Below are 57,671 nucleotides of genomic sequence, written 5' to 3'. Positions count from 1 at the left end.
CCAATATGCTGATGTGAATACTCCAACTCCAGTTCAATGGATTGTTGCAAATACAAATGCTGCTCCTTATAATGTAGCTAATGTAAAGATTGACTATACTACAGATAATGGAACAACATGGACTGTATTGTCTGCCTCAACACCTAATGATGGTTCTGAAAACTTTACATTCCCTTCTTCATTGAACGGTCAGACTATTAAAGTAAGAATTTCTTCAATAGGTAATATTTTCTATACAGTAGGACCTGTTAGTATTGCACCTCTATCTGCATGTAGCAGTGCCGCTCCAACGAATGTAGCGGTAAGTAATATTACGGTATCTTCTGCAAGCGTATCATGGATGTCTTATACTGGGGCAACTTATAAAGTACGTTATAGAAAGGTAGGTACAACTGCTTGGACTGAAGCTGATACAACAGTGCCGTCAATCAATTTAGGTAATCTAATAGATGGTACACAATATGAAGTTCAGGTAGCTCTAGTTTGTGGTACTACAGTAGGAACATATTCTGCTTCTGTAAACTTCAGTACACCACAACTTGCTTATTGTACAGCTGCTACGAGTGATTCTAACTATGAGTATATTTCGAATGTAACACTTTCGAATGTAAATAATACTTCAGCAAGCAGTACATATACAAACTATACAACAAACACTGCACTTCAGATAAACTTAACAAAAGGGAATGTTTATCCTATGTCTGTCACTCTTAGTAACCCGGATGTTGCTGATTATGATACAGTAGCTGCATTTATTGATTTTAATAAGGATGGTGTTTTCAGCGAAACAGAAAGAGTATTGAATTATCCTGTAGCGCTTAGTCCGTCGCCAACTGTAGTAACAGGGAATGTTACAATCCCAAGTAGTGCAGTAGAAGGACAGCCATTAAGAATGAGAGTTGTAGCGTTTTTTGTAGGGAATACAAATGCAGGCTTATCATTACCGGCAGATTATTTATGCGGAAATAATTTTGATTATGGTGAGGTTGAAGATTATAACGTAGTAATTACTGGTACCCTTGCTACTTCTGAAACAGCTATTAAAAATAACGGTATTCAGATTTATCCAAACCCGGCAAGTGATATTCTAAATATTACTAAAGTTTCAGATAAGGCAACTTATAAAATCTATAGTGCTGCTGGACAATTAGTAGACAGAGGAAATATCAACGATGGAAAGGTGAATGTTTCAACTTTAGTTAAAGGTGGTTATATAATTACAATAGATGATAAAGGAATTGAGCAATTCAAATCTAAATTCATCAAAAAATAAAGATAACCTTTTAAATATTAGTAAATCCCCGGGCTTTCCCGGGGATTTCTTTATTTAAAGCATAAGTGGAGATATTGTTATATTTTTACAAAAAAACCTAAATGTACCTGTAAATTAATAACAAAAAATGATTAGATTTGTATGATTAATATTATAATGAAAACATTATGAAGAAATTCTTTACCTCTTTAATTCTGTTTCTCTGTTTGATCTGTACAGGCTTTGTATCCAAAGTCTCAGCTCAGGCAGGACAGATCGGGACAGGAACGGGTACCTCGGTGTATCTCCCCATACGTTCCTATTATGGGTATAGTTATTCCCAGCAGATTTATACTGCTGCGGAGCTTACGACTGCTATAGGTACGTCGAACTATATCACGGCTGTAAAGTTTTATTCCACCACCGTTTCAACATCACAGGATGTATATAAGGATTGGGTGGTATATATGGGAAACACAACCCAGAATAACTTTGCAACCACTACAAACTGGGTTCCATTAAGTGGTTTGACCCAAGTTTTCGCCGGAAATTTACCTAACCTGACAAATGGGAACTGGGTAACTCTTCAATTGGCAACTCCGTTTTTGTGGAACGGAACAGACAATCTTGTGATTGCTGTAAATGAAAAAACTCCAGGTTATTCGTCTTCGCCAGGTACAGCTTGGGGATCTTATAACGCAGGAGCAAACAGAGGGATGATCTATTATGAAGATTCTGCAAACCCAGACCCTGCAGCACCTCCTGCTGCAAAAGACAGAGTTGCAGATATTCCTAGAATACAGTTGGAAAGCCATCCGCTGCCAGCTTGTTCAACAGCTCCTCCTACCAATATTACAATTTCCAACCTGACAACAACTTCGGCTAATGTAGGTTGGTATCTTTCTGCAGGTGCTACGTATGTTGTACGATACAGACCTGTAGCAGGAGGACCTTGGGTGACAATTAACGTAACAACACCTTTGGTAGGAAACCAGATCATTACCGGATTAACAGAACAAACCCAGTATGAAGTTCAGGTAGCTACTATCTGTGGGGGTACTCAGGGAGCATTCTCTTCCAGTATAAACTTTACAACTCCGGCACTTACTTATTGTAATTCAGCGGCTACAAGTACTTTTATTGATGGGTATATAAGCCAGGTTGCAGTTAATGCACAAGGAGCTCCTTCGATGGTGAGTAACTCTAATCAAAGTGGTTACACAGATTATAGTACAGATCCTACAAGATTAGTTACTTTGGTAAGAGGAGGTACTGCTACTGTTTCTGTAGCAAAAACATGGCCGGGTTACCAATATAGCTTCTTAACAGGAGTTTGGATTGACTTTAACCGTAATGGTATTTTTGAAGCGACTGAAAGAGTATTGACTTCTCCAAGTAATACGACAACGCCGGTTACGGCCACATTCAATATACCAAATGCTGCAGGTGGTGCATATACCGGAAACCTTACTACCAGAATGCGTGTAGTAATGAATGAGTACAGTCCTATTAATGCTTGTGGAACTTATTCTTATGGTGAAACTGAAGATTATGCTGTTAAACTTATTGATTTATCAGCATGTACTACAGCTCCACCGGCTGACATTCAGGTAAACAATGTAACTCCTTCTTCTGCTAACGTTACTTGGACATCAACTACAGGAGCTACTTATATTGTAAGATACAGAGTTTCTCCTTCCGGTGCATGGCAGCAGATTGCTGTAAATACACCTTTGGTAAGTAACCAAATACTTACAGGATTATTAGAGCAGACTACATATGACGTTCAGGTAGCTACTATTTGTGGAGGTACTACAGGTGCATTCTCTCCGAGTGTAACCTTTACAACTCCTGCTCTTACTTATTGTACGGCAGGTCCTACAGGTAATACTGCTACTAGCGGATATATTAATAATGTAACCGTTACTCCTACGAATACTCCTATCATGTTGAGTAATTCAGGATCGGATAACTATAAAGATTATACACCAGATCCTACAAGAGTAGTTATATTTGAAAGAGGTTCTGCAAATAATAAAATTTCTGTGAACAAATACTGGCCAGGTTCTCCTACATCTTATGGAGTTTCAGCTTGGGTTGATTTTAACAGAAATGGAACATTTGAAACGAGTGAGAGAATTCTGAATACTACTTATAATACAACTACTCCGGTAACGGCAACTTTTGCTGTCCCTACAGTGGCGAGTGGAAATGTATATACTGGAACTCTTCCTACCCGTATGCGTGTAGTAATGAGATATTTTGATAATGCTAACCCTTGTGGAACATTTACCCAGGGAGAAGTAGAAGATTATGCAGTAAAATTTGTAGATTCTCAACCATGTTCAACAGCTCCTCCAACGAATATTACAGTAAACAATATTGGTGCAACTACTGCAACAGTATCATGGGTTGCAACTGTAGGAGCTACTTATAATATAAGATGGAGAACTACTCCTGGAGGGGTGTGGCAGACGGCTACTGTGCCAGCTGGTCAAAACTTCTATGGAATCACTGGTCTTACTGAGCAGACAAATTATGAAGTTCAGGTCTCTACAACATGTGGAGGTTCTACAGGATCTTACTCATCATCAGTAACGTTTACAACACCACCGCTGTCTTACTGCCAGATGACAGGTACCGGAACGAATGACCATATTTCGAATGTAACAGTTACCTCTTCGAACCTTGGAGTTCCTCCAATGAACAATACTTCAGTACAGACTAATTACACCAGCTATACAACACCTGAGACTCTTATTACTTTAGATGTTAATTCTCAAAATAATAAAATCTCTGTAGCTAAAGGTTGGACTGGAGCAACAGGAAACGATGCTGTAACAGCATGGATTGACTTTGACAGAAACGGACAGTTTACAGACGCTGAAAGAATTTTAATTTCTCCAGCTAACACAACTACCCCTGTTACTGCTACGTTTGCCGTTCCTTCAACATCTTATACAGGTCCATTGACAACTACAATGAGAGTGGTACTAAAACGTACAAGTGCTCCTGTAATGTGTCAGAATGCAGTAGATGGAGAAGTGGAAGACTACAGAGTAAGAATCAGACCTTGTAGCAATGCAACTCCAAACGCACCTACATTTACTACTACTCATACAACAGCTACTGTTACAATTACAGGAGCAGGAGTAAGTTATTTGGTAAGATACAGAGTTCAGGGTACAACAGCTTGGACACAAGTATATGCTTCAACACAATTGGGGAACCTTCCATTAGTAATCACCGGATTGACACCAGCTACCACTTATGAAGTAGAAGTAGCTGCAATTTGTGGAGATATTGTAGGAACAGCAACTCCAATCAAGACATTTACCACAAGATGTGATCCTACTCCTCCGAATGTGACAGTAGGTAACATTACTCCAACAACAGCATTGATTACATGGGCACCACTTGCAGCAAGTTCTACCTATACAATGAGATGGAGAAAAGTAGGTACTACTACATGGAATATTATCAGTTTACCAGCAGCTCCTGCAAATACTTATGTGTTAGGTAGTGTGACTCCATTAGAGCCTTTCACTACTTATGAAGTACAGATTGCTAATATGTGTAACGGAGAAACTGCTCTGAATCCATATTCAAACCCTAAAGTATTTACAACAGAAAGAATCTGTGAAATTCCGCCTCCAGGATTAACAATTACTCAATTGCTTCCTACATCGGCAGCAATCCAATGGGATCCTTTCCCTGGAGCAACATATGTTCTTAGATATAGAAAAGTAGGTATTCCAAGCTGGACAGAAGTACCATCATTAGTTAATAACCTTGTATTAACAGGTCTTACAGAATTAACTAAATATGAAATGCAGGTGGTAAATATCTGTAACGGGACACCAGGAAATTATACTCCTCCATATTACTTCACAACTCCTACAGTAATTTACTGTCAGATGAATTCAGGAAGTTCTATAGGCGAGCATATCTCTAAAGTTACTGTGAAGCCTACCGGTAAGAAAACAATGGAGAATGAATCAGGAGCATCAACGTATACAGATTATACAGGAGTTCCTAAAACATTCATCGAAATGATCCAGGGATCAACAGATAATGAGATCATCATTGAGAAGAAGTGGACAGGAAACACGTACAACGAAGGAATCGCAGTTTGGATTGACTTCAACAGAAATGGTGAATTTGATATCAATGAAAGAGTATTAAGCTCTCCACCAAATACAGACAGCCCCATCTCAGGTAAATTCAATGTACCGGCAGATGCGTTTGTAAGTATGACGGATTACAAATATGTAGTGATGAGAGTAGCAATGGAAAGAGACGGTATTCCTGTAAACTGTACAAGCTTCAAAAACGGAGAAGTAGAGGATTACACAGTAAGAATCTCTAAGCCGATTGTTGCTAATCCAATTGATCAGACGGGTATCATGATTTATCCTAACCCGGTAAGCTCAATATTATTTGTTAAAAATATCAGCAAGAGAGCTAAATATAAGATCTACAATGCTGCAGGACAGGTAATAGGAGATGGTATCTTACTAAACAATCAAATCAACGTAAGCAGATTGATTAACGGTGTTTATGTAATTGATATCGATGATAACGGTAAAACTGTTCAGAAGAAATTTATCAAAGAATAAGTAAACTAAATATCAAATAGAATAAGCCTCCAGAAATGGAGGCTTATTTTTTATCCTTATTATTATTGATTAATTACAATGTACAACGCTTCCGGCCAATTTATATCAGGTAGAATAATATTAGACTGATATGAGTAAATTAATCAATAGTGTATATGTTATCTCTAATGAAGATAATGGAAATATCATCCAAAAGAAATTTATAAAGGAATAATACAAAAAGCCCTCAAAAAAATGAGGGCTTTTTTATTTTTAAGCGAGAAAATAATCTTTAGGAATATTTCTATTCAATGGCAAAGATTACTTTTTCGGTCTGTTCTTTTAATTCTTGCAGATTGGTATTGTTGTAGATGATACAATCTGCCATTTTAATTTTATCCCTTTCAGGCATCTGTTTTTCCATAACAGCCTCTACTTCACGATAGGTTTTATTATCTCTATCCATTACTCTTTTAGCCCTGATATTATCCTCAGCTGTTACCAAAAGAGATTTATAACATTGTCTGTTAAGTTTTAGTTCAAACAATAATGCAGTTTCTTTGAAAACCAAATATTTGCTTTGCCTACTTACCCAATCTTCAAAATCAATTCGTACAGCAGGGTGTATGATTTCATTTAATTGCTCGAGAATATCACTATTGTTGAAAACCTTACTGGCAACGAATTTTCTGTCATACAATCCATTTTCATCATAAGATTCTTCGCCAAGAAGTTCCTTGATCTTTATTTTCAGATCTTCATTCTCATTGACGATTGCCTTTGCTCTTTCATCGGAATAATAAACCGGAAATCCGAATTCCTCTATAAAGCGGGCTACTGTAGTTTTTCCAGAGCCAATTCCGCCTGTTAAACCTATGATCTTGGGTGCTGGTTCCGGTTCAGCCTGTTGTGTTTCTGAATGTAATTCTTCCATGATTTAAAATTAATATCCAAAAACATCATTAAAGGTAAACGTCTCATCAAGTCTTACCCCTTTGTCGGTCATTTTAAGACTTGCCAGCTCATTATGAGCATCATGTTCAAAGAATAATAAATATTCGTTATCTACACACTGCTTTAGGAATTTTCCCTTTTCTTCCAATGTTAAAAGAGGTCTGGTATCATACCCCATCACATATACCTGGTTGATATGTCCTGCTGTAGGAATAAGATCTGCAGCAAAAACGACTGTTTTTTCCTGGTATTGAATGACCGGAAGCATTTGTTTTTCTGTATGTCCATCCACAAAGATGACATCCATCTTCAGATCAGGAGCAAAACCGTAATTTCCGGTAGTAGGAAGCGGTAAAAAATTAAGCTGGCCACTTTCCTGTATCGGCATAATATTTTCCTTCAGGAAACTTGCTTTTTCTCTCGCATTAGGTTCTGTTGCCCATTGCCAGTGATTTTCATTAGTCCAGAAATTAGCATTTTTGAAAGCGGGCCTGTATCCGGTTCTGTCATCATTCCATTCTATAGCACCACCACAGTGATCGAAGTGAAGGTGGGTAAGGAATACATCCGTAATATCCTCCTTTATAAAACCGTATTTCTTTAGATTTTTATCAAGAGTATCATCTCCAAAAAGAGAATAATGCCCGAAAAATTTATCATCCTGTTTATTTCCAAGACCGCAGTCTACCAGGATTAGTTTTTTTCCGTCTTCAATAAGCAGGGAACGTGTTCCCAGTTCGATTAAGTTTTTTTCGTCTGCCGGGTTTGTTTTTTCCCACAGACTCTTCGGGACGACTCCGAACATAGCACCGCCGTCCAGTTTAAATTTTCCACATTGTATTGGATATAACTTCATATGTATATTTTGATTATTTTTTTATTGCTTTCATTTTCTCCGCAATTTTTTTTGCGTTATCATCAGAACCCTCAAGATGATTGATAATATTTTCATAATCAGTCTCTTTTCTGTTCTGAGAAAGTTTTTGCTTGATAAATATTTCGTTAGGAATTATTTTAATGCCAAAAGCACCCTTCATTTCCTTTTCCACGAATTCTTTTCCCATATCCTTCACCATCATCGGGCATTGCTGAATTTTTTCATATTTGGAAGTTAATTTATCCAAATGAGCATAAAGCTCATCATGATTCATCAGTTCAATCTTTCCATAGATCTGTACTGCTTCATAATTCCAGGTGGAAACATTAATATGATCGTACCAGCTGCTGGATATGTAAGTGTGGGCTCCTAAAAAATCACAAAGAGCCTCATCTCCGTTTTTTAAGGTTTTCGCCTGTGGGTTAGCTCTCGAAATATGAGTTTCAATATAAGCATTTTCCGGATCATCTTCATTTAACATCATCATAGCATGGGTCGCCCGGATCTTGTCAACAGAAGAAATCAATAAAGCAAAAGAATTTTCTTTGATAATCTCTCTCATCAAATTGTAATCTTCGCTTCTGTATAATTTGGGTATAAACATAAACTAATAAACTCTCATTAACCTAAACCTTAAACCTTGAATCTTTGAACTAAAAAAGTTCACCCGGATTTTTAGGTCTGGTAATATTTAAATGTTTGTAAGCTTTGTCAGTAACTTCTCTTCCTCTCGGAGTTCTGATAATAAATCCTTCCTGAATCAAAAATGGCTCATAAACTTCTTCCAGTGTTTCAGGATTTTCAGCAATAGAGGTGGCCAAAGCAGAAATACCAACTGGTTTTCCTTTAAAATTTTCAATCATAACACGCATGATCTTATTATCCATTTCATCCAATCCAAATTCATCCACATTGAGAGAGTTCAGCGCATATTTTGTAATATTGATCTCAATTTCACCGTTCCCTTTGATCTCCGCGAAATCACGTACCCTTCTCAATAATGCATTGGCAATCCTTGGGGTTCCACGACTTCTTCTAGCAATTTCTATCGCTGCATCTTCGTAAATAACAACTCCCAGAACCCTTGCACTTCGTTGGATAATCGTAGACAAAAGTTCAATAGAATAATACTCCAGTCTGCTTTGAATCCCGAATCGGGCAAGCATAGGTTTGGTAAGCATTCCGCTTCTTGTAGTTGCTCCCACCAGAGTAAAAGGATTCAGCCCAATCTGCACACTTCTGGCATTAGGACCTGTTTCCAGCATGATGTCAATCTTATAATCTTCCATTGCGGAATACAGATATTCCTCTACAACAGGAGAAAGACGGTGAATTTCATCAATGAAAAGGACATCATTTTCTTCCAGATTTGTTAATAAACCAGCTAAACTTCCGGGTTTATCCAATACAGGACCAGAAGTAATCTTACAGTTCACTCCAAGCTCATTGGCAATAATATTGGCTAAAGTGGTTTTACCAAGTCCCGGCGGACCATGCAATAAGACATGATCTAATGCTCCTCCGCGTCTTTTCGCAGCGGTAACAAAAACTTCAAGGTTCTCCAGCGTTTTTCTCTGCCCCGCAAAATCTTTAAAGCTCTGGGGACGGATCTGTTCTTCCTGCATCAGCTCCTCGCGTGAGTAGTTTTCCTTATCTGGATGTAAAAAATCTGGCATTAATTCATTTCATTTACCTCAAAGATAGCAAATTTAGACTAAGGTTGAAGGGCAGATTGAGAAAAGGTTAAGATTGATGCTGAGTTTACGCTAAGGTTAAAAATGAGAACAGCTAAGATTTAAATAATTGGGATATTTTAAGTATTTTTGAGAGGAGAAATTATTGATAAAAATTATTGAAATTTTGATTGTTTAGAAGACAGGTGTTGATAATAAATGAATCAGCCTCAATCTGAATATTAGTATTAACTTTAAACTCATGAAATTAATAGGACCATTTAAGCAGGTGGTAACGCTTGCTAACTTACCATTAAGAGGAAAACTTTCCGATGAACAACTTGAAATTATTGTAGACGGAGGAATTGTAGTAGAACAGAATATCATTCATAAAGTTGGAAATTTTGAAACATTAAAAGCAGAAAATCCTACCATAGAAATCGAAAACATCGAGGGAGAGCAGATTGTTTTTCCTGCTTTTGTAGATTCACATACCCATATCTGTTTCGGAGGAAACCGTGCCAATGATTTTGCGATGCGTAATGCAGGGAAAACCTATCTGGAAATCGCTGAAAGCGGTGGTGGAATCTGGAGTTCTGTGCAGCATACAAGAAATGCATCAGAAGAAGAATTGCTGAAAACTTTAATAGAAAGAATCAACTTTTTGGTTGATTTAGGAATTACCACTATTGAAGTGAAGAGCGGCTACGGACTGGATATAGAAAATGAGCTGAAGATGCTTAGAATTATTAAAAAAGCACAGAATGAAACTAAAGCTACTTTAGTTCCTACCTGTCTTTCGGCTCATTTAAAGCCTAGAGATTTTGAAGGAAACAATCCTGAATATCTTGAGTATATCATTACTGAAATTTTACCAAAAGTAAAAGAAGAAGAATTGGCGAATAGAGTAGACATCTTTATCGAAAAGTCTGCATTCCAGCCTGAAGAAAGTAAAGAATTCTTGCTTAAAGCAAAAGCATTAGGTTTTGAGATTACCGTTCATGCAGATCAGTTTACGCCAGGAAGCTCAAGAATTGCAGTAGAGGTGGGAGCTGCATCTGCAGACCATTTAGAAGCAACTATTGATGAGGATATCGATTTTTTGGCTAAGTCTGATACCGTAGCAACAGCACTTCCCGGAGCAAGCTTAGGACTAGGAGAAAAATTTACTCCTGCAAGAAAATTATTAGATGCAGGAGCTATTGTAGCGATTGCAAGTGACTGGAATCCTGGATCAGCGCCGATGGGAAATTTAATTACCCAGGCTTCTATCTTAGCCACTTTCCAGAAACTGACCACTGCTGAAGTGTTGGCAGGAATGACTTTCCGTGCAGCTTATGCCCTTAATCTTGAGGATAGAGGACAGTTGAAAACAGGGAAAAAAGCAGATTTTGTCACTTTCAAAACCAATAACTTCCAAAATGTACTGTATAATCAAGGAAGCTTGAATGCGGAACATGTTTATATTGATGGGATTTCAATATAAAATTTACTATTTTGAAAGCTATTAAAAATTTGATAATTTATTTGGTACTACTCATAGTATCTTTAAATGTGATTACTTTTTTGCAGTCTTTTTGGAATTATAGGAATTTGATCGAAGGGGAAAAACAGTTTTTAGAAATATTTTATTCCGGATTTCTTTTTATAGCTTTTCTAGCGATAGTACTATTATCTTTTTACTTTTTTTTCATGATCATATTTTGTATTTTTCAAATAATGAAAAGTGTATACACTTCCTTGATTAGAAAAAGTAAACAATAAAAAAACTGGGATAACAATTAAAAATAGTTTGATTTGATTGAACTTTAAAGAAACAATATACAAATTGAAATTATTAATGATGAGTAATATTTGGCAAGGCAGATTGGACGGAGAAGAACTTCTCCATCACAGAATATTTCAAAGAGTAAAAGAAGAACGTAACTACGATAATATCGCAACGGATGACTTCGTACTGCATGGTTTTGCTGTAGATGAAGGAGTAAGGCGAAATAAAGGCCGTCAGGGAGCTAAGGACGCACCTGATGTAATCAGAAAAAACATGTCCAATTTCCCGGTGATTCTTCCTGACTTTTCAATGCTGGATTTTGGGAATATTACCTGTGACGATGGTAATCTGGAAAATACACAGAACAATCTTGCTAAAAATGTTTCAAAAGTACTTTTAAAAGGCGGAAAATCCCTTGTATTGGGTGGAGGCCATGAGGTTACATATGCTCATTATTTAGGAGTCAAAACAGCTTTTCCGGAGCAAAAAATAGGGATTATTAATCTTGATGCCCATTTTGATAACAGACAGCCGGAAAAAGGAGTAGGGGCAAGCTCAGGAACCGGATTCTGGCAGATTGCTCAGGAAGGTCCTATCAATTCTCTGCATATTGGAATTCAGAGAAACTCCAATACACTGAAGCTATTTGATACTGCTCATCAGTACGGAATGAAATATATTCTGGCTGATGAACTGTTTTTTGAAAACCTTCCGTCAATCTATCAGCGTATTGACGAATTATTGGATACGGTAGATTATGCCTATCTTACAATTTGTATGGATGTCTTTAATGCATCTGTCGCTCCCGGAGTTTCGGCTGCAGCGTATAACGGAATCTTTGCGGATCCAACCTTTATGCATTTTTACAGGCATATCTTAAAAAATAAAAAATTGGTTGCAATGGATGTAGCGGAAGTTAATCCTTCTTTCGATATCCAGGACCGAACAGCAAGACTGGCAGCATGTCTTGTGAATGAATGGCTAATGATTTAAGATAAAGCTATATTCTTCCGATAGAGAAAATCATTATTTTATTGACCTTTAAGGAATGAAATTTGCTGATTTCACCGTGCTTTTAAAACAAAAGCGCTCATAAATTCATTAGCTGAATTTAAAACAGATTTATATTATGGAACAATTAATTGAAAGCAAGCTTATTAAAGCAGATAAAGCGTTTTCAGTGTGGAGAAAAGTGCCGTTTGAGGAAAGGCAGAAGTTAATTGCAAAAGCAGCAGAAATTTTAAAGAATAATTCAGAGAGATTTGGTAGAATAATTACAACAGAAATGAATAAGCCCATTTCAGAATCAATAGCTGAAGTGGAAAAGTGTGCTTTAATGATGAATTATTATGCCGCTGCTGATAATATTTTGAAACCAGAAAAAGTAGAATCTGAATTTGCTTATTCTGAAGTTCATTACGCTCCGAAAGGAGTGATTTTAGGAGTAATGCCATGGAATTTTCCTTTTTGGCAGGTATTGAGATTTGCTACTCCTGCAATTTTAGCTGGAAATACAATTGTTTTGAAGCATGCTTCAATTTGTTTCGGAAGCGGAAATGCAATTGAAGATGTTCTTTTGGAAGCAGGTTTTCCGGAAGGTATTTTCCAGAATCTTGAAGTAGGACACAAAGCAGTAAAGGAAATTCTTGAGCATGATGCTGTAAGAGGGGTAAGTCTTACAGGAAGTGGAAAAGCCGGCGGTGAAGTAGCGTCAATAGCTGGTTTAAATATCAAAAAATCTTTGCTTGAATTAGGTGGAAGTGATGCATTTATCATTTTTGATGATGCAGATCTGGAAGCAGCAGCAAAAGCTGGAGTAAAATCCAGACTTCAAAACTGTGGACAAACCTGTACTGCGGCTAAAAGATTTATCATTGACGAAAAAATCGAAAATGAGTTTCTCCCTATATTCATTGAAGAATATAAAAAATATGAAATTGGAGATCCCTTAGATAAAGAAACCAAATTGGCAGGAATGGCAAGACCTGACCTGGCTGATGAGTTGGAAGCTCAATTCAACAGAGCGTTGGAAAATGGTGCAGAAATCATTATTCCTCTGGAAAGAATTTCAGAAAATGAATTTAAGCCAGGCTTAATCAGAGTTCAGGAAGGAAATCCAATTTTAAAGGAAGAGCTTTTCGGACCTCTTGGTATGGTTATGATTGCAAAAAATGATGAAGAAGCCTTACAAATGGCTAATGATATTCCTTTTGGGCTTTCCAATTCTGTATGGACAAAAAATAAACACCGCCAATTATTCTTCATTGAAAACCTTGAATCAGGAACAGTCAATATCAACAGAATGACAAGCTCTGATCCGCGTTTTCCGTTTGGAGGATCAAAAGCTTCAGGATATGGAACAGAATTATCCCTGTTGGCTTTAAAAGAATTCGTGACAGCTAAGACTATTGTAGGTAATTAAGATGTGTAAATGTCATTCCGAGGAATCTCAGAGATTTTTCACTTCACTCCGTTTTGTTCAGAATGGCAAACGAACATTTATAAGTTAAGAGTAGACTTTACACTATAAACAAAAACTCCCGGAAATCATTTCCAGGAGTTTTTTATATGTTTTTTACAAAAGTAATTTTGCTTATACTGTCGTCAATCTCAGCGTATTCGTTTTTCCACCTTCGTATGATGGAGTAGCATTGATATTGATTACAAAGTCTCCGGTTTCAATATAACCGTAGTTATGAGTCAGCATATTTACCTGGATGATTGTTTCATCAGTAGATTTCTTCATATCATAATAGTATGCGTGAACACCCCAAAGAAGGTTCAGCATGGTAATCACTCTTTTGTTACCACTATATACAATGATATGAGAGTTTGGTCTGTGTGCTGCAAGCTGGAAAGCAGTGTAACCAGAGTGAGTAAGCGTCACAATAGCAGAAACGTTTGTTGTTTTAGCAATTCTTACCGCTGCAAGACAAACCCTGTTTGTAATGAATCTCTCATCAATACAGTTATAATCTTTTTCGATTGGCTCATTTTTGTGTTGGTAAAAATGAGTGGTCTCGATATTCTTTACGATTTTAGCCATATTTTCCACTACCTGTACCGGATATCTGCCTACAGAAGTTTCTCCGGAAAGCATTACTGCATCAGCTCCATCCAATACAGAGTTGGCAACGTCATTTACTTCTGCTCTTGTTGGTGTCAAACTGTTGATCATGGTCTCCATCATCTGGGTAGCGATAATCACCGGCTTAGAATAGAATCTTGCTTTTTCTACCAGGTTTTTCTGGATCGCAGGAACTTCTTCCATTGGAACTTCTACTCCAAGATCCCCACGAGCTACCATTAATCCATCACATTCAAGAAGGATTTCCTCAATATTTTTAACGCCTTCAGGCTTTTCAATCTTCGCAATAATCGGAGTCTTGAATTTACCATTTGGATGCGCTTTGATAAGCTCCTTCAAGTCGATAATATCCTGAGCATGACGAACAAATGATAAGGCAATCCAGTCAACCTCCATGTCAAGCATGAAATTGGCATCCTGAATATCTTTTTCTGTCAATGCAGGAAGAGATACATTTGTATTAGGTAGGTTCACTCCTTTTTTAGAACTTAACGGACCTCCTTGAATGGTTTTTGCTTTTACGGTATCTATTTCATTGGTTTCGATAACTTCCAGCATTAGTTTTCCATCATCAATAAGGATTCTTTCTCCTACTTTTACATCTTGTGGAAACTGTTGGTAAGTCATATACACCTTAGTGGAATCTCCCTCCATCTTTTCATTGGTAAAAGTAAGAATATCACCTGGATTCAGGTAAGATCCTTCCTTTACAACTCCCACTCTCAGCTTTGGCCCTTGAAGATCTCCCAGGATTCCTACTGAATAACCATACTCGCTGTTTAGCTCTCTAATTATTTCAATATTGTTTCGAACTAAGTCGTAATCTGCATGGGAAAAATTTATTCTGAAAATATCAACACCCGCTTTCATTAAATCTAACATTACCTCCTTCGATGACGAAGCAGGCCCTAGTGTTGCGATAATTTTTGTCTTCTTTAAATACTTATTCATAATACTGGATAATTTGATAAAGTTCTTCATCAGAACTCAGTGTATAATCTTGAATTGGAAACACAAGATTTTCAGGGAGCAAAATTACGGAAAAATCAGGAAACTGTTCCGAACTATGCAGAATATATTCCACATCTACCTGATTATTTAATAAAAATTTAATGTTTTCTTCTTCTGTAAAGAGTTCTGTCTGAACTTTTTTTTGCTTACTTTCAGAAGATTTATTTGAAATAAAGGTAAAACAGGTCCTGGAAAACTTGTGATAGGCCTCAAATCGTGGAAAAAAATAATCATAATATCCTCCATGAAAGACAAGATCTTTTTTTCGTGAAAAGCTGAGATTGTTGGCTTGATTTATTTTGTAAAAAAACTCATGAGCAGGTACATCTTTTGCTAATCTTACCAATCCTATGGTAATATCTTCAAATTCTATATCATCAAGATCATAAAGTTTTTGAATTTCCAAGTATATTTTCTTTTTTATTTAAAATATAAAATGCCCTTTGTGCTGCCTTTTCCTCTGCTTTTTTCTTGGAAGTTTCTGTTGCATTAGCAATTTTTCCTTCACCCAGCCACACGTGACATCGGAATACCACAGATTTATTAGCTTGTATTTCTTCGCAGGTTTCGTATTTTATATTGACCTTCTTCTTTTGGCTCCATTCGAGCAGTAGACCTTTATAGCTTACAATTTTGTTTTCAAGCTTATTGATTTCAGAAGGGGTCAGCAATTTTTCCAAAATAATCCTTTTACAGGTATCATAATGGAAGTCTAAATAAACGGCACCAATTAGGGCTTCGAATAAATTTCCGGAGATATTCTCGCCCAAAGCAGAAGAACTGTTTTGCTTTTGCAAAAGGTTGGTAAGCTTAAGGTCTTCGCCTAATTTATTGAGGTTTTTCCTATTAACAATCTTAGATTTCATTTGGGTCAGATATCCCTCATTAGCCTGAGGATAGGTCTGGAACAAATGACAAGAAATAATTGTACCCAAAACAGAATCTCCCAAAAATTCAAGCCTTTCGTAGTTGCTGTCTTGATTTTTAGAAGAATTTTTCAAAGAAAAAGCTTCGCGGTAAAGAGCTATATTCTGTACCTCTGTACCTAACACTTTTTTAAGCTCGGTACTGAGAAAATACTCTCTCTCCGTTAATTGTCTTTTTCTTTTTTTGAGAAGGAATTTAGAAAAGTATTTCTGTAACTCCATTCATTGAATTTAGATTTTCTTAAATAGAACGCAAGCGTTATGCCCGCCAAATCCAAAAGTATTGCTCATGGCTACTTTTACATCTTTTTTCACAGCTGTGCTAAACGTAAAGTTTAGTCTGCTGTCAATATTTTCATCATCAGTAAAATGGTTGATGGTAGGAGGAACAATACCATGAATAATAGTTCCCAATGCAGCGATAGCTTCAATAACACCTGCAGCACCAAGAAGGTGGCCTGTCATTGATTTTGTAGAATTAATCTGAATGTCGTAAGCATGCTCGCCTAATAATCTTGAGATTGCATTGGATTCTGCGATGTCTCCTAATGGAGTAGAAGTACCATGCATATTGATATGATCTACTTCATCAGCAGTTAAACCTGCATCTTCCAGGCAACTCTTCATTACCAGATAAGCACCAAGGCCTTCAGGGTGAGGAGCAGTCATGTGATGTGCATCAGCACTTAGACCTCCTCCTAATAATTCTGCGTAAATTGTAGCACCACGTTTTACAGCGTGCTCATATTCTTCAAGAATAATACATCCTGCTCCTTCACCTAATACAAATCCATCTCTGTCTTTGTCAAAAGGTCTTGAAGCTGTTTTAGGATCATCATTTCTTGTAGAAAGTGCCATCATTGCATTAAATCCACCGACACCACTTGCTGTAACGGCTGCTTCAGAGCCTCCGCACACAATCACGTCTGCTTTTCCCAACTGGATCAGCATTTTGGAATCAATTATAGCGTTTGCTGAAGATGCACATGCAGATACGGTAGTGTAATTAGGTCCGTGGAAACCATACTCAATAGAGATATGTCCTGGAGTGATATCCGCAATCATTTTCGGAATAAAGAACGGGTTGAATCTCGGAATTTCCGTATTGGCCCATCCTAACACTTCAGTTTCAAAAGTCTCTAATCCTCCGATTCCGGAACCCCAGATTACTCCAACTCTGTTTTTATCTACATTGTCTTCAATAATTCCAGAATGTGCTACTGCTTCTCTGGCAGCAACAAGCCCCAATTGAGTGTTTCGGTCCATTTTTTTAGACTCTTTCTTGTCGAAATGCTGTAACGGATCGAAATTTTTCACTTCGCAAGCGAACTTCGTTTTAAAGTTTGTGGCATCAAAAAGAGTAATCGGAGCGGCACCGCTCTCACCTTTTACAAGATTTTCCCAGTATTCTTTTGCATTATTTCCTATTGGTGTTATTGCTCCAAATCCGGTTACAACTACTCTTTTTAATTCCATAAACTTTGTTTAATTTCTTTTTTGTTGAAGAATATTATTTATTTACTACTTCTTCGATGTAAGCGATAGCGTGCCCTACAGTAGTAATTTTTTCAGCTTGGTCATCAGGGATCTGAATATTAAATTCTTTTTCAAATTCCATGATTAACTCAACTGTATCTAGTGAATCAGCTCCTAAATCGTTAGTGAAGCTAGCTTCAGGAGTTACTTCTGTTTCTTCAACGTCAAGCTTATCCGCGATGATAGCTTTTACTCTTGATGCAATGTCTGACATAGTAAATTATTTTTTTAATTGTTAGATGGTGCAAATATATAAAATTCTTTACGATAAAACATTTTTTTAGCCTTTTTTGTGGACGAGAAGCTTTCATTTTAAATTGTGTCGCTTTAGTCTTTTAGTTTTCAGTAGGTTATAATTTGTTATGTATTGAGTGCTAGATTTCAAATTCAAATAAGCTGGAAGTATTTCAAAGGATACCTTTTTATAATATGAAAGTGATAGCAGAAATCGTAACACTTTGTATTAGTTTTTGTATTTGGAATTAGTAAGAAATTTGGAAAAAGCAAGATTAAATGTGCTCAAAGAGAAAGAATGATAAGCTAGGTGGGTAGATCCTTTTTTGCAGAAGCAATAGGGTTTAATGATAATATTTCATTTATTAGATATAACTTTTTAAGTTATTTCACAATGAAGTTTAAAAGGTGATGAAGAAATAGAATGGCTTAGGAATTATTTTGTGCAGGTCGTGCTAAACTATCTGAGATAAATTGGAATATACATAACTATACTCAATAGTGACACTGGAGAGCAGGTGATTGAAAGTCTTTTAATTCAAAAAATGGCAACTAATAGTGGTAGTGACTATGAAGAAGTTCGTTAAGTTCAGTTCGATTATAGTAGAGCTATTCGTCAAATTCACAATGATATTCTGAATCAGGTGTAGTAATAAAAAAAGAGAATCTGATTTTCCAGATTCTCTTTTATTTTAGTGGAGTTGGAGGGATTCGAACCCTCGTCCAAACAAGCAATACATAAGATTTCTACATGCTTATTCTACCATTGGTTTTCGACTGAAGGCAGAGGGCAGACACCCAACTTCCAGCTTATCTTCTAAAGTTTTCGAATTTTAGCCGAAGCTTCTAAAATCTTATTCCCGCATTCCTATATCTCAGGATCAAACGCCGCAGAACAGAGCATTTGTGAGATATCTTGCTTCCTTACTATCTTCAGGAAAACGCTTGATCTACTATACTTCGATATTAAGCTGCAAGAGCGAACTCTTCGTTGCCAGTTAAAATTTTGTAGCAAGGGATTATAGAGATCGCGCTACGGTTCTCTGCATGCTTACTTACCCATTGGTCTTGCTGTCGAAACCAGTCAACCCCATGAATAAAGTGAATGCAAAGGTAATGCTTTTTGTTTATATTTCATTAATATGGGTGTTTTTTTAATGAGAAGAGATTGTAAAATAAATAATTTGAAGCGGTTAGCAATTGAATGTTTAGTCATTGTGGATAAAAATATTATCATAGTTAAATGCTTTTAATACTGGGTTTGTAAAGGGTTTTTAAATGAAAGAGTAATTCTTTGTGGTAATATATTTTGTGTTTTAAGAAAAATTGTCTAGTTTTGCAATCCAAAATGAGATGTAAAATATGTTAATAATTCCAGTAAAAGATGGTGAATCCATCGACAGAGCTTTAAAAAAATACAAGAGAAAATTTGATAAAACAGGTACAGTTCGTCAATTAAGATCTAGACAAGCGTTTATCAAGCCTTCTGTAACTTTGAGACAATCAAGGTTAAAAGCTGCTTACAAACAAAGAGCACTTAGTAAAGAAGAGCAGGCTTAAGATTTTTTCTTAACCATATATTAATTCACTTCTTAAATTCTTATATTTGAGGAGTGAATTTTTATTTTTATACCTATGATGCTGGAAAAGTTTTTAGAATACTTACAATTCGAAAAAAGGTACTCTCCTCATACTGTTACAAGCTACAAAAAAGACCTTGAAGACTTCTCCCATTTCTTTCTCCGAACAGAGTCTTCTGACAATCTGGCCAAAGCAGACAAAAAAATCATCAGAAATTTCATTGTTGAACTGAGCGAAAACGATATTTCCAAAAGAAGTATCAACAGAAAATTATCTTCTCTACGTAGTTTTTATCTTTTTCTTTTAAAAATAGGCGAAATTAAAATTTCTCCCACCGAAGGTATCTCTTCCCTGAAGTTTTACGCTGAAAAACAAATCCCTATGTCTAAGGAGGAAATGACAGATCTTAATGACAGGATCTTTGAGCAGATGCATGATGTGCTTGAAAAATGCATCATGGAAGTTCTTTATCAGACAGGTATGCGTAAAGCGGAACTTTGTGGCCTGATATTTGAGCATGTTGATTTATGTGAAAATGAATTAAGAGTCATAGGGAAGGGAAATAAAGAAAGGGTAATTCCTGTCTCCAATGAACTGTCTGAACTTCTTAAAAGCTATCTGGCGATAAGAAATCCGCAGACAGAATTTAAATCATATTTTTTTGTAAATAAGAAGGGGAAAAAACTCAACGAAAAATTTGTTTATGTGGTAGTTAATAAGTACCTTAGTCTTATAACAACGAAAGAAAAAAAAAGTCCTCACATCCTTCGTCATAGCTTTGCTACTCACGTATTGGATAATGGGGCGGAGATCTCCAAAGTAAAAAAAATATTAGGGCATTCAAGTCTTGCCAGTACTCAGGTCTATACGAATGCTAATATTGAACAATTGAAAAAAGTGTTTAATCAGGCTCACCCTCGAGCTTCAAAAAAAGAAGAATTATGAAGATTTCAGTACAATCAATTGGTTTAACTCCACACGAACCACTAGAGTCACACATTGACAAAAAAGTAAGTAAATTAGATACCTTCTATGACAAGATTCAGGAGTGTAAGGTATTTTTGAAAGTAGAAAATAACGCTGATAAAGTGAATAAAACAACTGAGCTTATTCTGGCGGTTCCGGGAGATGATATTGTAGTAAAAAAGACATCTGCAAGTTTTGAAGAAAGTCTAGACCTTTGTGTTGATACTGCTAAAAAGCTATTAATCAAGAAAAAAGAAATGGCGTAGAAAAAAAAGTTCAAAAAAGTTTATAAAAAATTTGAGAATTCAAAAAATCCGTTCTATATTTGCACTCGCAAAAAAGGAACAGCGATCTTTTGAATTCTTTTTTATATTTGCCTCCATAGCTCAGTTGGCCAGAGCACGTGATTTGTAATCTCGGGGTCGTGGGTTCGAATCCCTCTGGAGGCTCATTTTAATATAAAATATCTGGGGAGATTCCAGAGTGGCTAAATGGGACTGACTGTAACTCAGTTGCTTCGGCTTCGTAGGTTCGAATCCTGCTCTCCCCACTTTATATTTTTATAAAAAAAAACTTGCAAGATTAAATAAGTTTTCTTAGTTTTGCACAGCGTTTACCAATGGTTTTGGAAACAAAATTGCGGAAGTAGCTCAGTTGGTAGAGCGTCAGCCTTCCAAGCTGAATGTCGCGGGTTCGACCCCCGTCTTCCGCTCAAAAAAATACCTCGATAAGAGTGATTTTTTTTAACACTGAAATGTGTAGAGTAGATTCTCTCAATCACTTTCAGTCTTTTATTAAAATGCCTCCATAGCTCAGTTGGCCAGAGCACGTGATTTGTAATCTCGGGGTCGTGGGTTCGAATCCCTCTGGAGGCTCATTTTAATATAAAATATCTGGGGAGATTCCAGAGTGGCTAAATGGGACTGACTGTAACTCAGTTGCTTCGGCTTCGTAGGTTCGAATCCTGCTCTCCCCACTTTATATTTTTATAAAAAAAAACTTGCAAGATTAAATAAGTTTTCTTAGTTTTGCACAGCGTTTACCAATGGTTTTGGAAACAAAATTGCGGAAGTAGCTCAGTTGGTAGAGCGTCAGCCTTCCAAGCTGAATGTCGCGGGTTCGACCCCCGTCTTCCGCTCAAAAAAAAATCACGCTACTTAGTGTGATTTTTTTAGTTGATGCCGACTTAGCTCAGCGGTAGAGTGCTTCCTTGGTAAGGAAGAGGTCACGGGTTCAAGTCCCGTAGTTGGCTCTCGATTTTCCCGAATTTCTTCGGGATTTTTTTTTTACCCCTATTTTTTGAAAATAAGAATGAAGTGATTGTGTCACTGAAGAAGTTTTATAGTTAAACACTTGCTTAAACAAAAGTGTAAATTGATTCCATTCCATTTTTTTCTCCAGATCATTTTTAATGTGTTAGGAGCAGGATATTGGGGTGCCGTGGAAATTTTTACTCCATCTTTAGAATCACAATCATAAAATTTTCGTTAAATTCGTGTAAAATAAATTTTTGATGAATATTCTTTTATTAGAAGATGATCTCATTCTGTCTGCAGAACTTTGCCGATTTTTAGAATCAAATAATTTTAACTGTGATAAAATCTACGACGGGGAAACTTTTCTCCGCCAGATAAAAAATAATACTTATGAGCTGTATTTGCTCGATATCAATGTTCCTAAAATAAATGGGCTTGATGTCTGCCAGACAATCCGTTCTTTTGATAAGAATACACCAATCATTATCATTTCTGCCTATGGAGATATCTCTGATAAAAAGGATGCCTTCACCAGACTGGCTGATGATTATCTGGTAAAGCCTTTTCAGTTTGAAGAGCTTCTTTTAAGAATGAATTCACTGCTGAGAAGAAAAGCACCTTCCGATAATTCAGATCAGGATATTCTCAGAATTGATGATCTTATTATCAACAAGACCGAGCAGAAGGTCTATCGTGGAGGAAATGAAATCACCCTTACATTAAAAGAATTTCAGCTGCTGGTTTATCTTGCGGAAGCGCAGGGAAGAACGGTTTCAAAACAGCAGATTACAGAACATGTTTGGGAACATAATTTTAACACGAATACCAATACAGTTGAAGTTTATATCAATTTCCTAAGGAAAAAGATTGACAAAGATTTTAAAATAAAACTGATCCATACCCGTTCAGGTTTCGGATATTACCTTAGCCCATTATAAATGTCTTTAAAAAGGAAGATAGCTTTAACGATCAGTATCGCCTTTTCATTACTTTTTGGAATGGTGATGGCGGTCATTTATTTATCTTTTAACGATTTCAGAAGAGATGAATTTAAAGAACGCTTCAGGCAGAGACTTGAATTTACTTCCCATTTCATTTCCAAATCTAAAGACTTTGAAGAGGAAGCTCCGGTTTTCTTTAATGAAAATTCAGATAACATTCTTTTGAATGAAAAGATTTTAATTTTCAATGAAAAAAAAGAGCTGATCTACAGTACCATCAAAGACCGGAATGTCACCTGGGACAGTGCGATGCTTAAAGAACTGGATAAAAAGAAGATTATCTATACGGAAAGAACAGTTCCGGAGATCTATGCCGCACTCAGGACTATTAATGGTGAAAACTATTATATTCTTACCAGTGCCTTTGATACCAATGGAAAATCGAAGCTGGGGTTTCTGAAATACCTTTTGATTACCGCTTATGCCATGAGTACCCTTCTTATTGGCTTTTTCAGTTATTATTTTGTTGAAAAATTCCTTCGTCCGCTGGAAGACCTGAACAAAGAGATTTCTGAAGTGACGGCCCATAAACTTACAACACAGATACCTGTTGAGCAGTCTAATGATGAAGTCAGTGTGCTGGCAAAATCATTTAATACAATGATCGGAAGGCTGGATGACGTATTTCAGTCACAAAAGGATTTTACGGCAAGTGCTTCCCATGAGATCAGGACCCCTATAACAAGAATGGCATTTCAGCTGGAGAACCTCATAAAATTTGAAGAACATTCCCCGGAAACCCTGTCTTCTTTACAACAGATTCAGCGGGATGTATATCAATTGTCAGATTTGACGAATTCACTTTTGCTGCTTACAAAATTTGATAAAGAAAATATTCAGAGTATTTATGAAGAGGTAAGGATTGATGAAGCCATCTTTGAGGCTTTTGAAGCGGTAGAGAAAAGTTATCCACAGCTTAAGCTGGATTTTCTGATTAATGAAGAGAGTTCCGAAAATGCTTTTCTGATGATAAAGGGAATTCAATCGCTATTGGTCATTGTCTTTATTAATCTCTTTAAAAATGCAGCAGTATATTCTGACAATTCAGAAGTGAATGTCTTGATTACCGAAACGAATGATACCCTTTCTGTAGAAGTTCTTTCTCATGGGAATACTATTTCCGAAGATGAGCAGACCAAACTGTTTGAAGCTTTCACTAGAGGAAATAATGCTCAGAATATTGCGGGATCAGGTTTAGGACTTAGAATTGTCAAAAGGATTCTGGAATATCATGATGCTGATATCATATATTCTTCCCCTCAGGAATATATTAATAAATTCACTCTAATTTTTAAAAAATAATATTCAAAAGCAACTGGTCTCAAATGCAGTTGCTTTTTGTTAAACTCCAGATTAAATTTTTGAATAAAAATTCAACTATTGGAGAATAAAACACCTGTTCAACTGCTGTTTTCTTTCTTTGAAACGTCCTGTAGAAGGAGATTTTAATATTTTTTTAAGCACCATTTAAGTTTCTTTTAATAGCATCAGAGCAATTTTGTAATTTAAAAAGAAAAACAATGAACAGAATTGCAGTGCTGTGTCTCGCCGTTTCCTCATTCATGGCAGCACAACAGCAGATGTCTCTTTTGGATTGCGAAGAAGCCTTTCAGAAGAACAACCTCCAGCTGCTCGCCGAACAATACAACATCAATATGGCTGATGCAGATATTCTGCAGGCTAAAATCTGGGAATTGCCACAATTAAGCGGACAGTTCAATGCTTACAATCCTCAGGATAAGAAGATTTTTGATGTAGGACGCTCAAAAGGAGCAGGAATTACTCAATTGATCTATATGGGTGGTAAAAAGAAAAATGAAATTGCTTTTGCCAGATCCAATAAAGAACTTGCCCAACTTCAGTTTTCCCAACTGTTGGCAGATTTAAGATCTCAGCTTCGTTCCGCCTATTTCAACCTTTATTACGAAAAACTAAAACTGGAGAACACCAATAAGCAGTTAGGGTATATGAATGATCTTTTAAACGCTTATCGTGTACAGTCCGCAAAAGGAAATATTTCCCTTAAAGATGCTGTCAGGTTACAGAGTATTGTGATCCAGCTGAATCATGATAAACTGGAGATCAATAAAAATATTCTGGATTTTGAACAGAATCTGAAAGTTTTAACAGGTGTTTCGGAAGAAATAGAGCCAACGATGTCTGAAGCTGAAGCTAAAGAATCTCTGGCTGCGCAGCCTTTCGGAAATGAAGAAGAACTGAAAAGTAAAGCGCTGGAAAATAATGCAGATTACCAATACAATCTGAAACTCATTGATAACAGCAAGTTATATGCACAATGGCAGAAATCCTTAAATGTTCCGGATGTGACCGTAGGTGCTGCATGGGATCAGGCAGGCGGAACTTTCAATAATGAAGCGAACCTTACCTTAGGAATTCCTTTGCCCTTATGGAAAGCGAATCAGGGGAATGTGGTAAAAGCAAACTATGCTATTCAGCAGAATCAGAAAAATGCTGACTTTCAGAAACTGACCCTGGAAACCAAAGTGCAGTCTGCTTATAAAACCTGGAAAGCTCAGTATGACCAGCTTTCGGACATCAAAACTACAGATCTGCAGAATATGGATCTTGTATACAATGGAATGCTGAATAATTTCAGAAAAGGAAATGTCAACCTGATTGAATTCACAGACTTTATGGATAGCTACAGGGAAACAGCACTGCAGATCTATGATATGAAAAATGAGATCATGCAGTCAGCGGAACAGCTCAATCAATTAGTACAAACGAAAATCTTCTATTAATCATGAAAACATATATTATCCCCGTATTGATGGCCCTTTCATTATTGGCCTGTTCAAAAAAAGAGGAAGAGAAAACCAATCACGTCAAAAAAGGATTTGAGTTGAGCAACACGATGTTGAATTCTGTTTCCCTGGCCAAAGTTGAAAAAAAGAATATAGAAGATGAATATAGCTTTTACGGAAAGATCTCTGCCGATAAAAATAGTTATATAGACGTTTACCCGTTGGTAGGAGGAAACGTGATGAGTGTAAATGTAGAGCTGGGTGATTATGTGAAAAAAGGACAGGTACTGGCAACAATCAGGAGTACCGAGCTTGCAGAAATTCAAAAAGATGTAAGCGATGCAAAAACAGATCTGGTAGTGGCGAAAAATAATCTTCGTGTTGCAAAGGAGCTGTATGAAGGAAAGCTAAACACTGAAAGAGATGTCCTGGAAGCCAAAAGCCAGTTACAAAAAGCAGAAGACCAGTTGCAGAGAGCAGCGGCAGTAAGTACGGTTTATAATGTGAAAACCGGAAATATATACAGTGTTGTAGCACCCATCAACGGTTATATTGTTCAGAAAAGTATCAATAAAGATATGCAGCTTAGAAGTGACAGAAGTGATAATATCTTTGATGTTGCCAATACAACCAACGTTTGGGCCATTATGAATGTTAACGAATCGGATATTGATAAAATCAGTCTGGGAATGAAAGCCCAGGTGTCCACTCTGTCTTACCCGGATAAAGTTTTTGACGGGAAAATTGATAAAATATTCAAAATTATTGATCCGCAAACCAATGCCATGCAGGCAAGAGTGGTATTGGATAATGCTAATGGACTCCTCATTCCGGACAGTAAAGCAACTATAAAAGTTTCCAGCCTGGAAAGCAATACGATGCTGACTGTTCCATCCAAAGCAGTGATTTTTGATGATAACAAAAGTTTTGTAGTGATTTTTAAATCCAGAACAGATGTGAAGGTCAGAGAAATTAAAGTATTAAAGCAGGTAGGTGATGTCACTTATATTTCAGATGGTCTGAAAGAAGGAGAAGAAGTGATTACCAACAACCAGCTGCTGATATACCGCTCCCTGAACAGCTAGCCTTACTTAAACCATTAAGAATATTGATATTTTTCTTTAACGGCTTTTTTAGGTCATCAATTTATCTATCATGAATAAATTCATAAAAAATATAATCGCTTTTTCACTAAAAAATAAAGCATTTACCTTTATCTGGGTAGCGATTCTAGCCATCTCCGGTTTTATAAGCTTCAAAAATATGCCTATTGAAGCTTTTCCGGATGTAACCAATACCCAGATTGTAATCATTACCCAATGGAATGGGCGCAGTGCAGAAGAAGTAGAACGTTTTGTCACAACCCCCATCGAATTGGCGATGAGCCCGGTTCAGAAAAAAACAAGTGTGAGAAGTACCACCATGTTTGGTCTTTCCATTGTTAAAATTCTGTTTGACGATGGAGTGGAGGATACTTTTGCCAGAAATCAGGTCAACAACCAATTAAGAACCATTAGCCTTCCTGATGAGGTAGATCCTGAAGTACAGCCACCCTACGGGCCAACCGGTGAGATTTTCAGATATACACTGGAAAGTAAAACAAAAGATTCGAGAGCGTTGCTTACTCTGCAAAACTGGGTGATAGATCGTGCCTTAAGAGGAGTGCCGGGTGTTGCTGATATCAATGTTTTTGGAGGGCAGGATAAAGTTTTTGAATTAAGTATAGATCCAAGAGCATTGGATAAATACAATCTGACTCCGCTTCAGGTATATGATGCTGTCACTAAAAGTAATCTTAATGTAGGAGGTGATGTTATTGAAAAAAACGGGCAGGCCTATGTAGTAAGAGGAATTGGATTGGTGAAATCAGTGGCCGATATCGGAAATATTACTATTCAGAATGACAGTGGAAACCCTGTTCTGGTAAAAAATGTAGCAGAAGTTCATGAAAGTTCAATGCCTAGAGTAGGACAGGCTGCCCTGAATCATCATGACGATACGGTGGAAGGAATTGTTGTCATGAGAAAAGGAGAAAACCCAAGGGAGGTTTTGGTAGGAGTGAAGGCTAAAATTAAAGAGCTTAACGAAAAGATACTCCCAAAAGATGTCAAAATGGTTACTTTCTATGATCGTGACAATCTGATGGATTTTACAACGCATACCGTAATGCACAACCTTATTGAAGGAATTGTACTGGTAACGGTAATTGTTTTAATTTTTATGGCCGACTGGAGGACAACACTGATTGTTTCCATCATCATTCCGCTATCCTTACTCTTTGCATTTTTATGTTTAAAGCTGGCCGGAATGAGTGCCAATCTGCTTTCATTAGGAGCGGTAGACTTCGGGATCATCATAGACGGAGCCGTCGTCATGGTAGAAGGACTCTTTGTAATGCTTGATCATAAAGCGAAACGGTACGGAATGGAGAAGTTTAATAAATTGGCAAAAGGAGGCTGGATCAAACAGACCGGAACCGGATTAGGAAAAGCGATCTTCTTTTCAAAATTAATTATCATTACTTCTCTGATTCCTATTTTCTCATTTCAGAAAGTAGAAGGAAAGATGTTCTCTCCTTTGGCTTTTACCCTGGGATTTGCATTAATTGGAGCATTGATATTTACATTAACTCTGGTTCCTGTTCTTTCCCATATCCTTTTAAATAAAAATGTAAGAGAAAAAAATAACCCATTTGTTAATTTTTGGGACAGAATTGTTTTAAAAGGCTTTAATTTAACATTTAAGCATAAAAAGACGAGTATGATCGTTGCTATCTCTTTCCTGGCAGTTACTTTATTTTCCGGGAAATTTTTGGGAACAGAATTCCTGCCTCAGCTGAATGAAGGTTCACTTTGGATCACTGCCGAAATGCCGATGAGTTCCTCATTAAAAGAATCTCTGAAAACAGCAGACCTTTTAAAGAAAGATATTATGAGCTTCTCAGAAGTCACAGATGTTCTGGCACAGACGGGGAGAAGTAATGACGGGACGGACCCTAATGGATTTGGATTCGTACAGTTTGCGGTCAACCTTAAGCCAAGAGAAGAATGGAAGCGTAAGATCACCTATGATGAGTTGATTAATGAAATTGATAAAAAGCTCAGAAGCTATCAGGGAATTACTTTCAATTATTCCCAGCCGATTTCAGATAATGTAGCGGAAGCAGTAGCCGGTTTTAAAGCAGAAAACGGAATCAAAATCTATGGTGATAACCTGGAAACTCTGGATAAAATAGCCAATGAAGTTTTATTAAAAGTTAAAGATGTAGAAGGGGTAAAAGACCCCGGAATTATTAAAAATATCGGCCAGCCGGAAGTAAGTGTTGTATTGGACAGGGATAAAATGGCGGCTTACGGCGTAATGCCTGCAGATGCACAGGCTGTATTGGAAATGGCTTTTGGTGGAAAAACCGCTTCAGAAATGTTTGACGGTGAAAGAAAATTCCCGATCCGTCTGCGTTATTCACAGGAATACAGAACCAATGAGAATGATATTGCGGCTTTGATGGTTCCTACACAGGATGGAGCAAAAATCCCTTTAAAAGAAATAAGTACCATTGTTAAAGATAACGGAGCTGCATTTATTTACCGGGACAATATCAAGCGATATATTGGTGTTAAATTTTCAATCCGTGACAGAGATTTGGGAAGCACTATTGCGGATGCCCAAAAAAAAGTTGAAACTATTGAGCTTCCGGATGGTTATTCTGTAGGATGGACAGGTCAGTTTGAAAACCAGCAGCGGGCCTCTCACAGATTGACGCAGGTAGTTCCCGTGAGTATTCTGATGATTTTCTTTCTGTTGTTTATCTTATTTGGAAATATGAAAGACTCTCTTCTGGTATTGGCGAATGTACCATTTGCTTTAATAGGAGGAATTATCGCTTTACACGTTACCGGAATCAATTTTGGAATCTCTGCGGGAGTAGGTATGATTGCTCTTCTGGGTATTTGTATTCAGAACGGGGTAATTCTTATCACAGAATTTCATCAGAACGTGAAAGACGGTCTTGATATAGATTCCGCCATATTAAATGGGGTGAAATCCAGAACCAGGCCCGTAATTATGACAGCGCTTATGGCCTCTATCGGATTGATGCCGGCAGCATTGTCTACAGGAATCGGGTCAGAATCTCAAAAACCTCTGGCGATTGTCATTATTGGGGGGCTTATTACAGCTACCGTGCTTACACTGCTTATTTTCCCAATTATTTTCTGGATATTCAACCGGACAAAAAAGCTCAGCCATATATGATTTTTCTTTCATTTATATATTAGTAGAGCCTGGAATATTCTGTATTTCAGGCTTTTTCATAAAAGGTTTCAGAAAGTTTTTTTCAATCAGGAAAAATATGTAAATTTGCAGTCTCAATACGTTGAAATATAAGGTTTGTCCTTCATTGGAAGAGAATATTGAAAGTTTTTTTAATAAAAAGTTTTTGGTATTTAAAAATTCATTATATTTGCACACCGAAAATTTGAAAAACAATAAATAAATAATTTTAAATCATGGCAAAGGAAACGTTTAATCGTAACAAACCACACTTGAACATTGGTACTATTGGTCACGTTGACCATGGTAAAACTACTCTTACAGCTGCTATTTCTGCTGTATTAGCTAGCAAAGGTCTTGCTGAGAAAAAAGACTTCTCTGCAATTGACTCTGCTCCAGAAGAAAAAGAAAGAGGTATTACTATCAATACTGCTCACATCGAATACGAAACTGAAAAAAGACACTATGCTCACGTTGACTGTCCAGGTCACGCCGACTATGTTAAGAACATGGTAACTGGTGCTGCTCAAATGGATGGAGCTATCGTAGTATGTGCTGCAACTGACGGTCCAATGCCTCAGACTAGAGAACATATCCTACTTTGCCGTCAGGTAAACGTACCTAGAATCGTTGTTTTCATGAACAAAGTTGACATGGTAGATGATCCAGAGTTATTAGAGCTTGTTGAAATGGAGCTTAGAGACTTATTATCTACTTACGAATTTGACGGAGACAACTCTCCAGTAATTCAAGGTTCTGCATTAGGAGCTCTTACTGCAGCTACTGCGTCTCCTGCTAACACAGAAGATAAGTGGTTCAAGAGCGTTGAAGAATTGATGGATGCTGTTGATACTTGGATCGAGCAACCACCAAGAGATACTGAAAAGCCATTCTTGATGCCAATCGAAGACGTATTCTCTATTACAGGTAGAGGTACTGTAGCAACTGGTAGAATCGAGGCTGGTGTTATCAACACTGGTGATCCAGTTGATATCGTAGGTATGGGTGACGAAAAATTAACTTCTACTATTACAGGAGTTGAGATGTTCAGAAAGATCCTAGATAGAGGTGAAGCTGGAGATAACGTAGGTCTATTGTTGAGAGGTATTGAAAAAACTGACATCAAGAGAGGTATGGTTATCGCTAAGAAAGATTCAGTTAAGCCACACAAAAAATTCAAGGCTTCTGTTTATATCCTTTCTAAAGAAGAAGGTGGACGTCACACTCCATTCCACAACAAGTACCGTCCTCAGTTCTACGTAAGAACTACTGACGTTACAGGTGAGATCTTCTTACCAGAAGGTGTAGAAATGGTAATGCCTGGTGATAACTTAGAGATCACTGTAGAATTGTTACAGCCAATCGCTCTTAACGTAGGTCTTAGATTTGCGATCAGAGAAGGAGGTAGAACAGTTGGTTCAGGTCAGGTTACTGAAATCCTAGACTAATTATCTTAAAATAAATAAAGCTTCCGAAAGGAAACTCTCGGAAGCTTTTTATCTACGGGCATCGTCCAATGGTAGGATACCGGTCTCCAAAACCGTTGATCAGGGTTCGAATCCTTGTGCCCGTGCAAATATAAATTATGAGTTCATTTGTCGATTTTTTAAAAGGTTCTTATAACGAATTCAGGCATAAAGTTGAATGGCCAAAGTGGGCTGACCTTCAGTCATCTACTATTGTAGTGACTATTGCGACAGTGATTCTGGCTCTATTTACTTTTGGAGTTGATGAATTGTTTTCTAAATCAATCAGCAACATCATTGGAATGCTAATCAACTTGTTCAATTAATTAAAAGTATTTTCCCATAATGAGCGAATTGAAATGGTATGTGCTGAAAGCAATCAGCGGACAGGAAAATAAAGTGAAAAACTATATTGAGACAGAAATCAAACGTCTAGGGTTTGATCAGTACGTTACTCAAGTGGTTATTCCTATGGAAAAGGTAATTCAAATTAGAAACGGAAAAAAAGTTCCTAAAGAGAGACCTTACTACCCTGGATACTTGATGATTGAAGCTGACCTGATGGGAGAGATTCCTCACGTTATCAAGAATATTCCTGGAGTTATTTCTTTCCTAAGTTTAACTAAAGGAGGAGATCCTGTTCCAATGAGAAAATCAGAGGTTAACAGAATGCTTGGAAGAATGGATGAACTTTCAGAATTTGCAAGCGATGTTGAAATTCCTTATGTAGTAGGTGAAAACGTTAAAGTAATCGATGGACCTTTCAACGGATTCAACGGTACAGTTGAGAAGATTCTTGAAGACAAAAAGAAAATTGAAGTTTCTGTATTGATCTTCGGTAGAAAAACTCCAATGGAACTAAGCTACATGCAAGTAGAAAAAGTATAATAATTACTTATAAAATATAAAAAAAGACTGCTATTAAGCGGTCTTTTTTGTTTTTATATACTCGCTTTACATTGTTGTTTATAACAGGTGAGGTTTACCCTATCGCGAATTATATTTTTTTAATTTTCTTTACAATTGCTTTTCTGAAATTTTTATATTCTCAACTGCTGTTGTTTATTCCTATAAAGATCTTTGCTTTAATTCAGTTATCACTTTATTGGGAATAAAGTTGTTTTTGCAGATCAGATTTCTTCTCCTATTCTTGATTTACTTTCAGATGGCATGCTTCTTGCAACAACATGGTAATTAATCCCAAAATTTATATTTTTTATTTCATACACTGTTTACAGGCGTATGTCTATTGTATGTTTTTAACTAAAAAATGTAAAATTTGGATTAGCTATTCAAAACACAAGCCTTATATAAACACATAATCCAATGACAAAAATTATTTCGATGGTCATTCTGGTGGGTACGTCCGTACTCGCGAGTGCGCAGGTTGGTATCAATACTGCGAATCCTGAAAAAGAACTTACCGTAAACGGTACAATGAAGACATCAGGAGTTGTTTTCAAGCAGCCTATGGAGAAATTGAAAGCGGATGAGAATTACACTTTCATTATCAAATCTCCAGCTCCGGAAAACAAAATTACGGCGTACAACGATTCCTTTGTACCCAATTCTCCGGCACCAATTAATCTTATTCAATTTAAAATTACCTGTGATCCTTCAGATAAGGATTGGGTAAATCAATTTGACACAAAGATTAATTCCAGTAAATTTTTGGTGGTAATTTCTTCTTTTGGATTTACGCAGCCTACAAGAACTTTTACAGCAGACTGGGTGACACCAATGCCTCAGATCTTTGCTTATTCTTCAGGAGGAACATGGAAACTTAAGGCAGATTATCAAGGATTCGCTCCTGATAACTCTTTCCCTACAGGAATCTGGACACTGAATTTGCTGGTATTTGACAGATCATATGCCAAAGATTTCAACTCAACGCAAAGCCTTAATGCTTCAACTACAGGTGCTGCTGCAGCTCCATTAATTCAATAAGACACACTATGAAAAAAATTATTGCGATACTCTTTATGGGTTTTGCTGCTTTAAGTATGCATGCTCAAGTAGGAATTAATACTAATACACCTAAGGGAACTCTCGATGTAGAAGGAGAAACACTGGTAGAGTCCTATTTAATAGATACTGAAAATACGAAGGCAAGCGGAAACTATCTTCTTCTTACCCGTTCAAAAGATACATCACCGGTAGGTAAAGTAAAGTTGTTGGACATATCGCTCCGTAATGTAGCCCCTGTAAATATGTATAATATTGTATTGAAGAATGTGAGACAGGATGAAGTTGTGAATCTCAATACAGGATTAGATGTAAGTAAATATGTTGTGGCCATTACAGGTGCTGTTTTTACAGGAGCGGTGTCGGCAGCTAATACGACAACCAACCCCAAATCATTTGGATCTTATTCTACTGAAGTTACTCAGGTCGTAAGTGGGGGTAAAAATTACCATGCAGTCAATTTAGCTTTTAAAGGCGCTGGAACTGTTTCAGCCCAAAACGGAACCTGGACTCTTACTCTGAATGTTTTTGAAAAGTCACTGGTTAAAGACTGGGGAACTTTCAACGGTTCTGTTTCAGCATCAGCTTCGCCTGCTTATTCAGGAGTTTCAACCAATACGCCTCTAGGGCTTCAATAAAAAAATATGAAAAGAAAAATTTATATCACAATAATCATGTGCCTTGGGATTTTTTTTAATGCCCAGCAAGGAAAAGTAGGAATAAACACAGCAAAACCTACGGAAACACTTGATGTTAACGGAAAGACTTATACAAACTCTCTATATTTAAGAAATCCGGGAGAACCTACCATGACGGGAGGTAGCTTTTTAGCAACTTCACAAAATGGTTTGCAACTGTACGATCCGGCTTTGGAGAGTAGTGGATTATTCAATTATCTTAAACTTACTCTTACAGGAGTATCCGGAACAGGAATCGCAGATTATGATACCAAAATTGATGCAAACAATTTTCTGGTTATACTTCACAACTATTCATTTAAACTGAATGACGGTACTACCAATGTAATGCTTGATTATGGAGACAATGGTGTGAATGATAACAAACAGGGATCACCGGATGTTGTTGCTTTCAAAAGTAACGGTACCTGGCATATTAGAGCAAGATTTACTGACAGCAGGATTCTGGCAGTGAGTTCAGCCACTCCATCAAGAACTTATAACAACTTTACGGTTGATCTTTATCTGATGGCCTATAGAAGACTGATTGAAAAACAAAATATCAGCGATATCAATGCTGATCTTGGAGGAAATGACGGCTCTACCCAGACGATTAATAAACCAGCAGGTTTTTAATAAATCTTTTCCTTTAAAAATATATAAAACGGCTATTTAATGTAAATAGCCGTTTTTGTTTCTCATGATAGCATTCAAAATATATTGCAGGGCTTTATGATTTTTTTTCTTAAACTTTTTAAAAATCAGCAATTTCCGTTTGCTAATTCAAAAATATTTTATACTTTTGCAGTCCAAAAAGTAGGTTTATTGTTATGTGAGTGCATAACCTGCTGAATAATAAATGCTTCCAAACTCATTAATTATTCAAATTTAAAAAACAAACAATGGCTAAGAAAGTCTTTAAAATGGTAAAGCTTCAGGTGAAAGGTGGCGCAGCTAACCCTTCTCCACCAGTAGGTCCAGCATTGGGTTCTGCAGGTGTGAACATCATGGAGTTTTGTAAGCAATTTAACGGAAGAACCCAAGATAAGCCAGGGCAAGTTTTACCTGTAGTAATTACAGTATACGAAGACAAATCTTTTGAATTCGTTATTAAAACTCCACCTGCAGCAATCCAGTTAATGGATGCAGCTAAAATCAAGGGAGGTTCTGGTGAACCAAACAGAAACAAAGTAGGTTCTGTAACTTGGGAACAAGTAAAGAAAATCGCTGAAGATAAAATGGCGGATCTTAACTGTTTTACAACAGATTCTGCACTTTCTATGGTTGCAGGTACTGCTAGATCTATGGGATTAAGAGTAACAGGAACTAAACCAACTAACGCTTAAAACTTAAAGAAATGGCAAAATTAACTAAAAAGCAAAAGGAAGCTTTAAGCAAAGTAGAAAAAGGAAGAATCTATAACCTTGAAGAAGGTTCAGCTCTTGTAAAGGAGGTGAACACTACAAAGTTTGATGCTTCTGTAGATATCGCTGTAAGATTAGGTGTAGACCCAAGAAAAGCAAACCAAATGGTAAGAGGTGTTGTATCTCTTCCTCACGGTACTGGTAAAGATGTTAAAGTATTAGCTCTTGTAACTCCAGATAAAGAAGCAGAAGCTAAAGCTGCTGGTGCTGACTATGTAGGTCTTGACGAATATTTACAAAAAATCAAAGAAGGTTGGACAGATGTTGACGTTATCGTTACTATGCCAGCTGTAATGGGTAAATTAGGTCCATTAGGTAGAGTATTAGGTCCAAGAGGTTTAATGCCAAACCCTAAATCAGGAACTGTAACAATGGAAATTGGTAAAGCAGTAACTGAAGTGAAAGCAGGTAAAATTGATTTCAAAGTAGACAAGTATGGTATCATCCACGCTGGTATTGGTAAAGTATCTTTCGATGCTGCTAAGATCAAAGAAAATGCGCAGGAATTGATCTCTACATTGATCAAAATGAAGCCAACTGCTGCTAAAGGAACTTATGTAAAAAGCATTTATTTGTCTTCTACAATGAGCCCTGGTATTGCAATCGATACTAAATCTGTTAACTAATATAAATCCTTAAGACAATGACAAAAGACCAAAAAGTTGTAGCAATACAAGAGATCAAAGACTTGCTTCAGGATGCAAAAGTAGTATACGTAGCAGATCTAGACGGTTTGAACGCTGCGAAGTCTTCAGAATTCAGAAGACAGGCTTTCAAACAAAATATCAAAGTGAAAGTTGTAAAAAATACACTTTTACAAAAAGCAATGGAGCAAATTGAAGGAGTAGATTACTCTGAAATGTTCCAGACTTTTAAAGGAAACTCTGCATTAATGATTTCTGAGACTGCAAACGGTCCAGCTAAATTAATCCAAGGGTTCAGAAAGAAAGAAGAAAAGCCAGCTTTAAAGTCTGCTTTTGTTCAGGAAACTTTCTACGTTGGAGACGAAAACTTATCTGCACTTGCTAACATCAAGTCTAGAGAAGAAATGATCGGAGAAATCATCGGATTACTTCAATCTCCAATTCAAAGAGTTGTTTCTGCTCTTCAAAACAAACCTGAAACTGTAGAAGCTAAAGCTGAAGAAGCTGCTGCTCCTGCTGTAGAAGAAACTCCTGCTGAAGCTCCGGAAGCTGCTGCAGAAAGCACTGAAGAAACAAGTGCTGAATAATTACACTCAAAAAATTAAATAAATAATCAACAAAAACATTACAACAATGTCAGATTTAAAAAATTTAGCTGAAACGCTAGTAAACTTAACAGTAAAAGACGTAAACGAATTAGCAACTATCCTTAAGGATGAGTACGGAATTGAGCCAGCTGCTGCTGCTGTAGTTGTTGCTGCAGGTGGTGGAGAAGCTGCTGAAGAAAAAACTGAATTCGACGTAATTCTTAAGTCTGCAGGTGCTTCTAAATTAGCTATCGTTAAATTAGTAAAAGATTTAACTGGTGCTGGTCTTAAAGAAGCTAAAGATATCGTAGATGGTGCTCCTGCTCCAATCAAAACTGGTATCTCTAAAGACGAAGCTGAGGCTCTTAAGAAGCAATTAGAAGAAGCTGGTGCTGAAGTAGAATTGAAATAATTTCAATTTTATTATAAATATAGAAGCCTGGGCAAATGCCCGGGCTTTTTTGTATGTAAGTCTTTATAAATGTGTGTGTTATTTTATAATAGTATTTGAATATTATTGGTTCTTTCTTTGTTATATTTTAATATGATTATTTATTTGATAAAAATTAACATAATATTTTATTTGTATTTTAACATTTGTTTATTTTATTTAGTTTTTTACTAATAAAGTATTGTTTTGGTTAAAAAAATATTATATTTGTACCGAAAAAACACAACATAATTGGATAGAAATTATTTTCTTTCCTACGGCCACAAGATTACACTTCTGTTGCTTCTGGCGGCTATAGGAAAATTAAATGCTAAGTTTATACCTGATACAATGAGCAAAGCTCAATTACGGTATTGTACAGCTATAAATAATCATCCGCAGGGATGCTTAGCCGATGTTTCAGTTTATCTGTCTGAAGCAGGAAATGATGTGGCGGCTGCAAACAAATTGTCTGCTGCTCAAAATGAAACTTTTGCATTCTATTGCAATAGCCTGCAATACAATTTTTCTTTTTTTAATAATAGCAATCTTCAGTTTTTCCTTCTTAGAGATATAAAATTTGTCGCTGTTTGGGCTAATTGGTATTATGATTCGTTCTCTATCTGCAAAGAACATATATTCCTGACATTTAAAGAATTCCGAAAGTTCAATGCCAGTTCTTTTAAACTTGTTGATGGCTTTAAGTTTATTATTAAAATTCCTGATAAATTAATCCATTCTTTTATCTCCTAATATTTCTAACAATTTTATGCGCCTTCTTACAGTACTATCTGTTATTTCATTTATTATTCGAATGAGAATGCTCGAGAATTGCCCTTTCAAAAAAACACATATACATAAAAAAACAGCAAATATCATTAGACATGAAAAACAGATTATTTACCATCGCTCTTTTATCAGTTGGTTTACCAGTATTAGCACAGGTTGGGATTAATACAGGACAGGCTCAGGCAACCTTTGATATAGTAGGATCACCTTCCAATCCCGGTAAACTTGATGGCGTTATTGCGCCAAGGCTTACAGGTGTACAATTAAAAGCTAAAAACTATACAATAGCCCAAACAGGAGCCATAGTATATGTTACCTCAGTTGAAGCTGCACCTTCCGGACAGACCGTTGATGTTGTTTCACCAGGGTATTATTATTTTGATGGAATCAAATGGGGAAGCATAAGTGGGAACTGGCGTACAGTAGGAAATGCCGGCACAACAGCGACAACGGCAGCTTTAGGAGCAGATATAGGCAGTGGGAATTATTTAGGTACAAATGACGGTCAGAATTTGGTCTTGGCTACTCAGAAAAACGTAAAAGGAATATTAGATACTAATGGAACTCTGCAAGGGGGAAATTCCAATTCTGCAACAGGTCCTTACGCTTCATTTACTTGGGGATCTAATAATATTCTTACCAACAGTACCTCTTCAAATATTGCATTGGGAAAAGACAACTCTGTCTCTGCGCAGGGTAATTTTCTTGCGGTAGCTATTGGATTGGGAAATACAGCGAATAATGGTGCTAAAGTAATAGGAAATAGTAATAGCGCTACAGGGGCTAATAATTTAGTATTTGGAAACCTGAATACCGTAACAGGACTCACAGGACTCACTATTGGGAACAATCATATAAACAGCGGAGGAATTGCTATCGGAAGCGGAAATACAACATCAACAAACAATGTAGCTGTTGGTTCGGCAAATACGGCAAGCGGTACAGAAGCTTTTGCAATAGGATTTTCGGGTCAGGCCACAGCAGGACAGATGGTTTATGCCAACAAACAACATGTTTTCTTTAATAAAAGCAACGGAACAGATACAATATTGGGAATTAATATGATTCCTACTGCGGCTACATCTACAGGAGCTGCTGTTCAGATGAAGGGAATTGCTTCTGGTGCGGGTGCATCATGTACAGCTGCTGAAGAAGGCGCAATCCGATATAATACAACCATTAAAGCGCATGAAGGCTGTAATGGATCTACCTGGAAAGCGCTTTATAATTAAAAAATAAACACAAACCTTAAAAAATAAAAAATGACCAGAAAATTATTCGAAAAGTTAGCTGCGATGCTTATGACATTGATGATGTCAGCAGTAGTATTTGCGCAGCAGGGCTATGAACCGATCCGTGGGATGGGGGTGGAGGCGAAACCTGTCAACAATTCAGGGATCTGTCTAGCATGTTATAACGGAAGCATGAATCCGGTGGTAGATGCAAGTCTTGATAACAGCGTAAGCATGGGAAACTTTGCCTCCCTGTTAAGTGGAAACGGAATCTCTGTAAAGAATAAAAATACAACCTATCCTGCGGGATATATTACTGGATTCAATGTAGATCTAGGGACGAGTTTTATTACCATAGATCTTTTGAGTTCTTTGCGGATCAGTACTTATAAAAATGGTGTTCTTCAGGAAACTACTACCAGCAGCACTCTTTTATCTGTTCCTGCATTCGGAGGAAGTAAGAACAGGATATTCCTGCACTTTAAAACTTCAAAAGAATTTGATGAAGTAAGATTGTACCAAACCAATGTTCTTTCTGTATTCAGTGCTATGAATGTGTATTATGCATTTGCATTTGATCCGGCAAAAGTACCTACAGATAATAATGGTATTTGTGATGATATTATTGCAGGAAGCGGTGTTGACGGAAATGTATCCGGAAGCAGCAGTTTCTTGGCTCCGCTTTCCTATGTTCAGAATAAAGAAAGAATTGGAGATGGAAATAAAAACTCTTATGGATCAATAGTTCTTCCGATCGGATTGCTGGGATCTTATTCAGTTGGAGTTCTAGATAAAAATCAGGTGTATCCTGCAGGTAACAGAACAGGTTTTGTTATAGAACCGGATGATCAGGGGAAACTGTTAAGTGCTGAGTTTTTAAAGAATATTACAATAGAAACTTATCTTTACGGCCAGCTTCAGGATTCAAAACAACTGTCTGACGGAGGAGGTCTGATTAATATTAAAGTATTAGGATTTGGTTCAGGAAAGCAAAAAGTTACATTAACGACTACTAAGCCTTTCAATGAAGTACGATTAAAAATTACCCAGACCGTAGGATTTAATTTAGGAGCTTTAAAAGTATACTATGCTTTTGAAGAGCCTGTTGCTTGTGAATGTGACGATAAAATTCAGACAAGTGGTTCTGCTGTTCCTGGAAATTTGGTAAACGGAACTACATGGACATCAGGTCCTGGATTCCTTGGTCTTATTTTAGCGAAGATGACCAATCCGGGAGCTATTGTGGATAATAATCCGTCTAATTATGCAACGGCTACTGTTCCGGCGGCATCCTTTCTTAGTATTTTTTCAGCATTTGCAACGGTGAGCAGTAATACTGTGCTTCCTGTCAATACAATGGCTGGGTTTACCGTAGAAAAAGCAGGAAATCTTCTTGGAGTAAGTGTTCTGGAAAATATCACCGTGACATTATACAACGGAAATACCTTGACAGATACCTTTACAAGCTCAGGAAGTCTTATAAGTGGAAACTTCTTCACAACGAATTCAAATAAATTCTATGTTGGAGGAAAAGCTACAAAGCCTTTTAACCGCATTAAAATTACATTCAACAGCGGAACAGCGGTTCGTATTCCTCAGAACTATTATATCTATAACGCTTTTGCGAGCAGAGATGATGATAACGATGGTGTTCCAAACTGTTTTGATCAATGTCAGGGAGGAGATGATAATATAGATAACAACGGAAACGGAATTCCTGACTGTGCAGAAGGATGTACAGCCGTAAATGATAAATCTCCTGTATTGGATACAGACGGAGATGGTATTGTGGATGCTTGTGATCTGGATTCAGATAACGACGGTATTCTTGATGCTGTGGAAGATTTTGATAAAAATGGAAAATTCCAGGATGATGATAATGAAGGAGATATTCTGTTAACGCCGGTATTGGGAGATTCAGTTCCGAATTATCTGGACCTGGATTCTGATAACGATGGTATCTTGGATTTATTTGAATCAGGAATTCCAACATCAGTAATCAATCAAATTGATGCAGATCACAACGGAGTTATTGATACTAATGTTCCGGTAGGTAAAAACGGTATCGCAGATATTCTGGAAACGTCACCTGACTCAGGAGTATTAAAATATGCAGTTAAAAACACAGATGGAGATGATAAGCCTGACTTCCTGGATATTACTTCCAATGGCTCAGATCCTGATCTTTATCAGATCGGAAAAGGTAATCTGGATACATTAGGAGGTGGATTTATCTCTACAATTAATGATAAAGATAAAGACGGTATTCAGGCTGTTGTAGATACTGATCTGGTGAAAAGAGGTTCTCCTGATTCTCCGCTTTCACCTTATGCTTCATTGTTGAAAACCGCTTCCAAAACTGCTGCAAAAATCACAGACGCGGAAATTACTGATGCTGCGAATGATGTGAAAGTATATCCAAACCCTGTAAAAGCTGGAGAAAATCTTAGAATTACCTCTGCAGAAGAAGGAGTGTATACACTGTTCTCAGCACAGGGACAGGTAATTAAGACAGATAAGTTTAATGCCAATACCGGTATTGATACATCTTCACTTCCTACAGGAGTTTATATCATTAAGATAGAAACCAAATCAAAAATAAAATCTTATAAGGTTATTGTGAAATAGTCATAAGATTAGCTTGTGTTGTGGAGGGGTTGCTCATATTTGAGCAGCCTCTCTTGTTTTTTAAGAGTCTCAAAATGAGATGATTTATTTGTTATTGTGGATAAGTTTTTGTATCTTTGCCCCTCTTTTGGCGCGAAAAATTGTTTGTAAATTTATAAAATACTGAAAATTAGCTCTTTCATTGTGAAAACGTGAGAGGGATTTCGTATATATAGATATTGCGGTAATGCTGCCTCAAAAGTAATAAAAATATTTTGCATTACACTGTGAAAAGATATACCAGTGTTGCAGTTAGAAAGAGCTAAGTGCATTGTTAAAAGAGTCCTAAGGTCTTCTGTGAGCGCCAAAAACACTTTTACCTTTTACTTTTACCTTGTTTCTTGTTCTTTTCTGATATTTTTTAATGAATCAAAATATTTTTTAACCCTTTCTTAAAAGTTTTATGAGTAAAACAAAATCAACAACTCAAGGAAATCCGAGAATTAATTTCTCATCAGCGAAAGGAAAAATTATCACTCCAGACTTTTTGGATATCCAAATTGAGTCTTTCAGAGAATTTTTCCAGCTTGATACACTTCCTGAAGCCAGAAAGACAGAAGCTCTTTACAAGACTTTCCAAGAGAATTTCCCAATTACGGATTCAAGAAACCAATTCGTATTAGAATTCTTAGACTATCTGGTAGATTCTCCACGTTATTCAATTGATGAGTGTGTGGAAAGAGGACTTACTTATTCAGTTCCTCTAAAAGCTAGACTTAAACTGTATTGTACTGACCCGGAACACGAAGATTTCCAAACAGTGGTTCAGGACGTATATTTAGGTCCGGTTCCTTATATGACGCCAAGTGGTTCTTTCATCATCAACGGTGCTGAGAGAGTTATTGTTACGCAGCTTCACCGTTCACCTGGTGTATTCTTCGGACAGACTTACCACGCGAACGGGACCAAACTTTACTATTCAAGAATTATCCCTTTCAAAGGATCTTGGATGGAATTTACAACGGATATCAACAGCGTAATGTACGCGTATATCGACCGTAAGAAAAAATTACCATTAACAACTTTATTAAGAGCTATCGGATATGAATCTGATAAAGATATCCTTCAGATCTTCGACCTTGCGGAAGAAGTGAAAGTTTCTAAAGCTGCTCTTAAAAAAGTAGAAGGGAGAACATTGGCTGCGAGAGTATTGAACACTTGGTTCGAAGATTTCGTAGACGAAGATACAGGTGAAGTAGTTTCTATCGAAAGAAACGAAATCATCTTGGATAGAGAAACAATCCTTGAAAAAGAACATTTAGATCTTATCCTGGATGCTGGTGTGAAGTCAATCCTGATTCACAAAGAAAACAGCAACGAATTCTCTATCATCCAGAATACATTACAAAAAGACCCTACTAACTCTGAAAAAGAAGCGGTAGAGTATATTTATCGTCAGTTAAGAAATGCAGATCCACCAGATGAGGAAACGGCAAGAGGAATCATTGAAAAATTATTCTTCTCTGAGCAGAGATACTCTTTAGGTGAAGTAGGACGTTACAGACTAAACAAAAAGTTAAGCCTAAACATTCCAACTACAACTGAAGTTCTTACAAAAGAAGATATCATTGCCATTGTAAGACACTTAATTGAGTTAGTAAACTCAAAAACTGATGTTGATGATATTGACCACTTATCAAACAGAAGAATTAAAACTGTTGGTGAGCAATTAGCAGGACAGTTCGGGGTAGGTCTTTCAAGAATTGCAAGAACAATCAAGGAAAGAATGAACGTTAGAGATAACGAAATCTTTACTCCGCTTGACCTTGTAAATGCTAAGACATTAACGTCTGTAATCAACTCATTCTTCGGTACCAACCAGCTATCTCAGTTCATGGACCAAACCAACCCTCTATCAGAGATCACTCACAAGAGAAGATTATCTGCACTAGGGCCTGGTGGTTTATCAAGAGAAAGAGCAGGTTTCGAGGTTCGTGACGTTCACCATACTCACTACGGAAGAATTTGTCCGATTGAAACTCCGGAAGGACCAAACATCGGTTTGATTTCATCTCTAGGAATCTATGCGAAAATCAACAACCTTGGTTTCATCGAAACTCCATATAGAAAAGTAGAAAGTGGTAAGATTGATCTTAACGCTGACCCTATTTATTTAAATGCAGAAGATGAAGAAGATAAAGTAATTGCTCAGGCAAACGTTGAATTGAGTGATAACGGAGACTTCTTAACAGACAGAATTATTGCAAGATTGGATGGTGATTATCCGGTAGTGGAGCCTGCTCAGGTTAACCTTATCGATGTTGCACCAAACCAGATCTCAGGTATTTCCGCTTCATTGATTCCTTTCTTGGAGCATGATGATGCGAACCGTGCATTGATGGGATCTAACATGATGCGTCAGGCCGTTCCTCTATTGAAGCCACAGGCTCCAATCGTTGGTACAGGGCTTGAGCAGCAAGTTGCAAGAGATTCAAGAATCTTAATTAATGCTGAAGGTACAGGTACTGTAGAGTACGTAGATGCTGACAGAATCGTTATTAAATATGAAAGAAGCGAAGACGAAGATTTAGTACAATTCGAGTCTGCTACTAAAACATACAAACTTACTAAGTTCAGAAAAACCAACCAGAGTACAACAATTACCCTAAGACCAAACGTAAGAGTAGGTGATGTAGTGGAAAAAGGACAGGTACTTTGCGACGGTTATGCTACTGAAAAAGGAGAATTAGCTCTTGGTAGAAACTTAGTAGTAGCGTTCATGCCTTGGAAAGGGTACAACTTCGAGGATGCAATTGTAATCAACGAAAAAGTTGTACGTGAAGACTGGTTTACTTCAATCCACGTAGATGAGTATTCTCTTGAAGTTCGTGATACCAAATTAGGTATGGAAGAATTGACAGCAGATATTCCAAACGTATCTGAAGAAGCTACCAAAGATCTTGACGAGAACGGTATGATCAGAATCGGTGCTGAAGTGAAGCCTGGAGATATCATGATTGGTAAAATTACTCCAAAAGGTGAATCTGACCCGACTCCTGAAGAAAAACTTCTTAGAGCAATCTTCGGTGATAAAGCTGGTGATGTAAAAGATGCATCATTAAAAGCTGACTCTTCATTAAGAGGAGTTGTTATCAACAAGAAGTTGTTCTCTAGAAACATTAAAGACAAAAAGAAAAGAACTGAAGAAAAACTTAGACTTGAAGAAATTGAAAACACTTACAAGGCTAAATTTGATGAGTTGAGAAATACTTTAATTGAAAAATTAAATACACTGGTAAGCGGTAAAACTTCTCAAGGGGTACAAAATGACCTTGACGAAGAAATCATCGGTAAAGGTGTGAAATTTACTCACAAGTTATTAACTTCAGTTGAAGATTATGTAAACGTTAGTGGTGCAGACTGGACAGTAGACGCTGACAAGAATGAATTGATCAAACAATTAATTCACAATTACAAAATCAAATATAACGACATTCAAGGAGTTAAAAACCGTGAGAAATTTGCAATTTCAATCGGAGATGAGCTTCCAGCAGGAATCATGAAGTTGGCTAAAGTTTACATCGCTAAGAAACGTAAACTGAATGTAGGAGATAAGATGGCGGGACGTCACGGTAACAAAGGTATCGTTTCAAGAATCGTTCGTGAAGAAGACATGCCGTTCTTAGAGGATGGAACACCAGTAGATATCGTATTGAATCCACTAGGGGTACCTTCTCGTATGAACATCGGTCAGATCTATGAAACAGTTCTTGGATGGGCTGGTCAGAAGCTGGGAATGAAGTTCGCTACACCAATCTTTGACGGAGCAACTCTTGATCAGATTACTGAATATACAGAGAAAGCAGGTCTTCCTACATTCGGTCACACTCACCTTTATGATGGTGGTACCGGAGAAAGATTTACTCAGGCTGCGACAGTAGGTATCATTTACATGTTGAAACTAGGACACATGGTTGATGATAAGATGCACGCACGTTCTATTGGACCTTACTCATTGATTACTCAGCAGCCGTTAGGAGGTAAAGCTCAGTTCGGTGGTCAGAGATTCGGAGAGATGGAGGTTTGGGCACTTGAAGCATTCGGTGCATCCAATATCTTGAGAGAAATCTTGACTGTGAAGTCGGATGACGTGATTGGTAGAGCAAAAACTTATGAAGCAATTGCAAAAGGTGAATCTATGCCTGAACCAGGTATTCCGGAATCATTCAATGTATTACTTCACGAGTTACAAGGACTTGGACTTGATGTAAGACTTGAGGAATAATTTTAAATTTTGCCTATTGAATTTTGAACCCGTTCAGAATTCTATAATCCAAAATTTATAATCCAAAATCTAAAATCTAAAAAATGTCAAATAAAAATAAAACAAGTAGATTTAATAAAATAACCATCGGTTTAGCTTCACCGGAGTCTATTTTACAAGACTCAAGAGGGGAGGTTTTAAAACCGGAAACTATTAACTACAGAACTCACAAACCTGAAAGAGACGGATTATTCTGTGAGAAAATCTTTGGTCCTGTAAAAGATTACGAATGTGCTTGTGGTAAATACAAGAGAATTCGTTACAAAGGGATCGTTTGTGACCGTTGTGGTGTTGAAGTTACTGAGAAAAAAGTAAGAAGAGAAAGAATCGGTCATATCGGTTTGGTTGTTCCTATTGCTCATATCTGGTACTTCCGTTCATTGCCAAACAAAATCGGATACCTTTTAGGAATCCCTTCTAAGAAATTAGATATGATCATCTACTACGAAAGATATGTAGTGATTCAGCAGGGTATTGCTAAAAAATTAGATGGTTCTGATTTTGAAAATATGGAATTCCTTACAGAAGAAGAATACCTTGATATCATGGAAACTCTTCCTGTAGAAAACCAGTATCTTGATGATTCTGATCCAAACAAATTCATCGCCAGAATGGGTGCTGAAGCTGTGGAAGATCTATTAAAAAGAATCGATCTTGATGCATTGTCTTTCGACTTGAGACATAAAGCTCACAACGAAGGTTCAAAACAAAGAAGAACAGAAGCTCTTAAAAGATTGAACGTTGTAGAAGCATTGAGAGGTGCTAATACAAGAATGATCAACAGACCAGAGTGGATGATCATGCGTGTACTTCCTGTTATCCCACCAGAATTAAGACCATTAGTTCCATTGGATGGAGGACGTTTCGCAACTTCTGACTTGAATGACCTTTATAGAAGAGTAATTATCAGAAATAACCGTTTGAAGAGATTATTGGAGATCAAAGCTCCTGAAGTAATCTTGAGAAACGAGAAGCGTATGCTTCAGGAATCAGTAGATTCATTATTCGATAACACAAGAAAATCTTCTGCAGTAAAATCTGAATCAAACAGACCATTGAAATCACTTTCTGATTCATTGAAAGGTAAGCAAGGTCGTTTCCGTCAGAACTTACTAGGGAAAAGGGTAGACTACTCTGCGCGTTCGGTAATTGTTGTAGGTCCAAACTTGCAGCTTCACGAATGTGGTATTCCTAAAGATATGGCAGCTGAACTTTACAAACCGTTTATCATTAGAAAACTAATTGAAAGAGGAATTGTAAAAACAGTAAAATCTGCAAAGAGAATTATTGATAGAAAAGAACCCGTAGTTTATGATATCCTTGAAAACGTGATGAAAGGTCACCCTGTTCTATTGAACAGAGCACCTACGCTTCACAGACTGGGTATTCAGGCTTTCCAACCTAAGATGATCGAAGGTAAGGCAATCCAGCTACACCCGTTGGTAACAACAGCATTCAACGCCGATTTCGATGGTGACCAGATGGCGGTACACTTACCGTTAGGACCAGAGGCAATCCTTGAAGCTCAGCTATTGATGCTAGGTTCTCAAAACATTTTGAACCCTGCAAACGGTTCTCCAATTACAGTACCTTCTCAGGACATGGTTCTTGGTCTTTATTTCATGACTAAAGAATTGAGCTCTACAGAAGATATGAAAGTAAAAGGTGAAGGTCTTGCATTCTATTCTCCTGAAGAAGCGGAAATCGCTTATGCTGAAGGTAGAGTTTCTTTAAATGCTAAGGTAAGATGTAGACTACCTGTTAAAGAAGATGGAGTAATAGTAACAAGATTGATCGAAACTTCTGTTGGTAGAATTTTATTCAACCAGATTGTACCTAAGCAGTCAGGATATATCAATGAACTTCTTACTAAGAAATCATTGAGAAACGTTATCGGTAAGATCCTTGCTGATACAGATTTCCCTACAACTGTGAAGTTCCTTGATGCAATGAAAGACTTAGGGTATTCAAATGCATTTAAAGGAGGTCTTTCATTCTCACTTGGGGATATTGTAGTTCCTGTTGAGAAAAAGCAGATGATTGCTTCTTCAATTGAAACTGTAGACGAAATTAGAGCTAACTATAACATGGGTCTAATTACCGATACAGAACGTTATAACCAGGTAATCGACGTTTGGACAAATACCAACGCCGGATTAACTGAAATGATCATGAGCAGAATGAAAACTGACCAAGGTGGTTTCAACTCTGTATATATGATGCTTGACTCTGGAGCGAGGGGTTCTAAAGAACAGATCCGTCAGTTATCAGGGATGAGAGGTTTGATGGCTAAACCGCAAAAAGCCGGTTCTACGGGAGCGGAGATCATCGAAAACCCGATCCTTGCCAACTTTAAGGAAGGTCTTTCGATTCTAGAGTACTTTATCTCTACCCACGGTGCTCGTAAGGGTCTTGCGGATACTGCTCTTAAGACAGCCGATGCTGGTTACTTAACGAGAAGATTGGTAGACGTTGCACAGGACGTTATCGTTACAGAAGACGACTGTGGAACTCTAAGAGGTACAGAAGTTACCGCACTTAAGAAAAATGACGAGATCGTTGAAAGAATCTCTGAAAGAATCTTAGGTAGAGTATCGCTACATAATATTTACGATCCTGAAACTGACGAGCTTATTGCAAGCGCAGATCAGGTGATCATTGAAGCATTGGCGAAAAGAATCGAAGAAGCTGGATTAGAATCAGTTGAGGTTCGTTCACCATTAACTTGTGAAGCTAAGAAAGGTATCTGTGCTAAATGTTACGGTAGAAACTTAGCAACAGGTAAAGTGATCCACATGGGTGAAGCGGTAGGTGTAATTGCAGCACAGTCAATTGGGGAACCAGGTACTCAGCTTACGTTGAGAACCTTCCACCAAGGGGGTACTGCAGGAAACGTATCAGAAAACCCATCTATCGTTGCAAGAAGAGATGGTATCGTTGAAATGGATGAAGTAAGAACTATTACTTCTGAAGATGAAAACGGTAATACAGCTGAGGTTGTAGTTTCCCGTTCAACAGAATTCAGATTAGTTGCTGATAATGAGCTTAGAACTCCATTAATGGTAGCTAACGTACCTTACGGATCTATATTAGCTGTAAAACCAGGTGATAAAGTGAAGAAAGGGGATACAATCTGTAGATGGGATCCATATAACGCAGTAATTATTGCTGAAACTTCAGGTAAGGTAGAATACGAGGATATCATCCAGGGTATTTCATTCCAACTTGAAATTGACGAACAAACAGGATTCGAAGAGAAAGTAATCTCTGAATCTAGAAATAAGAAAGCCGTACCTACCTTGAAGGTGGTAGACTCTAAAGGTATTGAGCAGAAAGCTTACAACTTACCGGTAGGAGCCCACTTAATGGTAAACGATGGTGAAAAAATTAAGGCTGGTAAAGTCTTAATCAAAATCCCAAGAAAATCTGCAAAAGCAGGGGATATCACCGGAGGTCTTCCGAGAGTTACAGAATTATTCGAAGCTAGAAACCCTTCAAACCCAGCGGTTGTTACTGAAATCGACGGGGTAGTTTCTTACGGAAAAATTAAGAGAGGTAACCGTGAACTTATTGTTGAAGCTAAAACTGGAGAAAGAAAAATTTACCTGGTAAAACTTTCCAACCAGATTCTTGTTCAGGAGAATGACTTCGTAAGAGCAGGTTCTCCGCTTTCTGACGGTTCTATCACACCGGAAGATATCTTAAGAATTAAAGGCCCAACAGCAGTTCAGGAATACTTAGTAAATGAGATCCAGGAAGTTTACCGTCTACAGGGGGTAAAAATCGACGACAAGCACTTCGAAATTATCGTAAGACAGATGATGACGAAAGTATCTATCGTAGATGGAGGTGATACTCAATTCCTTGAAGGAGCTCTTGAGCACAAGTATGATTTCTTGGAAGAAAACAACAGAGTATTCGGTCTTAAAGTAGTAGTAGAAGCTGGTGATTCTAAAGAATTCATGCCAGGTCAGATGATTACTGCAAGAGAATTAAGAGATGAAAACTCTAAGTTGAAGCGTGAAGATTTAAGTCTTGTAGAAGTAAGAGAAGCTCTTCCTGCTACAGCAACTCCTGTATTACAAGGTATTACAAGAGCGGCCCTTCAGACTAAGTCATTCATGTCTGCAGCATCGTTCCAGGAAACAACTAAAGTTCTTAACGAAGCAGCTGTTGCTGGTAAAGTAGACGAACTTAACGGTCTTAAAGAAAATGTAATTGTAGGTCACAGAATCCCTGCAGGTACAGGTCTTAAAGAGTATCAGAACGTTATTGTAGGTTCTAAGAAAGAATTCGAAGACCTTAACTAAAATTAATGATTTGAAATTTGGGATTTGAAATTATTTTTATATTTTCACAATCTCAAATTTCGAATTTTAAAAACATAATTTATAACAATGGACAACAATCAAAATCCACAAGACGGAAACATCAACATCGAATTAAACGAAATGGTAGCTGCTGGTATCTATGCTAACCTAGCTTTAGTAAACCACTCTCCATCTGAATTTGTAGTAGACTTTATTCAGTTGATGCCAGGTGTTCAGCAAGCTAAAGTAAGATCAAGAGTTATTCTTGCTCCACTTCACGCTAAAAGAGTATTAAACGCTCTTCAACAGAACATCGCTAACTACGAGCAGCAGTTCGGAGAAATCAAAGAAGTTGAGCCTTTCGTATTAGGAGGAAACAACGTTCAAGCGTAAGATTTCTTTTTACAATAAAATAAGATGCCCTGGTTTTTACCGGGGCATTTTTTTGACCTAAATTCTCATGTACAAAGGAATATCGAACCCATATGATTGTTAATTTTATTTAATAACATAAAAATATATAATAACCATTCATCAATTTTATATCTTTGTTTAAGAAAAAGTAGAAAATATAGGATATGATTGATAACGCGTTCGCTGTAAGTAAATTTGGCTTTTTAGGGGCTGATTTTTTAGCTGAGCTGGAAAAGCATGCTGTTGCAATTGATATAAAAGCAAAAACTGAAATCATAAGAGAAGGGCAGAAAAATAAATTTGTCCCTTTCCTGATAAAAGGCTCTATCAAGGTTTTTACCCTTAATGACGGAAGAGAACTTATCTACTATTATATTAAGCCCAAAGATAGCTGTCTTATGACCTTCTCATCCATTCTTACAGACTATGTCAGCAGAGTGTATGCTATTGCCGAGGAAGACTCGGAAGCCATTCTTATTCCCGTTTCCGTAATGCATGACTGGCTGATAAAATTCCCGGAAATCAACAAACTGTTTTATCATGAATATGACCGTAGATTTTCAGAAGTGATGAATATGGTGAATGATGCGGTGTTCCATAGACTGGATAAAAGAGTCCTGAATTACATCAAACAGCAGATTTCATCCACAGGAAACAACCCAATTAAGATAACCCATCGCGAAATTGCAAGCAGTTTGGGAACCTCCAGGGAAGTTGTAAGCAGAGTTTTGAAAAAAATTGAAAGTGAAGGTGAAATTGTTCAGACCAAAGAAGGAATGAAAGTTCCTGTGAATGAAAATGTTAGAATGATCTAATTTTAATTGTTTGAAAAGTTTATTTCTATCATTGATAAAAACAATTTGAATGGTGACTTTTATCACCTGTTTTTGAATTGAGAACTCGATAAGTTTGTTATATCATAATTTAATTCAAATTGTATATGACGAAAACTCTCTTATTTTTGTCAGTATTTTCTTCAGGTCTTGTCTTTGCACAGGAAGATCTGCTGAAGGATATTGACACGGTGAAAACCAATTCAGAAACCTCACAACCCGCCTTCAAAGCCCTTCAGATTGTTACGGGGCAATCTACAAAACTCGCCGCCAAAAAAGAATGGTACATTATCGTTGCCCACAGATTTGGAGATATAAGCGCCGGATTCAAAGACTTTTTCGGTCTGGATCATGCCTCAACCAAATTAGGCGTTATCTATGGTATTTCAGATGCTGTTTCCGTAAGCCTTTCCAGAGAAACGAATATGAAAACGTTTGAAGGAGCAGTAAAATACAGGCTGGTAAGACAAAATGAAAACTTTCCGGTGGATATTGTGGGCTACAATGTAATGGGTGCCAATACTGAACTTGATAAAGATAATTATCCACATCTTAAATTCAGTGACAGGCTTTCTTATCTTACGCAGGCATTGATCTCAAGAAGGTTCAATGATAAGTTTTCCTTGCAGCTTACACCTTCCTTTGTTCATAAAAACCTTTACGAACCCACTATTGAAAACAAAAATCAGTTTTTAGCAGGTTTGGGAGGACGCTATAAAATTTCAAAAAGAGTTTCTGTGAATGCAGAATACTTTATGAATTTCGACGATCACAGTTTTTATAAAAACCCATTATCATTAGGGGTAGATGTAGAAACCGGAGGACATGTGTTCCAGCTTTTATTAACGAACTCCCAGATAAATTCAGATATCGGATATCTTACCAATGCCACTGGAGCATGGGGAAAGGGACATATTTTCTTTGGGTTTAATCTTTATAGAGTTTTTTAATATGAAAAAGCTAACATCCTTATTGATACTGTCGTCAGCAATCATACTGACGGCTTGTGACAGCAGAACTTATGAAGAGATTTCTGATAATACACCTATCACTGCACCGGTAAAATATATGGCAGATGTAAAACCCATTGTGGATAATAATTGCATTGGCTGTCATTCTGCCAGCGGCTATAAACCTCTCGTTACTTATGATCAGGTAAAAAATAATATAGACGGAATTCTGGATCGTATTCAAAGACCTAATGGTGATCCCGGTAAAATGCCTCAGGGAGGATCGTTGTCTGCAGCTCAGATCAATATTTTCATAAAGTGGAAAGCTGACGGGTTAAATGAAAACTAAAAAAATTGATATGAAAAAATTAGCATTATTAAGCGTATTACTGCTTTCTGCCGGTTACGCTTCAGCACAGAAATACAGTTCTAAGACAGGAAAAGTAACTTTTGAAGCTTCAGTACCTCTGTTTGATGATATTTTTGCACAGGATGACAATAATATTGTGATTCTGAACGCAGACAACGGCGAAATGGCATCCGTTTCTACCGTTAAAAACTTTCATTTTAAAACCAAATTAATGGAAGAACATTTTAATGAAAGCTATGCTGAATCTGCAAAATATCCGAAAACAACCTTTAAAGGGAAAATTGTCAACTTTGATAAAACAAAACTTACGGCCAGTCCACAGAAATATACCGTTCAGGGAACGCTTAACTTTCATGGGGTAGACAAAGCGGTTGCTTCTTCTGCCACACTATATGCAAAAGACGGTAAAATCTATATGCAGGGCGGTTTTATAGCCAAACCTGCAGATTACAAAGTGACCATCCCTAAAATGGTTACCAAGAAAGTGGCAGAAAATGTCAATATCGAATACAACTACGTAATGGTAAAACAATGAGAAATGTCATCTTAATTTTAGGACTATTTCTGAGCTCATTGATATCTGCTCAGGAAAAAGCAAAATCAATATTTGATATTGCCAGAAGCGGAACTGTTGCCGAAGTACAGGAGCTGATGAAACAAAATCCGGATATTATTAATCAGGTGAACGAAAATGGATTCTCTCCCCTTATTTTAGCTTGTTACAGAGGAAATACAGATGTGGCAGATTTTCTGATTGACAATGTAAAAGATGTTAACTACAAAAGCCGTGAAGGAACAGCATTAGCAGGTCTAGCTATAAAATATAATAAAGATCTGGTAGAACATTTGTTAAAGAAAAAGGCAGATCCGAATATCGCAGATACCACAGGATATACTCCTTTATTCTGGGCAGTAAAATCAGGAAATAAAGAACTGATAGAACAGCTGCTGAAATACAAAGCAGATAAAACAAAGAAAGATTCAATGGGAATGACTCCTTTTGAATATGCATTGCAAACCAATAACAAGGAAATTATTAATCTTTTAAAAAATTGATATGAAAAAAACTCTACTAGCGCTTAGCGTATTTATGGCCAATTTTGCATTGGCGCAGTTTTCATCCGGAACGGTAAGTTTACCAAATACAGCCATGACGGTGAAATTAGATACAACTCCAACAGGAGTAACAATTACAGTGACAGGTGACAGTAATTCTATGCTAGGAATTGGCTTTGGTGGCAATGGCGTAGATATGGGAGGAATGTCGGCAGGATCAGACGGATTTATATATAACTCTTCTACGAATAGAGATTATTCATTCACAGGCCCTATGATTCCTCCTACCGTTGATCCTTCACAGGACTGGACAGAAACTTCCAACACCGTTTCAGGGTCTACAAGAACTGTCGTTGCAACCAGAAGTCTTTCCGGAGGAGCAGGCGACCTTGCCATTGCCAATGCTGCAGGAACAATCAACATTTTCTATGCAAGAAAAACAGGTACAGGGATAGGTTACCATGATGCAGGAAGAGGATATGCAGCTTTAACGATGACAGCAGCTACTTTGTCTACCAATGAAATTGCAGCCAATAGCAAGAAGGTAAATCTATATCCTAATCCAGCAAAATCAACAGTTAATTTCAAAAACTTTGATAAAATAAAATCCATTGATATCTACGAAGCAACAGGCCGAAAAGTACGATCAGTAAAACCGGATGGAGAAAGTATCAGTGTTGAAAACCTAAGATCAGGAAGCTATTATCTTGAAATTCAGCTGAAAGATGGATCTACATCTTATGAAAAGCTGATTAAAGAGTAATTTTCAGAAAAAACACACCCAAATAATTAGTAATGAATACCTCTGATTTTTCAGAGGTATCATTTTTTGTTAAGTATTCATTCTAGGGAGTTTGCTGAGAAAATTTTTATATTTGTATACCTATGAAAGTTACCTTTGAAAAATATAATCCTTTCTGGAAAAAGCAGTTTGAAACCATTAAAAATGAACTTGAGAACTATATCGGTTTTTTGAATCCGGAAATTGAACATATTGGCAGCATATCTGTGGAAGGTTTATCTGCAAAACCAATTATTGATATTATGATTGGGGTAAAGGATGAAAAAGAACTTGATAAAGTTCCATCTTTACTGGAAGGCAAAGATTATGTCTATTATGAAAAGTATAATGAAGATATGCCGTACCGCCGTTTTTTTATTAAACTTATAGATCATACCCATACATTAGGATTTCCTGATGTTATTTATTCAAATGATGAAATTCCTGAGAGAATTCACAATCATCATCTCCGCATTGCTCACATTCACGTTATTCCGACTTCTTCAGAACACTGGCTTCGCCATTTGGTTTTCAGGGATTATCTTCGTATTCATCCGGAGGTAAAAGAAGAATATCAAAAACTGAAAGAGGAATTGAGTAAAAAAGAATGGTTTGACGGTAATGATTATAATCAGGAAAAAGACCCATTTATAAAAAGAGAAGAGCATAATGCCATTCAATGGTACTTGAACCAACAGAAATAAAGTGTAATAACTATATAAATTTAAAATATCAATGGAGTTCAAAACCTTAGCAAATACAAGCATAGATGAAATTTTATCAGTGTTCAACCATTCGTTTTCAGATTATGTTATCCCTTTTCATTTAACGAAAGAGGTGCTTGTCTCAAAAATCGCAGCTGAAAAAATGGATATGAATATCTCTGTCGGAGCATTTGAAGATGGGAAACTGGTAGGTTTTATCCTTCAGTCTGAAAAAGTGGAAAATGGGGAGAAAATTATTTACAATGGTGGAACAGGAGTAGTTCCTGAAAGCAGAGGTAAAGGATTGGTAAGGAAAATGTACGATTTTATTATTCCTGTTTTAAAAGAGAGAAATGCCAATACATTGCTGCTTGAAGTTATTGAAGGAAATCAGCCTGCCATCAGGGCATATGAAAATCTAGGTTTTACAATTGTACGAAGATTACTTTGTTTTAACGGAAGTATTCAACAGGGAAAAGGAAATGCTGAGGTTTCTATTAGGGATTTGAATGACTTTCAATGGAAACTGCTATGTTCTTTCTGGGATATTGAACCTTCATGGCAGGGATCGGTGTTCGTATTGGAGCCTATGCCTGAAAACTATGTGACTTTAGGTGCTTATATGAAAGATAAACTTGTTGGGTATATTGTTTATAGTCCTGCAGTGAAAAAAATATACCAGTTTGCAGTAGATAAGAATTACAGAAATCGTGGAATTGGAACAAAGCTTTTTAATGCTATTAAAGAAAAAAACGGAGGACAAACCATTGCCTTGAATAATGTAGATGATTCTTCAGAAAACACCAGTCAATTTCTTAGTGAAAGAGTAGGACTGAACAATTGGCTGTCACAGTTTGAAATGAAAAGACCTATTTAATGAGTTTTAATTTTTATTCAAAAAAAATAATCGCTTTTAATATACTTTTAATCTCTTAAACTTTTCAGGCAGAAGTATAGGATGTAACTTTGAGAAAAATTTTAAAATAATGAAGCGAGGAATCTATTTTTTACTGCTGCTAATTTCCTTTACGGCTTTTGCACAACAGGTCAATATTGATACAGCCCAGGTGATGATCCCGGGTAGACAAAACAGTATAGAAGCACAGTCTAAACCTTATGTGATTATGATATCTACAGATGGCTTCCGTTATGACTATGCTCAAAAGTATAATGCTGAAAATCTTTTGAAACTGGCCAATGGCGGTGTGAAGGCTGAAGCAATGATTCCAAGTTATCCAAGTATTACTTTCCCAAATCACTGGAGTCTAATTACCGGACTTTATCCTTCTCATCATGGTTTGATCGATAATTTTTTCTATGATTATAAAAGAAAAGAAGGGTATGCCATGAGCAACAAAAAAAATGCTGAAGATGGCAGCTGGTATGGAGGAACCCCAATTTGGGGACTCGCTGAAAAGCAGGGAATGGTATCTGCTTCTTTAATGTGGGTAGGATCTGCCAGTGATGCAGGAGGAATGAGACCTTCTTATTATTATCCTTATCATGAAAAATTCACACCTTCCGAAAAAGTAGAAAAAGTGGTGAACTGGCTGAAATTATCGGAAGAGAAAAGACCTCATTTTATTTCATTATACTTCCCGGAAGTAGACGGAAGCGGACATCATCATGGACCGGATTCCAAAGAAACAGAAATTGCTGTTCATCTGATAGACCAGGCGATTGGTAACCTTGTTCAGAAAGTAAATGGATTAGGATTAAAAAATGTCAACTTTATTTTTGTTTCCGACCATGGTATGATCAAAGTAGATGGAGGTACACCTTTGGAAATTCCGGCTGTGCTTTTTGATAAAAACAGATTTGATTTTTACAATTCCCAGACTTTGTTAAGAGTTTACGTTAAAAATCCAGATGAGGTAAAAGCAGTTTATAAAGAACTGAAAGCTAATAAAACAGACGATTACGAAGTATATCTGGATAAAAAACTTCCTAAATATCTTCACTTTGCAACAAGAGATGATCAATATCACAGGATAGGACAAATTCTTCTGATTCCTAAAGCCCCAAAAATATTCCTGGAAAAAGGGAAGAAAACATCTGTTGGTAAGCATGGCTACAACCCTAAAGTTGTTCCGGAAATGAAAGCGACTTTCTTTGCCTGGGGCCCTGAATTTAAAAACAATCTGGTCATCAATGAATTTGCCAACATTAATGTTTATCCTTTGGTTGCTGAAGTTTTGGGATTAAAAATTGATCAGCCTATTGATGGAAAACTGAAAGTTTTAAAACAAACACTAAAAGAGCAAAAATAATCTGAAGATTAAAAAATAAAGATTGATTACAAAGAACATTTCTGGTCATTTTTGGGTGCATTTTTCGGAATTGGAAT

At 37.0% G+C, this 57,671-nt stretch carries 47 protein-coding genes, 8 tRNA genes and 1 other RNA gene (1 of these 56 running past the window's edge); 46 read left to right on the top strand and 10 right to left on the bottom strand.

Going from position 1 to position 57,671, the window contains the following annotated elements; translation table 11 throughout:
• Both ACTJIP_RS19180 and ACTJIP_RS19175 read left to right on the top strand, forming a co-directional pair.
• Positions 1-1,273 carry the end of a reprolysin-like metallopeptidase gene (locus tag ACTJIP_RS19180; protein WP_440704957.1) on the top strand. 1,751 nt of this gene lie to the left of the window's left edge, so only the last 1,273 of its 3,024 coding nucleotides appear in the window; its start codon lies off the left edge, out of view; it ends in the stop codon at positions 1,271-1,273.
• A gap of 167 nt (positions 1,274-1,440) precedes the next feature.
• A complete protein-coding gene (locus ACTJIP_RS19175; protein ID WP_077418874.1) occupies positions 1,441-5,871 on the top strand; it encodes a GEVED domain-containing protein in 4,431 nt (1,476 codons plus the stop codon).
• A gap of 283 nt (positions 5,872-6,154) precedes the next feature.
• Here ACTJIP_RS19175 and coaE read toward each other — a convergent pair whose 3' ends face one another.
• The 4 genes from coaE to ruvB are packed head-to-tail and all read right to left on the bottom strand — an operon-like array spanning position 6,155 to position 9,357.
• Complete coding sequence (coaE, locus tag ACTJIP_RS19170) at positions 6,155-6,784, bottom strand: dephospho-CoA kinase (RefSeq protein WP_077418875.1); 630 nt, start codon at positions 6,782-6,784, stop codon at positions 6,155-6,157.
• A 9-nt stretch (positions 6,785-6,793) separates the two neighbouring features.
• Entirely contained in the window at positions 6,794-7,660 is an 867-nt protein-coding gene (locus ACTJIP_RS19165; protein ID WP_077418876.1) for an MBL fold metallo-hydrolase, read from the bottom strand.
• 13 nt (positions 7,661-7,673) lie between these two features.
• Positions 7,674-8,285, bottom strand: a complete 612-nt coding sequence (locus tag ACTJIP_RS19160) for an FMN-binding negative transcriptional regulator (protein WP_077418877.1) — start codon at positions 8,283-8,285, stop codon at positions 7,674-7,676.
• Positions 8,286-8,334: 49 nt separating this feature from the next.
• Entirely contained in the window at positions 8,335-9,357 is a 1,023-nt protein-coding gene (gene ruvB / locus ACTJIP_RS19155) for a Holliday junction branch migration DNA helicase RuvB (protein ID WP_047425136.1), read from the bottom strand.
• 259 nt (positions 9,358-9,616) lie between these two features.
• On the opposite strand from ruvB, the gene hutI reads away from it, so the two are divergent.
• The 3 genes from hutI to ACTJIP_RS19140 all read left to right on the top strand — a co-directional run bounded on the left by hutI (position 9,617) and on the right by ACTJIP_RS19140 (position 13,547).
• Positions 9,617-10,840 carry an imidazolonepropionase gene (gene hutI, locus ACTJIP_RS19150; RefSeq protein ID WP_077418878.1) on the top strand — a complete coding sequence of 408 codons (1,224 nt, stop codon included), beginning with the start codon at positions 9,617-9,619 and terminating at the stop codon, positions 10,838-10,840.
• A gap of 357 nt (positions 10,841-11,197) precedes the next feature.
• Positions 11,198-12,118: a formimidoylglutamase gene (hutG, locus tag ACTJIP_RS19145; RefSeq protein ID WP_077419353.1), complete on the top strand. Its 921-nt coding sequence runs from the start codon at positions 11,198-11,200 to the stop codon at positions 12,116-12,118.
• Between the two features lie 136 nt (positions 12,119-12,254).
• A complete protein-coding gene (locus ACTJIP_RS19140) occupies positions 12,255-13,547 on the top strand; it encodes an aldehyde dehydrogenase family protein (protein ID WP_440704956.1) in 1,293 nt (430 codons plus the stop codon).
• Positions 13,548-13,718: 171 nt separating this feature from the next.
• Here ACTJIP_RS19140 and pyk read toward each other — a convergent pair whose 3' ends face one another.
• The 6 genes from pyk to ssrA form a co-directional block, all read right to left on the bottom strand.
• Complete coding sequence (gene pyk / locus ACTJIP_RS19135) at positions 13,719-15,164, bottom strand: pyruvate kinase (RefSeq protein WP_077419354.1); 1,446 nt, start codon at positions 15,162-15,164, stop codon at positions 13,719-13,721.
• Positions 15,157-15,630 (bottom strand): IPExxxVDY family protein, encoded by a 474-nt coding sequence (locus ACTJIP_RS19130; protein WP_047386079.1) that lies wholly within the window; start codon positions 15,628-15,630, stop codon positions 15,157-15,159. Before ACTJIP_RS19130 ends, pyk begins: the two co-directional genes overlap by 8 nt.
• Positions 15,608-16,372 (bottom strand): ribonuclease III, encoded by a 765-nt coding sequence (rnc, locus tag ACTJIP_RS19125; RefSeq protein ID WP_077418880.1) that lies wholly within the window; start codon positions 16,370-16,372, stop codon positions 15,608-15,610. The genes ACTJIP_RS19130 and rnc overlap by 23 nt, the downstream gene beginning before the upstream one ends.
• 9 nt (positions 16,373-16,381) lie before the next feature.
• Positions 16,382-17,626, bottom strand: a complete 1,245-nt coding sequence (gene fabF / locus ACTJIP_RS19120; RefSeq protein WP_077418881.1) for a beta-ketoacyl-ACP synthase II — start codon at positions 17,624-17,626, stop codon at positions 16,382-16,384.
• A gap of 34 nt (positions 17,627-17,660) precedes the next feature.
• A complete protein-coding gene (locus tag ACTJIP_RS19115; RefSeq protein WP_002976354.1) occupies positions 17,661-17,900 on the bottom strand; it encodes an acyl carrier protein in 240 nt (79 codons plus the stop codon).
• A gap of 713 nt (positions 17,901-18,613) precedes the next feature.
• Positions 18,614-19,012: a transfer-messenger RNA gene (ssrA, locus tag ACTJIP_RS19110) on the bottom strand.
• A gap of 270 nt (positions 19,013-19,282) precedes the next feature.
• Between ssrA and rpsU the strand changes: the two genes are divergently transcribed.
• The 41 genes from rpsU to ACTJIP_RS18905 all read left to right on the top strand — a co-directional run bounded on the left by rpsU (position 19,283) and on the right by ACTJIP_RS18905 (position 57,594).
• Positions 19,283-19,480 (top strand): 30S ribosomal protein S21, encoded by a 198-nt coding sequence (gene rpsU, locus ACTJIP_RS19105; RefSeq protein WP_047379266.1) that lies wholly within the window; start codon positions 19,283-19,285, stop codon positions 19,478-19,480.
• 78 nt (positions 19,481-19,558) lie between these two features.
• Positions 19,559-20,446, top strand: a complete 888-nt coding sequence (locus ACTJIP_RS19100) for a tyrosine-type recombinase/integrase (protein WP_440704996.1) — start codon at positions 19,559-19,561, stop codon at positions 20,444-20,446.
• The gene (locus tag ACTJIP_RS19095; protein ID WP_047386085.1) at positions 20,443-20,733 is read left to right on the top strand and encodes an HPF/RaiA family ribosome-associated protein; all 291 of its coding nucleotides are present in this window, start codon (positions 20,443-20,445) and stop codon (positions 20,731-20,733) included. The genes ACTJIP_RS19100 and ACTJIP_RS19095 overlap by 4 nt, the downstream gene beginning before the upstream one ends.
• Positions 20,734-20,842: 109 nt before the next feature.
• Positions 20,843-20,916: transfer RNA gene (locus ACTJIP_RS19090), tRNA-Thr, on the top strand.
• Positions 20,917-20,936: 20 nt separating this feature from the next.
• A tRNA-Tyr gene (locus tag ACTJIP_RS19085) sits at positions 20,937-21,017 on the top strand.
• A gap of 89 nt (positions 21,018-21,106) precedes the next feature.
• A tRNA-Gly gene (locus ACTJIP_RS19080) sits at positions 21,107-21,179 on the top strand.
• A gap of 89 nt (positions 21,180-21,268) precedes the next feature.
• A tRNA-Thr gene (locus tag ACTJIP_RS19075) sits at positions 21,269-21,342 on the top strand.
• 20 nt (positions 21,343-21,362) lie between these two features.
• Positions 21,363-21,443, top strand: a tRNA-Tyr gene (locus ACTJIP_RS19070).
• 89 nt (positions 21,444-21,532) lie between these two features.
• Positions 21,533-21,605 (top strand) — tRNA-Gly (locus tag ACTJIP_RS19065).
• A 42-nt stretch (positions 21,606-21,647) separates the two neighbouring features.
• Positions 21,648-21,719, top strand: a tRNA-Thr gene (locus ACTJIP_RS19060).
• Positions 21,720-21,980: 261 nt separating this feature from the next.
• Entirely contained in the window at positions 21,981-22,661 is a 681-nt protein-coding gene (locus ACTJIP_RS19055; protein WP_047379264.1) for a response regulator transcription factor, read from the top strand.
• Positions 22,662-24,026, top strand: coding sequence for an ATP-binding protein (locus ACTJIP_RS19050; RefSeq protein WP_077418883.1), 1,365 nt, complete (start codon positions 22,662-22,664; stop codon positions 24,024-24,026). It begins immediately after the preceding gene.
• Positions 24,027-24,244: 218 nt separating this feature from the next.
• A complete protein-coding gene (locus ACTJIP_RS19045) occupies positions 24,245-25,486 on the top strand; it encodes a TolC family protein (RefSeq protein WP_180564640.1) in 1,242 nt (413 codons plus the stop codon).
• A 2-nt stretch (positions 25,487-25,488) separates the two neighbouring features.
• Positions 25,489-26,574 (top strand): efflux RND transporter periplasmic adaptor subunit, encoded by a 1,086-nt coding sequence (locus ACTJIP_RS19040; protein WP_180564639.1) that lies wholly within the window; start codon positions 25,489-25,491, stop codon positions 26,572-26,574.
• Between the two features lie 70 nt (positions 26,575-26,644).
• Entirely contained in the window at positions 26,645-29,743 is a 3,099-nt protein-coding gene (locus ACTJIP_RS19035; protein ID WP_440704955.1) for an efflux RND transporter permease subunit, read from the top strand.
• A gap of 254 nt (positions 29,744-29,997) precedes the next feature.
• Complete coding sequence (gene tuf, locus ACTJIP_RS19030) at positions 29,998-31,209, top strand: elongation factor Tu (RefSeq protein WP_034687396.1); 1,212 nt, start codon at positions 29,998-30,000, stop codon at positions 31,207-31,209.
• Positions 31,210-31,263: 54 nt separating this feature from the next.
• A tRNA-Trp gene (locus ACTJIP_RS19025) sits at positions 31,264-31,334 on the top strand.
• 12 nt (positions 31,335-31,346) lie between these two features.
• Positions 31,347-31,553, top strand: coding sequence for a preprotein translocase subunit SecE (gene secE, locus ACTJIP_RS19020; RefSeq protein WP_045501119.1), 207 nt, complete (start codon positions 31,347-31,349; stop codon positions 31,551-31,553).
• 19 nt (positions 31,554-31,572) lie between these two features.
• Positions 31,573-32,115, top strand: a complete 543-nt coding sequence (gene nusG, locus ACTJIP_RS19015; protein ID WP_047379257.1) for a transcription termination/antitermination protein NusG — start codon at positions 31,573-31,575, stop codon at positions 32,113-32,115.
• A 438-nt stretch (positions 32,116-32,553) separates the two neighbouring features.
• The gene (locus ACTJIP_RS19010; RefSeq protein ID WP_077418888.1) at positions 32,554-33,174 is read left to right on the top strand and encodes a hypothetical protein; all 621 of its coding nucleotides are present in this window, start codon (positions 32,554-32,556) and stop codon (positions 33,172-33,174) included.
• A gap of 8 nt (positions 33,175-33,182) precedes the next feature.
• Positions 33,183-33,830, top strand: a complete 648-nt coding sequence (locus tag ACTJIP_RS19005) for a hypothetical protein (RefSeq protein ID WP_180564637.1) — start codon at positions 33,183-33,185, stop codon at positions 33,828-33,830.
• Between the two features lie 6 nt (positions 33,831-33,836).
• Entirely contained in the window at positions 33,837-34,505 is a 669-nt protein-coding gene (locus ACTJIP_RS19000) for a hypothetical protein (RefSeq protein WP_077418890.1), read from the top strand.
• A gap of 266 nt (positions 34,506-34,771) precedes the next feature.
• Entirely contained in the window at positions 34,772-35,215 is a 444-nt protein-coding gene (rplK, locus tag ACTJIP_RS18995; RefSeq protein ID WP_047379251.1) for a 50S ribosomal protein L11, read from the top strand.
• An 11-nt stretch (positions 35,216-35,226) separates the two neighbouring features.
• Positions 35,227-35,919 carry a 50S ribosomal protein L1 gene (gene rplA, locus ACTJIP_RS18990; RefSeq protein ID WP_047099699.1) on the top strand — a complete coding sequence of 231 codons (693 nt, stop codon included), beginning with the start codon at positions 35,227-35,229 and terminating at the stop codon, positions 35,917-35,919.
• A gap of 17 nt (positions 35,920-35,936) precedes the next feature.
• A complete protein-coding gene (rplJ, locus tag ACTJIP_RS18985) occupies positions 35,937-36,524 on the top strand; it encodes a 50S ribosomal protein L10 (protein ID WP_047379247.1) in 588 nt (195 codons plus the stop codon).
• A gap of 46 nt (positions 36,525-36,570) precedes the next feature.
• Positions 36,571-36,936, top strand: coding sequence for a 50S ribosomal protein L7/L12 (rplL, locus tag ACTJIP_RS18980; protein ID WP_007845452.1), 366 nt, complete (start codon positions 36,571-36,573; stop codon positions 36,934-36,936).
• A gap of 270 nt (positions 36,937-37,206) precedes the next feature.
• Positions 37,207-37,707 carry a hypothetical protein gene (locus ACTJIP_RS18975; RefSeq protein ID WP_077418891.1) on the top strand — a complete coding sequence of 167 codons (501 nt, stop codon included), beginning with the start codon at positions 37,207-37,209 and terminating at the stop codon, positions 37,705-37,707.
• 131 nt (positions 37,708-37,838) lie between these two features.
• Positions 37,839-38,975 (top strand): hypothetical protein, encoded by a 1,137-nt coding sequence (locus tag ACTJIP_RS18970; protein ID WP_077418892.1) that lies wholly within the window; start codon positions 37,839-37,841, stop codon positions 38,973-38,975.
• Positions 38,976-39,005: 30 nt separating this feature from the next.
• Positions 39,006-41,603, top strand: a complete 2,598-nt coding sequence (locus ACTJIP_RS18965; protein ID WP_180564635.1) for a T9SS type A sorting domain-containing protein — start codon at positions 39,006-39,008, stop codon at positions 41,601-41,603.
• A 442-nt stretch (positions 41,604-42,045) separates the two neighbouring features.
• Positions 42,046-45,867 carry a DNA-directed RNA polymerase subunit beta gene (rpoB, locus tag ACTJIP_RS18960; RefSeq protein WP_077418894.1) on the top strand — a complete coding sequence of 1,274 codons (3,822 nt, stop codon included), beginning with the start codon at positions 42,046-42,048 and terminating at the stop codon, positions 45,865-45,867.
• A gap of 83 nt (positions 45,868-45,950) precedes the next feature.
• Positions 45,951-50,216, top strand: coding sequence for a DNA-directed RNA polymerase subunit beta' (gene rpoC / locus ACTJIP_RS18955; protein WP_077418895.1), 4,266 nt, complete (start codon positions 45,951-45,953; stop codon positions 50,214-50,216).
• 87 nt (positions 50,217-50,303) lie between these two features.
• Positions 50,304-50,609: a DUF3467 domain-containing protein gene (locus ACTJIP_RS18950; RefSeq protein ID WP_002976436.1), complete on the top strand. Its 306-nt coding sequence runs from the start codon at positions 50,304-50,306 to the stop codon at positions 50,607-50,609.
• Positions 50,610-50,794: 185 nt separating this feature from the next.
• Complete coding sequence (locus ACTJIP_RS18945; RefSeq protein ID WP_077418896.1) at positions 50,795-51,445, top strand: Crp/Fnr family transcriptional regulator; 651 nt, start codon at positions 50,795-50,797, stop codon at positions 51,443-51,445.
• A gap of 125 nt (positions 51,446-51,570) precedes the next feature.
• Entirely contained in the window at positions 51,571-52,413 is an 843-nt protein-coding gene (locus ACTJIP_RS18940) for a DUF5777 family beta-barrel protein (protein WP_440704954.1), read from the top strand.
• 1 nt (position 52,414) lies between these two features.
• Positions 52,415-52,762, top strand: coding sequence for a hypothetical protein (locus tag ACTJIP_RS18935; protein WP_426481616.1), 348 nt, complete (start codon positions 52,415-52,417; stop codon positions 52,760-52,762).
• 10 nt (positions 52,763-52,772) lie between these two features.
• Positions 52,773-53,318, top strand: a complete 546-nt coding sequence (locus tag ACTJIP_RS18930) for a YceI family protein (protein ID WP_047388481.1) — start codon at positions 52,773-52,775, stop codon at positions 53,316-53,318.
• A complete protein-coding gene (locus ACTJIP_RS18925) occupies positions 53,315-53,839 on the top strand; it encodes an ankyrin repeat domain-containing protein (RefSeq protein ID WP_440704953.1) in 525 nt (174 codons plus the stop codon). Before ACTJIP_RS18930 ends, ACTJIP_RS18925 begins: the two co-directional genes overlap by 4 nt.
• 1 nt (position 53,840) lies before the next feature.
• Positions 53,841-54,602: a T9SS type A sorting domain-containing protein gene (locus tag ACTJIP_RS18920; protein WP_440704952.1), complete on the top strand. Its 762-nt coding sequence runs from the start codon at positions 53,841-53,843 to the stop codon at positions 54,600-54,602.
• A 122-nt stretch (positions 54,603-54,724) separates the two neighbouring features.
• The gene (locus ACTJIP_RS18915) at positions 54,725-55,324 is read left to right on the top strand and encodes a GrpB family protein (RefSeq protein WP_440704951.1); all 600 of its coding nucleotides are present in this window, start codon (positions 54,725-54,727) and stop codon (positions 55,322-55,324) included.
• A 31-nt stretch (positions 55,325-55,355) separates the two neighbouring features.
• The gene (locus ACTJIP_RS18910) at positions 55,356-56,201 is read left to right on the top strand and encodes a GNAT family N-acetyltransferase (RefSeq protein WP_077418902.1); all 846 of its coding nucleotides are present in this window, start codon (positions 55,356-55,358) and stop codon (positions 56,199-56,201) included.
• Positions 56,202-56,310: 109 nt separating this feature from the next.
• Positions 56,311-57,594: an alkaline phosphatase family protein gene (locus tag ACTJIP_RS18905; protein WP_440704950.1), complete on the top strand. Its 1,284-nt coding sequence runs from the start codon at positions 56,311-56,313 to the stop codon at positions 57,592-57,594.
• Positions 57,595-57,671 lie beyond the last annotated feature (77 nt).

This window comes from Chryseobacterium sp. 22543 (genome assembly GCF_052044565.1).
Taxonomy (GTDB): domain Bacteria; phylum Bacteroidota; class Bacteroidia; order Flavobacteriales; family Weeksellaceae; genus Chryseobacterium.
The sequence above is the reverse complement of the archived record's forward strand: the minus strand, read 5'-3'. Positions and strand labels throughout refer to the sequence as shown.

What these genes read in the sequence shown, in the direction of transcription:
- ruvB (WP_047425136.1), bottom strand. Translation starts at nt 9,357, where the DNA reads ATGCCAGATTTTTTACATCCAGATAAGGAAAACTACTCACGCGAGGAG.
- ACTJIP_RS18930 (WP_047388481.1), top strand. Translation starts at nt 52,773, where the DNA reads ATGAAAAAATTAGCATTATTAAGCGTATTACTGCTTTCTGCCGGTTAC.
- ACTJIP_RS19035 (WP_440704955.1), top strand. Translation starts at nt 26,645, where the DNA reads ATGAATAAATTCATAAAAAATATAATCGCTTTTTCACTAAAAAATAAA.
- ACTJIP_RS19010 (WP_077418888.1), top strand. Translation starts at nt 32,554, where the DNA reads ATGACAAAAATTATTTCGATGGTCATTCTGGTGGGTACGTCCGTACTC.
- ACTJIP_RS18945 (WP_077418896.1), top strand. Translation starts at nt 50,795, where the DNA reads ATGATTGATAACGCGTTCGCTGTAAGTAAATTTGGCTTTTTAGGGGCT.
- pyk (WP_077419354.1), bottom strand. Translation starts at nt 15,164, where the DNA reads ATGAATAAGTATTTAAAGAAGACAAAAATTATCGCAACACTAGGGCCT.
- ACTJIP_RS18970 (WP_077418892.1), top strand. Translation starts at nt 37,839, where the DNA reads ATGAAAAACAGATTATTTACCATCGCTCTTTTATCAGTTGGTTTACCA.
- rpoC (WP_077418895.1), top strand. Translation starts at nt 45,951, where the DNA reads ATGTCAAATAAAAATAAAACAAGTAGATTTAATAAAATAACCATCGGT.
- ACTJIP_RS19100 (WP_440704996.1), top strand. Translation starts at nt 19,559, where the DNA reads ATGCTGGAAAAGTTTTTAGAATACTTACAATTCGAAAAAAGGTACTCT.
- hutI (WP_077418878.1), top strand. Translation starts at nt 9,617, where the DNA reads ATGAAATTAATAGGACCATTTAAGCAGGTGGTAACGCTTGCTAACTTA.
- rnc (WP_077418880.1), bottom strand. Translation starts at nt 16,372, where the DNA reads ATGGAGTTACAGAAATACTTTTCTAAATTCCTTCTCAAAAAAAGAAAA.
- rplA (WP_047099699.1), top strand. Translation starts at nt 35,227, where the DNA reads ATGGCAAAATTAACTAAAAAGCAAAAGGAAGCTTTAAGCAAAGTAGAA.
- ACTJIP_RS19045 (WP_180564640.1), top strand. Translation starts at nt 24,245, where the DNA reads ATGAACAGAATTGCAGTGCTGTGTCTCGCCGTTTCCTCATTCATGGCA.
- ACTJIP_RS18965 (WP_180564635.1), top strand. Translation starts at nt 39,006, where the DNA reads ATGACCAGAAAATTATTCGAAAAGTTAGCTGCGATGCTTATGACATTG.
- fabF (WP_077418881.1), bottom strand. Translation starts at nt 17,626, where the DNA reads ATGGAATTAAAAAGAGTAGTTGTAACCGGATTTGGAGCAATAACACCA.
- ACTJIP_RS18920 (WP_440704952.1), top strand. Translation starts at nt 53,841, where the DNA reads ATGAAAAAAACTCTACTAGCGCTTAGCGTATTTATGGCCAATTTTGCA.
- coaE (WP_077418875.1), bottom strand. Translation starts at nt 6,784, where the DNA reads ATGGAAGAATTACATTCAGAAACACAACAGGCTGAACCGGAACCAGCA.
- secE (WP_045501119.1), top strand. Translation starts at nt 31,347, where the DNA reads ATGAGTTCATTTGTCGATTTTTTAAAAGGTTCTTATAACGAATTCAGG.
- rpoB (WP_077418894.1), top strand. Translation starts at nt 42,046, where the DNA reads ATGAGTAAAACAAAATCAACAACTCAAGGAAATCCGAGAATTAATTTC.
- ACTJIP_RS18935 (WP_426481616.1), top strand. Translation starts at nt 52,415, where the DNA reads ATGAAAAAGCTAACATCCTTATTGATACTGTCGTCAGCAATCATACTG.
- ACTJIP_RS19095 (WP_047386085.1), top strand. Translation starts at nt 20,443, where the DNA reads ATGAAGATTTCAGTACAATCAATTGGTTTAACTCCACACGAACCACTA.
- ACTJIP_RS19005 (WP_180564637.1), top strand. Translation starts at nt 33,183, where the DNA reads ATGAAAAAAATTATTGCGATACTCTTTATGGGTTTTGCTGCTTTAAGT.
- rplK (WP_047379251.1), top strand. Translation starts at nt 34,772, where the DNA reads ATGGCTAAGAAAGTCTTTAAAATGGTAAAGCTTCAGGTGAAAGGTGGC.
- rplJ (WP_047379247.1), top strand. Translation starts at nt 35,937, where the DNA reads ATGACAAAAGACCAAAAAGTTGTAGCAATACAAGAGATCAAAGACTTG.
- ACTJIP_RS19175 (WP_077418874.1), top strand. Translation starts at nt 1,441, where the DNA reads ATGAAGAAATTCTTTACCTCTTTAATTCTGTTTCTCTGTTTGATCTGT.
- ACTJIP_RS19000 (WP_077418890.1), top strand. Translation starts at nt 33,837, where the DNA reads ATGAAAAGAAAAATTTATATCACAATAATCATGTGCCTTGGGATTTTT.
- ACTJIP_RS18905 (WP_440704950.1), top strand. Translation starts at nt 56,311, where the DNA reads ATGAAGCGAGGAATCTATTTTTTACTGCTGCTAATTTCCTTTACGGCT.
- ACTJIP_RS18910 (WP_077418902.1), top strand. Translation starts at nt 55,356, where the DNA reads ATGGAGTTCAAAACCTTAGCAAATACAAGCATAGATGAAATTTTATCA.
- hutG (WP_077419353.1), top strand. Translation starts at nt 11,198, where the DNA reads ATGAGTAATATTTGGCAAGGCAGATTGGACGGAGAAGAACTTCTCCAT.
- ACTJIP_RS18915 (WP_440704951.1), top strand. Translation starts at nt 54,725, where the DNA reads ATGAAAGTTACCTTTGAAAAATATAATCCTTTCTGGAAAAAGCAGTTT.
- ACTJIP_RS19165 (WP_077418876.1), bottom strand. Translation starts at nt 7,660, where the DNA reads ATGAAGTTATATCCAATACAATGTGGAAAATTTAAACTGGACGGCGGT.
- rplL (WP_007845452.1), top strand. Translation starts at nt 36,571, where the DNA reads ATGTCAGATTTAAAAAATTTAGCTGAAACGCTAGTAAACTTAACAGTA.
- ACTJIP_RS19040 (WP_180564639.1), top strand. Translation starts at nt 25,489, where the DNA reads ATGAAAACATATATTATCCCCGTATTGATGGCCCTTTCATTATTGGCC.
- rpsU (WP_047379266.1), top strand. Translation starts at nt 19,283, where the DNA reads ATGTTAATAATTCCAGTAAAAGATGGTGAATCCATCGACAGAGCTTTA.
- tuf (WP_034687396.1), top strand. Translation starts at nt 29,998, where the DNA reads ATGGCAAAGGAAACGTTTAATCGTAACAAACCACACTTGAACATTGGT.
- ACTJIP_RS18950 (WP_002976436.1), top strand. Translation starts at nt 50,304, where the DNA reads ATGGACAACAATCAAAATCCACAAGACGGAAACATCAACATCGAATTA.
- ACTJIP_RS18940 (WP_440704954.1), top strand. Translation starts at nt 51,571, where the DNA reads ATGACGAAAACTCTCTTATTTTTGTCAGTATTTTCTTCAGGTCTTGTC.
- nusG (WP_047379257.1), top strand. Translation starts at nt 31,573, where the DNA reads ATGAGCGAATTGAAATGGTATGTGCTGAAAGCAATCAGCGGACAGGAA.
- ACTJIP_RS19140 (WP_440704956.1), top strand. Translation starts at nt 12,255, where the DNA reads ATGGAACAATTAATTGAAAGCAAGCTTATTAAAGCAGATAAAGCGTTT.
- ACTJIP_RS19050 (WP_077418883.1), top strand. Translation starts at nt 22,662, where the DNA reads ATGTCTTTAAAAAGGAAGATAGCTTTAACGATCAGTATCGCCTTTTCA.
- ACTJIP_RS19055 (WP_047379264.1), top strand. Translation starts at nt 21,981, where the DNA reads ATGAATATTCTTTTATTAGAAGATGATCTCATTCTGTCTGCAGAACTT.
- ACTJIP_RS19115 (WP_002976354.1), bottom strand. Translation starts at nt 17,900, where the DNA reads ATGTCAGACATTGCATCAAGAGTAAAAGCTATCATCGCGGATAAGCTT.
- ACTJIP_RS18925 (WP_440704953.1), top strand. Translation starts at nt 53,315, where the DNA reads ATGAGAAATGTCATCTTAATTTTAGGACTATTTCTGAGCTCATTGATA.
- ACTJIP_RS19160 (WP_077418877.1), bottom strand. Translation starts at nt 8,285, where the DNA reads ATGTTTATACCCAAATTATACAGAAGCGAAGATTACAATTTGATGAGA.